This is a genomic window from Deltaproteobacteria bacterium HGW-Deltaproteobacteria-4, from assembly GCA_002841765.1.
Lineage (GTDB): Bacteria > Desulfobacterota > Desulfuromonadia > Desulfuromonadales > UBA2197 > UBA2197.
Map to the genome: position 1 here is coordinate 66177 of PHAV01000016.1, position 56993 is coordinate 123169.

Annotated in this window: 54 protein-coding genes, 2 tRNA genes and 2 riboswitches (1 of these 58 only partly in view); of the genes, 34 read left to right on the forward strand and 22 right to left on the reverse strand. The window is 56.2% G+C overall.

Annotated features, from left to right (window positions below; translation table 11 throughout):
• Nucleotides 1-5: riboswitch (cyclic di-GMP riboswitch) on the reverse strand (it extends 73 nt beyond the left edge of the window).
• Nucleotides 6-173: 168 nt separating this feature from the next.
• A riboswitch (cyclic di-GMP riboswitch) is annotated at nt 174-251 on the reverse strand.
• A 40-nt stretch (nt 252-291) separates the two neighbouring features.
• From CVU69_11075 to CVU69_11085, 3 genes are all read right to left on the reverse strand, one after another.
• Nucleotides 292-367, reverse strand: a tRNA-Ala gene (locus tag CVU69_11075).
• A gap of 109 nt (nt 368-476) precedes the next feature.
• Nucleotides 477-1136, reverse strand: a complete 660-nt coding sequence (locus CVU69_11080; protein ID PKN11691.1) for a phosphoribosylglycinamide formyltransferase — start codon at nt 1134-1136, stop codon at nt 477-479.
• A 10-nt stretch (nt 1137-1146) separates the two neighbouring features.
• The gene (locus tag CVU69_11085; protein PKN11758.1) at nt 1147-2178 is read right to left on the reverse strand and encodes a phosphoribosylformylglycinamidine cyclo-ligase; all 1032 of its coding nucleotides are present in this window, start codon (nt 2176-2178) and stop codon (nt 1147-1149) included.
• Between the two features lie 162 nt (nt 2179-2340).
• Here CVU69_11085 and rimI point away from each other — a divergent pair, with 162 nt between their 5' ends.
• The 16 genes from rimI to CVU69_11165 all read left to right on the forward strand — a co-directional run bounded on the left by rimI (nt 2341) and on the right by CVU69_11165 (nt 15810).
• Entirely contained in the window at nt 2341-2844 is a 504-nt protein-coding gene (gene rimI, locus CVU69_11090; GenBank protein ID PKN11692.1) for a ribosomal-protein-alanine N-acetyltransferase, read from the forward strand.
• Between the two features lie 65 nt (nt 2845-2909).
• Nucleotides 2910-3770: a dihydroorotate dehydrogenase electron transfer subunit gene (locus tag CVU69_11095; GenBank protein PKN11693.1), complete on the forward strand. Its 861-nt coding sequence runs from the start codon at nt 2910-2912 to the stop codon at nt 3768-3770.
• 14 nt (nt 3771-3784) lie between these two features.
• Entirely contained in the window at nt 3785-4702 is a 918-nt protein-coding gene (locus tag CVU69_11100; protein PKN11759.1) for a dihydroorotate dehydrogenase, read from the forward strand.
• Nucleotides 4699-5601 (forward strand): EamA/RhaT family transporter, encoded by a 903-nt coding sequence (locus CVU69_11105; GenBank protein ID PKN11694.1) that lies wholly within the window; start codon nt 4699-4701, stop codon nt 5599-5601. The genes CVU69_11100 and CVU69_11105 overlap by 4 nt, the downstream gene beginning before the upstream one ends.
• Nucleotides 5598-6455: a 4-(cytidine 5'-diphospho)-2-C-methyl-D-erythritol kinase gene (locus tag CVU69_11110; protein PKN11695.1), complete on the forward strand. Its 858-nt coding sequence runs from the start codon at nt 5598-5600 to the stop codon at nt 6453-6455. The genes CVU69_11105 and CVU69_11110 overlap by 4 nt, the downstream gene beginning before the upstream one ends.
• Nucleotides 6456-6471: 16 nt before the next feature.
• Nucleotides 6472-6546 (forward strand) — tRNA-Gln (locus CVU69_11115).
• A 106-nt stretch (nt 6547-6652) separates the two neighbouring features.
• Nucleotides 6653-7591 (forward strand): phosphoribosylpyrophosphate synthetase, encoded by a 939-nt coding sequence (locus CVU69_11120; protein ID PKN11696.1) that lies wholly within the window; start codon nt 6653-6655, stop codon nt 7589-7591.
• 72 nt (nt 7592-7663) lie between these two features.
• Nucleotides 7664-8245: a 50S ribosomal protein L25 gene (locus tag CVU69_11125; GenBank protein ID PKN11697.1), complete on the forward strand. Its 582-nt coding sequence runs from the start codon at nt 7664-7666 to the stop codon at nt 8243-8245.
• Between the two features lie 10 nt (nt 8246-8255).
• Entirely contained in the window at nt 8256-8828 is a 573-nt protein-coding gene (locus CVU69_11130; GenBank protein PKN11698.1) for an aminoacyl-tRNA hydrolase, read from the forward strand.
• A 40-nt stretch (nt 8829-8868) separates the two neighbouring features.
• Entirely contained in the window at nt 8869-10917 is a 2049-nt protein-coding gene (locus CVU69_11135) for a sodium-translocating pyrophosphatase (GenBank protein ID PKN11699.1), read from the forward strand.
• 88 nt (nt 10918-11005) lie between these two features.
• Nucleotides 11006-12100, forward strand: coding sequence for a redox-regulated ATPase YchF (locus tag CVU69_11140; protein ID PKN11700.1), 1095 nt, complete (start codon nt 11006-11008; stop codon nt 12098-12100).
• Nucleotides 12101-12250: 150 nt separating this feature from the next.
• Nucleotides 12251-12652, forward strand: coding sequence for a 30S ribosomal protein S6 (rpsF, locus tag CVU69_11145; GenBank protein ID PKN11701.1), 402 nt, complete (start codon nt 12251-12253; stop codon nt 12650-12652).
• Between the two features lie 24 nt (nt 12653-12676).
• On the forward strand, nt 12677-12943 hold the full coding sequence (gene rpsR / locus CVU69_11150) for a 30S ribosomal protein S18 (GenBank protein ID PKN11702.1): 267 nt from the start codon (nt 12677-12679) through the stop codon (nt 12941-12943).
• Between the two features lie 18 nt (nt 12944-12961).
• Nucleotides 12962-13897, forward strand: coding sequence for a hypothetical protein (locus tag CVU69_11155; GenBank protein ID PKN11703.1), 936 nt, complete (start codon nt 12962-12964; stop codon nt 13895-13897).
• Nucleotides 13898-13922: 25 nt separating this feature from the next.
• Nucleotides 13923-14369 (forward strand): 50S ribosomal protein L9, encoded by a 447-nt coding sequence (locus CVU69_11160; protein ID PKN11704.1) that lies wholly within the window; start codon nt 13923-13925, stop codon nt 14367-14369.
• A gap of 64 nt (nt 14370-14433) precedes the next feature.
• The gene (locus CVU69_11165; protein ID PKN11705.1) at nt 14434-15810 is read left to right on the forward strand and encodes a replicative DNA helicase; all 1377 of its coding nucleotides are present in this window, start codon (nt 14434-14436) and stop codon (nt 15808-15810) included.
• A gap of 110 nt (nt 15811-15920) precedes the next feature.
• Here the strand turns inward: CVU69_11165 and CVU69_11170 are convergent, their stop codons facing one another.
• From CVU69_11170 to ilvA, 11 genes are all read right to left on the reverse strand, one after another.
• Entirely contained in the window at nt 15921-17021 is a 1101-nt protein-coding gene (locus CVU69_11170) for a hypothetical protein (protein ID PKN11706.1), read from the reverse strand.
• Nucleotides 17022-17253: 232 nt separating this feature from the next.
• Nucleotides 17254-18468 carry an MBL fold metallo-hydrolase gene (locus CVU69_11175; GenBank protein ID PKN11707.1) on the reverse strand — a complete coding sequence of 405 codons (1215 nt, stop codon included), beginning with the start codon at nt 18466-18468 and terminating at the stop codon, nt 17254-17256.
• Between the two features lie 43 nt (nt 18469-18511).
• Entirely contained in the window at nt 18512-18619 is a 108-nt protein-coding gene (locus CVU69_11180) for a rubredoxin (protein PKN11708.1), read from the reverse strand.
• 64 nt (nt 18620-18683) lie between these two features.
• Nucleotides 18684-19619 (reverse strand): RluA family pseudouridine synthase, encoded by a 936-nt coding sequence (locus tag CVU69_11185; protein ID PKN11709.1) that lies wholly within the window; start codon nt 19617-19619, stop codon nt 18684-18686.
• The gene (locus CVU69_11190; GenBank protein PKN11760.1) at nt 19616-20905 is read right to left on the reverse strand and encodes a tRNA (N(6)-L-threonylcarbamoyladenosine(37)-C(2))-methylthiotransferase MtaB; all 1290 of its coding nucleotides are present in this window, start codon (nt 20903-20905) and stop codon (nt 19616-19618) included. The genes CVU69_11185 and CVU69_11190 overlap by 4 nt, the downstream gene beginning before the upstream one ends.
• A 2-nt stretch (nt 20906-20907) precedes the next feature.
• Nucleotides 20908-21990 carry a tRNA 2-thiouridine(34) synthase MnmA gene (locus CVU69_11195; GenBank protein PKN11710.1) on the reverse strand — a complete coding sequence of 361 codons (1083 nt, stop codon included), beginning with the start codon at nt 21988-21990 and terminating at the stop codon, nt 20908-20910.
• A 5-nt stretch (nt 21991-21995) separates the two neighbouring features.
• Nucleotides 21996-22370 carry a Fe-S cluster assembly scaffold protein NifU gene (gene nifU / locus CVU69_11200; GenBank protein PKN11711.1) on the reverse strand — a complete coding sequence of 125 codons (375 nt, stop codon included), beginning with the start codon at nt 22368-22370 and terminating at the stop codon, nt 21996-21998.
• Nucleotides 22371-22438: 68 nt separating this feature from the next.
• Nucleotides 22439-23647, reverse strand: a complete 1209-nt coding sequence (gene nifS / locus CVU69_11205) for a cysteine desulfurase NifS (protein PKN11712.1) — start codon at nt 23645-23647, stop codon at nt 22439-22441.
• Nucleotides 23648-23663: 16 nt separating this feature from the next.
• Nucleotides 23664-24068, reverse strand: coding sequence for a transcriptional regulator (locus CVU69_11210; GenBank protein ID PKN11713.1), 405 nt, complete (start codon nt 24066-24068; stop codon nt 23664-23666).
• Between the two features lie 3 nt (nt 24069-24071).
• The gene (gene cysE / locus CVU69_11215; GenBank protein ID PKN11714.1) at nt 24072-24761 is read right to left on the reverse strand and encodes a serine O-acetyltransferase; all 690 of its coding nucleotides are present in this window, start codon (nt 24759-24761) and stop codon (nt 24072-24074) included.
• A 160-nt stretch (nt 24762-24921) separates the two neighbouring features.
• Nucleotides 24922-26430 carry a threonine ammonia-lyase, biosynthetic gene (gene ilvA / locus CVU69_11220; protein PKN11715.1) on the reverse strand — a complete coding sequence of 503 codons (1509 nt, stop codon included), beginning with the start codon at nt 26428-26430 and terminating at the stop codon, nt 24922-24924.
• A gap of 252 nt (nt 26431-26682) precedes the next feature.
• Here ilvA and CVU69_11225 point away from each other — a divergent pair, with 252 nt between their 5' ends.
• From CVU69_11225 to CVU69_11260, 8 genes are all read left to right on the forward strand, one after another.
• Nucleotides 26683-28308, forward strand: coding sequence for a fumarate hydratase (locus CVU69_11225; protein ID PKN11716.1), 1626 nt, complete (start codon nt 26683-26685; stop codon nt 28306-28308).
• A 236-nt stretch (nt 28309-28544) separates the two neighbouring features.
• A complete protein-coding gene (locus CVU69_11230) occupies nt 28545-29603 on the forward strand; it encodes a hypothetical protein (GenBank protein PKN11717.1) in 1059 nt (352 codons plus the stop codon).
• An 81-nt stretch (nt 29604-29684) separates the two neighbouring features.
• Complete coding sequence (locus CVU69_11235; protein PKN11718.1) at nt 29685-30551, forward strand: two-component system response regulator; 867 nt, start codon at nt 29685-29687, stop codon at nt 30549-30551.
• A gap of 187 nt (nt 30552-30738) precedes the next feature.
• A complete protein-coding gene (locus CVU69_11240) occupies nt 30739-31029 on the forward strand; it encodes a hypothetical protein (GenBank protein PKN11719.1) in 291 nt (96 codons plus the stop codon).
• A gap of 158 nt (nt 31030-31187) precedes the next feature.
• Entirely contained in the window at nt 31188-32627 is a 1440-nt protein-coding gene (locus CVU69_11245; protein ID PKN11720.1) for a hypothetical protein, read from the forward strand.
• Nucleotides 32618-33043 (forward strand): DUF454 domain-containing protein, encoded by a 426-nt coding sequence (locus CVU69_11250; protein PKN11721.1) that lies wholly within the window; start codon nt 32618-32620, stop codon nt 33041-33043. The genes CVU69_11245 and CVU69_11250 overlap by 10 nt, the downstream gene beginning before the upstream one ends.
• 89 nt (nt 33044-33132) lie before the next feature.
• The gene (locus tag CVU69_11255) at nt 33133-34122 is read left to right on the forward strand and encodes an SAM-dependent methyltransferase (GenBank protein PKN11722.1); all 990 of its coding nucleotides are present in this window, start codon (nt 33133-33135) and stop codon (nt 34120-34122) included.
• 114 nt (nt 34123-34236) lie between these two features.
• Nucleotides 34237-34833 carry a hypothetical protein gene (locus CVU69_11260; protein ID PKN11723.1) on the forward strand — a complete coding sequence of 199 codons (597 nt, stop codon included), beginning with the start codon at nt 34237-34239 and terminating at the stop codon, nt 34831-34833.
• Between the two features lie 86 nt (nt 34834-34919).
• Here the strand turns inward: CVU69_11260 and CVU69_11265 are convergent, their stop codons facing one another.
• Together CVU69_11265 and CVU69_11270 are read right to left on the reverse strand one after the other, a co-directional pair.
• Nucleotides 34920-35768 (reverse strand): hypothetical protein, encoded by an 849-nt coding sequence (locus CVU69_11265; GenBank protein PKN11724.1) that lies wholly within the window; start codon nt 35766-35768, stop codon nt 34920-34922.
• 171 nt (nt 35769-35939) lie between these two features.
• Nucleotides 35940-37163 carry a phosphodiesterase gene (locus CVU69_11270; protein PKN11725.1) on the reverse strand — a complete coding sequence of 408 codons (1224 nt, stop codon included), beginning with the start codon at nt 37161-37163 and terminating at the stop codon, nt 35940-35942.
• Between the two features lie 286 nt (nt 37164-37449).
• On the opposite strand from CVU69_11270, the gene CVU69_11275 reads away from it, so the two are divergent.
• The 6 genes from CVU69_11275 to CVU69_11300 all read left to right on the forward strand — a co-directional run bounded on the left by CVU69_11275 (nt 37450) and on the right by CVU69_11300 (nt 46978).
• Nucleotides 37450-37869 carry a hypothetical protein gene (locus CVU69_11275; GenBank protein ID PKN11726.1) on the forward strand — a complete coding sequence of 140 codons (420 nt, stop codon included), beginning with the start codon at nt 37450-37452 and terminating at the stop codon, nt 37867-37869.
• Nucleotides 37870-37877: 8 nt separating this feature from the next.
• Nucleotides 37878-38759 carry a hypothetical protein gene (locus tag CVU69_11280; GenBank protein ID PKN11727.1) on the forward strand — a complete coding sequence of 294 codons (882 nt, stop codon included), beginning with the start codon at nt 37878-37880 and terminating at the stop codon, nt 38757-38759.
• Nucleotides 38760-38893: 134 nt separating this feature from the next.
• Complete coding sequence (locus tag CVU69_11285) at nt 38894-39643, forward strand: hypothetical protein (protein PKN11728.1); 750 nt, start codon at nt 38894-38896, stop codon at nt 39641-39643.
• Between the two features lie 325 nt (nt 39644-39968).
• Nucleotides 39969-41033 (forward strand): two-component system response regulator, encoded by a 1065-nt coding sequence (locus CVU69_11290; GenBank protein ID PKN11729.1) that lies wholly within the window; start codon nt 39969-39971, stop codon nt 41031-41033.
• An 18-nt stretch (nt 41034-41051) separates the two neighbouring features.
• Entirely contained in the window at nt 41052-45029 is a 3978-nt protein-coding gene (locus tag CVU69_11295; GenBank protein PKN11730.1) for a hypothetical protein, read from the forward strand.
• A complete protein-coding gene (locus tag CVU69_11300) occupies nt 45023-46978 on the forward strand; it encodes a hybrid sensor histidine kinase/response regulator (GenBank protein ID PKN11731.1) in 1956 nt (651 codons plus the stop codon). The genes CVU69_11295 and CVU69_11300 overlap by 7 nt, the downstream gene beginning before the upstream one ends.
• A 265-nt stretch (nt 46979-47243) precedes the next feature.
• Here the strand turns inward: CVU69_11300 and CVU69_11305 are convergent, their stop codons facing one another.
• Entirely contained in the window at nt 47244-48869 is a 1626-nt protein-coding gene (locus tag CVU69_11305; protein ID PKN11732.1) for an NADP-dependent glyceraldehyde-3-phosphate dehydrogenase, read from the reverse strand.
• A gap of 165 nt (nt 48870-49034) precedes the next feature.
• On the opposite strand from CVU69_11305, the gene CVU69_11310 reads away from it, so the two are divergent.
• Entirely contained in the window at nt 49035-49562 is a 528-nt protein-coding gene (locus tag CVU69_11310) for a metal-dependent hydrolase (GenBank protein PKN11733.1), read from the forward strand.
• A 48-nt stretch (nt 49563-49610) separates the two neighbouring features.
• On the opposite strand, the gene CVU69_11315 is transcribed toward CVU69_11310, so the two are convergent.
• The 4 genes from CVU69_11315 to CVU69_11330 all read right to left on the reverse strand — a co-directional run bounded on the left by CVU69_11315 (nt 49611) and on the right by CVU69_11330 (nt 54152).
• Nucleotides 49611-50267 (reverse strand): RNA pseudouridine synthase, encoded by a 657-nt coding sequence (locus CVU69_11315; protein ID PKN11761.1) that lies wholly within the window; start codon nt 50265-50267, stop codon nt 49611-49613.
• Between the two features lie 80 nt (nt 50268-50347).
• Nucleotides 50348-52099 carry an ATP-dependent RNA helicase gene (locus CVU69_11320; GenBank protein ID PKN11734.1) on the reverse strand — a complete coding sequence of 584 codons (1752 nt, stop codon included), beginning with the start codon at nt 52097-52099 and terminating at the stop codon, nt 50348-50350.
• 64 nt (nt 52100-52163) lie between these two features.
• The gene (locus tag CVU69_11325; protein PKN11735.1) at nt 52164-53813 is read right to left on the reverse strand and encodes an inorganic pyrophosphatase; all 1650 of its coding nucleotides are present in this window, start codon (nt 53811-53813) and stop codon (nt 52164-52166) included.
• Between the two features lie 156 nt (nt 53814-53969).
• Entirely contained in the window at nt 53970-54152 is a 183-nt protein-coding gene (locus CVU69_11330) for a MerR family transcriptional regulator (GenBank protein PKN11736.1), read from the reverse strand.
• Nucleotides 54153-54373: 221 nt separating this feature from the next.
• Between CVU69_11330 and CVU69_11335 the strand changes: the two genes are divergently transcribed.
• Entirely contained in the window at nt 54374-54913 is a 540-nt protein-coding gene (locus CVU69_11335) for a septal ring lytic transglycosylase RlpA family lipoprotein (protein ID PKN11762.1), read from the forward strand.
• Nucleotides 54914-54931: 18 nt separating this feature from the next.
• On the opposite strand, the gene CVU69_11340 is transcribed toward CVU69_11335, so the two are convergent.
• Complete coding sequence (locus tag CVU69_11340) at nt 54932-55201, reverse strand: hypothetical protein (protein ID PKN11737.1); 270 nt, start codon at nt 55199-55201, stop codon at nt 54932-54934.
• A gap of 383 nt (nt 55202-55584) precedes the next feature.
• Here CVU69_11340 and mraZ point away from each other — a divergent pair, with 383 nt between their 5' ends.
• Complete coding sequence (gene mraZ / locus CVU69_11345) at nt 55585-56031, forward strand: division/cell wall cluster transcriptional repressor MraZ (GenBank protein PKN11738.1); 447 nt, start codon at nt 55585-55587, stop codon at nt 56029-56031.
• A gap of 3 nt (nt 56032-56034) precedes the next feature.
• A complete protein-coding gene (locus CVU69_11350) occupies nt 56035-56982 on the forward strand; it encodes a 16S rRNA (cytosine(1402)-N(4))-methyltransferase (protein PKN11739.1) in 948 nt (315 codons plus the stop codon).
• The last annotated feature ends 11 nt before the right edge of the window (nt 56983-56993 follow it).

Here is a 56993-nt window from a genome sequence, read left to right on the forward strand (position 1 = left end):
TTTTGCCCTTTCGGAGTACTTTTTCGATTGAGTTAAATCGTTACGAGCAGAACCCTGATGCTCTCTTTTTGTGTCGCGAGCTCAAAATAAAACAAGGGCACTCTCTTCTGCCGAAGATGAGCGCCCTTGTGTCGGTAAAATTAATACCGGTTGCCAAGATGCGTTTCCATCTCTTCGGCAACCCGGCGATCCTGAAATCAGGACCCGTGGTTTTGCGTCACCAGATTACTCTGGTTTTGCCCTTTCGGAGTACTTTTCAGGTTACAAGCTTTCGCTTGTGACCGTTAATACTGGTGGAGCTGAGCGGGATCGAACCGCTGACCTCTTGAATGCCATTCAAGCGCTCTCCCAACTGAGCTACAGCCCCTCTTAATCGGTGAGGCGGTTTATATCAAAGGGGCTCTTTCCTGTCAATATTTTTTTCGCGAGCCATGATTATTATCATCGTTATATGAAAGGACTGGGAAGAAAAGGCCTTAGAGGGGCGGATTCACCAGAGCACCGTCGACGGCGCCGGCATCGGTGATCCTGACCCGCCGCCCCTCGACCCGCAGCCGTCCCTCGGCAATCAACTGAATAGCCCGGGGATAAATTTGGTGCTCCTGTACCAGGATGCGTGCAGACAGACTCGCTTCGTCATCATCGTCAAGGATCGGCACCACCGCCTGAATAATGATCGGACCGGTATCGACGCCACCATCGACAAAGTGCACCGTGCAACCGGAGAAACGGGCGCCGGCCTCCAACGCCTTTTTTTGCACATGCAGCCCGGGAAAGGCCGGCAGCAGCGCAGGATGGATATTGATGATCCGTTCAGGAAAAGCAGCAATAAAGGGGTCGGAGATAAGACGCATAAAACCGGCAAGAACGACGAGATCGACACTGGCAGCCTGAAGGGCATGAACAACAGCCTGATCGAAAGCGGCGCGATCGGTAAAGGAACGATGATCGATGAGTGTCGTCGCAATCCCTGACTGCTCCGCCCGACTTAGGGCACCGGCACCGGGGACATTGGACAGAACCAAAACGATCTCGGCATCGATGCTGCCATCCGCACAACGATCGATAATCGCCTGAAGATTCGAGCCACTCCCCGAGGCCAGGACGCCGAGGCGCAGTTTACGCGGTGCGGACATGAACGGCTCCTTAAACGAATTCGACCTGCTCGCCCCCTTCGGGACATTTGACAATCTCGCCGATCAGATAAGGATGCTCGTTCAAGCCGGTTAAACGTGACATGATGTCGTCAACTTCCACGGCCGGGACGATGAGAATCATGCCGATGCCAGAATTGAAGGTGCGATACATCTCCAGTTCGGGGATATTTCCCCCCTCACGCAAGAGTTCAAAGATCGGCAACTTTGGCCAACTATCCTTGTGAAAGACGGCCCGACAATTGTGTGGCAGGACGCGCGGGACATTCTCAACCAGGCCGCCACCGGTGATATGCGCCATGCCTTTGATCGAGAAGTGCTTGAGGAGATTAAGCAGACTCTTGACATAGATCCGGGTCGGGGTGAGGAGTTCTGCCCCGATGCTCCGCTCCAGACCACTCACCGTGCTGTCAATCTTCAGTCCCATGCGCTCAAAAAGAATTTTTCGTGCCAGCGAATAGCCGTTGGAATGGAGTCCGGTGGAGGCGAGTCCGATAATCTTGTCGCCGACCGTAGAGGTCGAACCGTCAATGATATTGTCACGATCGACAACGCCGACAGTGAAACCGGCGAGATCGTATTCCCCTTCGCTATACATCCCCGGCATTTCGGCAGTCTCCCCGCCGACCAATGCACAGCCGGCCTGGATACAGCCCTCGGAGATGCCACGGACGATCTCCACCGCCTTCTCCGGCGAGAGCTTGCCGGTGGCCAGGTAGTCAAGAAAGAAGAGGGGTTCGGCCCCCTGGACAATGACATCATTGACGCACATCGCCACCAGGTCGATGCCGACGGTGTCGTGTTTATCCATCATGAAGGCGATCTTGAGCTTGGTACCGACGCCATCGGTCGAGGAGACCAGGGCCGGCTGCTTGTACTTGGCGGCGTTCAAGGAGAAGAGTCCGCCAAAGCCACCGAGGTCGCCCAGCACCTCCGGACGGCTGGTCGCCTTGACCAGAGGCTTGATCATCTGCACAAAACGGTTGCCGGCATCGATATCGACGCCCGCGTCCTTATAAGTCATGGAATCTTTCTGAGACAAAGTGTGGCTCCTTGCAGGAATTTAAGGCTACCATTAATAAATCAGGCCGATTCCTCTTGTCAACGGCAAAGGGAGGCTCAGAATTGCCGATTCGATGCAGATCAAGGATAAAAAACTCCTTTACTCTAAAAAGCACGCCCCTTTATGATGCAGAGCAATCCTGCGTCAAGAAAGATATTAGAAATAATCATGTTCACAATTCGTCCCTTGTGCAGCGATGACCTCCCCCGTATTCTCGCCATTGAACGTCAATGTCATGCTTATCCCTGGTCGGAAGAGATCTTTCACGACGAGATGAAGACAACACATTCACGTCTCTGGGTCGCTGTCGAGGAAGAAGAGATCGCCGGCTTCCTTTGCTGGTGGACGATCAGCGGTGAGATCGAAATTCAAAATATCGCAACGGCTCTGCGTTATCGCCGTAGCGGCGTCGGGCGCTGCCTGCTTGCGGCGATCCTCGCCGCAGCCAGGGCCGAGGGGATCAACCGGGCGCTCCTCGAAGTCCGGGTCAGCAATCTTGGCGCCATTAAACTTTACCGTGAATTCGGCTTCATCGATTGCTGTACCCGCCGCTGTTACTATGCTGATGGCGAAGATGCCCTGCTGATGGAATTGCCCCTGTCCCAGGACGGAATAAAGTCTATCTAAGATTGATTTGCTGCGCCAACTTTGCGTATAGTGCGCGTCATCTTTTCCCCTGTCGCGGAGTCCCCATGAAAAATTACAGCACCACCATCCTCGCCAATAACGAGATTGCCCCCGGCTATTTCCGCATGAAGCTCCTTGCCCCCGGCATCAGCACGCAAACGCAGCCGGGACAGTTCATCATGATCCGGCCGCAAACCGGCCTGCCGACCATGTTGCGCCGCCCCTTCGGCATCCTGCGCTGCGGCTTTCTCCCTCCCGAATGCGATGGTCTCCCCGAACGCGAGTACCTGGAAATTCTTTATAAAGTCGTCGGCAAGGGGACGGCTTTTTTGAGCGAACTCCACGCCGGCGACCGGGCCGAAGTCCTCGGCCCCCTCGGGCGCGGCTTTGACCTCGGAGCAATCGACAAGGAGAAGATCCTCGTCGGCGGCGGCATCGGCCTCGTCCCCTTGTATCTCCTGGCCGAAACGTTGATCAAACGTGGCGACAAAGTCCGCCTGTTGATGGGGGGCCGCACCCGCGACGACATCCTCTGCGTCACTGAATTCGAGCGCATCGGCGTTGAGACCTACGTCTCCACCGATGACGGCAGTCTCGGCGAAGCCGGCTTCGTCACCAATGTACTCAAGCGCAAACTCGACAAATATCCGCAGGCGGAAGTCTTTGCCTGCGGCCCGATGCCGATGCTGGCGGCGGTGGCACATATCTGCTCTGTCGATCATATCCCCCTGCAGGTCTCGCTGGAGGCACACATGGCCTGCGGCGTCGGCGCCTGCCTCGGCTGCGTCGTCAAGGGGGCCGGCCACAGCGAGCAAAACCCCCGCTATCTCTGCACCTGTAAAGCCGGCCCGGTCTTCACAGCGGACGAGCTTGACTGGGAGCGACTGGAGCATAAGGGCGAGAGCTGCACGAAAGGATGTGCATAATGACAAACGAGAAGATGAAACGTCCGAATCTGGCCGTGGAGATCGCTGGGATCAAACTGAAAAATCCGGTCATGCCCGCTTCCGGCACCTTTGGCTACGGCGAGGAATACGCTCCCTATCTCGACCTCAATTGCCTCGGCGCCATCGTCACCAAGGGTCTCTCCCTCAACCCCAAAGCCGGTAATCCGACTCCGCGCATCGCCGAGACCACAAGCGGCATGCTCAACGCCATCGGCCTGCAGAACGTCGGCATCGACGCCTTTGTGCAGAGTAAAGTCCCTTATTACCGCGGCGTCACCACTCCGATCATCGCCAACTTCTTCGGGAACACTCTGGAGGAGTACGGTGAAGTGGCGCGCAAACTTAACGATGTCCCGGAAGTCACGGCGGTCGAGCTCAACATCTCCTGCCCCAACGTCAAGCAAGGGGGGATTGTCTTTGGCACCGAAGCATCGGCCGCCAGTCAGGTCGTCGCTCTTGTCCGTAAGGCTCTGAACAAACCACTGATTGTCAAACTCACCCCCAACGTCACCGACATCACGATCATCGCCCGTGCCGTCGAAGAGGCCGGCGCCGACGCCATCAGCTGCATCAACACCATTACCGGCATGGCCATCGACATTCGCACCCGGAAACCGAAGATCGCCAACCGCACCGGCGGCCTCTCCGGCCCGGCGATCCGTCCGGTGGCGGTGCGCATGACCCATCAGGTAGTGCAAGCGGTGAAGATCCCGGTCATCGGTATCGGCGGCATCATGTGCGCCGAGGATGCCCTGGAATTTTTGATCGCCGGCGCCACGGCGGTGCAGGTCGGTACTGCCAACTTCATCGATCCGGCGGCGATGATTGCGGTGATTGAGGGGCTGGAGCGCTTTTTGATGGAAGAGGGGTTGGATGATATTCGCCAGGTGATCGGCAGTTTGCAGTCATGAAAACCGGAATATCCGAGGACGAAGGCCGACTGCAACGACGCGCCGTCTTCTTCCTCACTCTCACCACTCTCCTTTGGGGAGGGAGCTTTCTCTTTACCAAGCTCGGCGTCCGCGATTTTCCACCAGTGACCTTCATGACCCTGCGCTTTGCCGGCGCCGCCCTGCTGATGGCGGCGTTCTGCACCCGGCGCCTGCCCCGCCTGACCCTGAAAGTGACGGCCCGCGGCGCCCTGATCGGCACTGCCCTGGCGGCAGCCAACATTATGTTTGTCACGGGAATCAGCGGCACGACAATCTCCCGGGCCGGCTTCCTCAACAACCTCTTTGTCTTGATCATCCCGCTCCTGAGCTTCCTCCTCTGGCAGACGCGTCTGGAAATCGCCACCCTCTTCGGGGTGCTGCTGGCGACCGCCGGCCTGACGCAACTAGCCGAAGGGGGGCTGGAGGGTTTTAACCGCGGCGATCTCTTTTCCACGATTTGCGCCCTCTTTATCTCGGTGCATATCCTTTCGGTCGCAAAATTCATGGGCGATGCGGATGTGCGCCTGGTGACCTTCATCCAATTTGTCGCCGTGGCCCTGTGGGGGAGTCTGGCACTCCTCTTTACCCCGGCGGCGATCCTCCATCCCGGCCCGCTGGCGTTGATCTCCCTTGTTTATTGCATCATCTTTCCGACCGTCATTGCCTTTACCCTGCAAAATACCTGGCAACGCTTTATCAGCCCGACCCAGGCTGGCCTCCTTTACACCCTTGACCCGGTATGGAGTCTTCTCGGCGGCCTCTTTTTTCTGCGGGAAGAGTTGAGCCGCAGGGAATGGCTCGGATGTGTTCTCCTTTTCAGCGCCGCCCTCCTCCCTTTGCTCTTCAGGCTGCGGCGCGAACAAAGGAGTCCGGCATGAAAATCACCCTCTTCTCTCCTGCCAAGATTAACCTCTGCCTGCATGTCCTCGGCAAACGCCCGGACGGCTACCATGAACTGGCGATGTTGATGCAGAGCCTCGACTTTGGCGACACAGTGGAGATACACCTCACCGATCGTCCCGGTGAGGTGCTTGTCGATTGTGCCGGGGTCGACCTTCCGACTGGCGATGAAAACATCGCGGCTAAAGCGGCACGGCGGATGCTCTCCCTCAGCAACATGCAGGCCGGGGTGCGGATTGACATCGACAAAAAAATCCCGGTGGCAGCCGGTCTTGGCGGCGGTTCCTCCAATGCCGCGACCACCCTGCTCGGGTTGAACAAACTGCTCAATCTGCAACTCTCAAAAGAAGAATTGATGGCCGAAGGGGTTAAACTCGGAGCTGATGTTCCTTTCTTCCTCTTTGCCGACAAGGCATGGGCGACCGGGATTGGAGACCAACTCGCATCCGTCCCCCCTCTCCCCCCAGTCTGGTATGTTCTGGTCAACCCGGAAATCTCCATCTCGACAGCATGGGTTTATCAAAATTTGGGGTTGACAGCGCCCCCCATTCTGACTAAACTTCCCCGGTTTCCTACTACCGTGGACGATCTTGTCGCGATTATGGAGAATGATCTGGAACGGATAACGATCGATCACTATCCGTTACTTGCTGAAATCAAAGGCAAACTGATCGAGCTTGGAGCCAAGGGGGCCTTGATGTCCGGAAGCGGCTCGACCCTCTTCGGAGTTTTTGCCGAAGAGACTCAAGCGCATGCTGCGGCAGAAATCCTTCGGGCCGGCAGCGATTGGCGCATTATCACAACAAAACCGTTATCCGTAGAGAAAAAATAAAGAGATTCGTAATTATTGGGGCGTCGCCAAGCGGTAAGGCACCGGATTTTGATTCCGGCATTCCCAGGTTCGATCCCTGGCGCCCCAGCCACAAAATCAGTTTATGTCGCAAAAGCAGGTGACGCGGCATAACAGCAGCCGTCAGGTCATGGCTCGCCATGACCTGAGTTTTTCCGGGCAACCACGAGGTAGCGGCAATGAATAAACTCAAGATCTTTTGCGGAAACTCCAACCCTGCCCTGGCCCGTGAAATCTGTGATTGCCTGAATATCAATCTCGGCAATGCCAAAGTGAAAAACTTCTCTGACGGCGAAATCATGGTTGAAATCGGCGAAAACGTCCGCGGCGCCGAAGTTTACGTTCTGCAGTCAACCTGCTCCCCGACCAACAATAACCTGATGGAAATGCTGATCATGATCGATGCACTGAAACGTGCTTCGGCAGAAAAGATCACTGCGGTTATTCCTTACTTCGGTTATGCCCGCCAGGATCGTAAGGTTGCCCCGCGGACGCCGATCACCAGTAAACTTGTCGCCGACCTTATCGAGACCGCCGGTGCTGACCGCGTCTTGACCATCGATTTGCACGCCGGTCAGATTCAAGGCTTTTTCAATGTCCCGGTCGACCACCTTTACACCAACCCGGTCATGCTCCATGACATGGGGAATCGCTTTAAAGAGCGGGTAGTGGTGGTCTCGCCGGATGCCGGTGGCGTTGAGCGTGCCCGCGCTATCGCCAAACGTCTTGATGCCGGACTGGCCATCATTGACAAGCGCCGCAGCGGACCAAACGTTTCCGAGGTCATGCACATCATTGGCGATGTTGCCGACCAGACCTGTATTATTGTCGATGACATGATCGATACTGCCGGCACCCTGTGTCAGGCGGCCAAAGCGATCAAGGACAGCGGCGCCAAAGAAGTCTACGCTTATGCAGCGCACGCGGTCCTTTCCGGCCCGGCACTTGAGCGGATCAACGCCAGTTGCCTTCATGAAGTGGTTGTAACCAATACTATTCCGGTGCAGGACAAGACAGCTGAGTGCTCAAAATTACGGGTTCTCTCCGTTGCTGATCTCCTGGCCGAAGCTATCCGCCGCATTCATGGCGACGAATCGGTCAGTTCCCTCTTCGTCTAATCCACTGAATCATTGAACCGATCAACGATATAAACGCTACACGTCTCTTTTAAGAGTGAATGGAGGAAGATCATGTCACAAGCTGAATTGAACGTTTCTACCCGCACCCGTCTCGGCAAAGGGGGCAATCGTGTCCTGCGCAGCCAGGAACAGGCTCCGGCCGTTGTCTATGGCAAAGGGATGGATCCCTGCGCCATTACCATTGACCCGAAAACCTTTAAAAAAGCCCTCGGTCGCGACATTAACACCCTGATCACCCTCAAGGGAGAAGGTCCCTTTGACGGCAAGGTCGTTATCGTCAAAGAGATCAAGAAGCATGCGATCCGTCGCAACATCATGCATGTTGATTTTTTGGCGATCGACCTGACCAAACCGGTGCAGGTTATGGTTCCGTTGCACACCGTCGGTAAATCCCAAGGGGAAAAGGACGGCGGCAGCTTGCAGATGATTCGCCATGAACTTGAAGTTTCCTGCCTGCCGACAGCAATTCCTGCCGCGATCGAAATTGATGTCACCGCGCTGAAAGTCGGTACCGTTCTTCACGTCAACGACCTTCAACTCCCCGCCGGAGTCGAAGCGCCGCACGATGTCAACTTCACCATCCTCACCGTCACCGGCATTACCGCTGAAGCAGAGGAACAGGCCGAGGCCTGATCCTTAACGCATGAAGTTGATCGTCGGCCTGGGCAATCCCGGCCCCAAGTATGACGGCACCCGACACAATGTCGGGTTCATGGTGGCGCGAAGACTGGCGGAACAATCCGGGATCGCCCTGAAGCGCCAAGGTCATCAAGGCATATACGGCGTCGGTCGCATCGCAGGGATCGAAGCAATGATCCTGCTGCCGCAAACATTTATGAATGTCAGCGGCACCAGCGTAACCTCGGCCTACAAATCCCTCGGCATCCCTCCGGGGGATTTGATTGTCATACACGATGACATTGACCTCCCTTTCAGTCGCTTGCGACTGCGGATCGGGGGCGGACACGGCGGCCACAACGGCATTCGCAGCATCGCAGCCACGCTCGGCACCGGCGACTTCTGCCGACTCAAGATCGGAGTCGGTCGACCGCAAGCAGGAGGGGTCGCAGACTATGTCCTCGGCAACTTTGACGTAACGGAACGACAGCAGCTCCCCGAATTGCTCGATCTCGCAGTTCAGGTCATCGAGACAATCGCCACAAGCGGCAGCGCGGCAGCAATGAACGAGTTCAACAATCAGCAGGTTCTTTCATGACCCATAGAATATTGCCCACGAAAGAGAGGAGCTCCGCAAGATGGAACTGCAACATCTAGCCCCCATACTGGGGATCATCGGCTTTGTCATCGCCATCCTGATCTACAACGTCATCAAGGCCGAACCAGTCGGTAACGAAAAGATGGCAGAGATCGGCGACGCCATCCGCGCAGGTGCGATGGCCTTCCTTAAACGCGAGTACACAGTGCTGGCGGTCTTCATCGTTCTGGTCTTCATTTTGATCAGTATCGCACCGAGCCTCGGCATCAATTCAGCTTTGGCCTTTCTGGGCGGTGCATTATGTTCGATGCTCTGCGGTTTCATCGGCATGAAAGCTGCGACCCATGCCAACGTCAGAACTGCCGAAGCGGCCCGTACCGGCGGCCAAAGCAAGGCGCTGATGATCTCTTTCAACGGCGGCGCAGTCATGGGACTCTCGGTTGCATCGATGGGTCTGATCGGGGTCGGTGTTGCCTATATCATCTTCGGTGGCGATCCAGCGACCTCCGTCTACATCAACGGCTTCGCCATGGGCGCCTCCTCGATCGCTCTCTTCGCTCGCGTCGGCGGCGGCATCTACACCAAAGCTGCTGACGTCGGTGCTGACCTGGTCGGCAAAGTCGAGGCAGGAATTCCTGAGGATGATCCCCGCAACCCTGGCGTCATCGCTGACAACGTCGGTGACTGCGTCGGTGACACTGCCGGTATGGGTGCTGACATTTTCGAATCGTACGTCGGCTCGATCATTGCCACCGTAGCCATCGCTGCTGCAGCTAGTGCCGGCTTGATGAGCACTTTGGCCGGGCAACCGGTTGAGGTCGGTTCTGATCTCTTTCGCCTGACCCAGTCGAACGCCATGCTCCTGCCGCTGGTTCTCGCCATGGCCGGACTGATCTTCTCGCTGATCGGTGTCGGCTCGATGAAATTCCTCAAGAATATCGACCCGGCTGCCGCCCTGCGCTATACCACCTTTGTCGCTGCCGGCGGCTTCCTGGTCGCCACCTTCTTCATCACCCGGGCCATGCATATCAGCAACGGCGTCTTCTGGGCCGTTCTCGCCGGCACCCTGGCCGGGATCGCCATCGGCCTGATCACCGAGTACTACACCTCAGCGTCACCGGTCCGCCGCATTGCCGATGCCAGCAAGACCGGCCCGGCAACCAACATCATCCACGGACTGGCTGTCGGCCTCGAGAGTTGTGTGCTGCCGATTCTGGTTATCTGTGTCGGAATCTTTGTCGCGAATCAATTTGCTGGACTCTACGGTATCGGCATTGCCGCTGTCGGCATGCTCGCCACCGTTGGCGTCACCATGACCGTCGATGCCTATGGCCCGATCGCCGATAATGCCGGCGGCATTTCCGAGATGGCCGGTCTCGGCCCGGAAGTCCGCAAAATCACCGACGGCCTCGACGCCATCGGTAACACCACTGCCGCCGTCGGCAAGGGTTTTGCTATCGGTTCCGCTGCTCTCACCGCCCTGGCCCTCTTCTCCGCCTATGCCAGCGCTGTTAAACTTGAGTCGATCAACCTGCTCCAGCCGCTGACCGTTATCGGTCTGTTGATCGGCGGGGCGATCCCCTTCTTTATCGGTGCCCTGACCATGACCTCGGTCGGCCGGGCTGCCGGCAAGATGGTCGATGAAATTCGTCGTCAGTTCCGCGAAATTCCCGGCCTCCTCGAAGGATTGCCAGGAGTCAAGCCGGAGCCGGAGAAGTGCGTCGACATCTCCGCTCGCGCCGCTCTGCGCGAGATGATCCTCCCCGGCGTCGTGGCAGTCGTCTCTCCGGTCCTGGTCGGTCTGCTCCTGGGCAAAGAAGCTCTCGGCGGCATGCTCGCCGGTGCCACCCTGGCCGGGGTACTGATGGCCCTCTTCATGTCCAACGCCGGCGGCGCCTGGGACAACGCCAAGAAGTTCATCGAAAAGGGTGAACTGACCGGTGAAAAGAAGGGTGGCGATGCTCACAAGGCGGCTGTTGTCGGCGACACTGTCGGCGACCCGTTCAAGGACACCTCCGGCCCGGCGATGAATATCCTGATCAAATTGATGAGTGTCGTGTCGCTGGTTATCGCTCCGCTTTTGGTCTGATAGCTCGCTATAAAGTTCCAGTTATTTTTCCGGAGAATAGCCGGGGCCGCAGCGCCCCGGCTATTCTCCGTTTAAGGAAGGATTCTCCATGGGGTTCAAATGCGGCATCGTCGGACTTCCCAACGTCGGCAAGTCGACCATCTTCAATGCCATCACCAGTGCCGGGGCCGAAGCGGCCAACTATCCTTTTTGCACCATTGAGCCGAACGTTGGCGTCGTCTCGATGCGTGACAAGCGACTGGAAGCCCTTGCTGAAATCGTCAACCCGCAACGGGTTCTGCCGACAGCCATGGAGTTTGTCGATATTGCCGGCCTGGTTAAAGGGGCGAGTCAAGGCGAGGGACTGGGCAATCAATTTCTCGGTCATATCCGGCAAGTCGAAGCGATTGCCCATATTGTCCGCTGTTTCGAAGATGAAAATGTCGTCCATGTCGACGGTACCGTCGATCCTCTGCGCGATATTGAAGTCATCCAGACGGAACTCAACCTTTCCGATCTCGATACTGTCGATAAACGCATTTCCCGGTCTGAAAAGCAGGCGCGTAGCGGCGACAAAAAACTCCAGGAGGAACTCGCCGTACTGATCAAGGTGCGCGAAGCCTTGAACAATGGCAGGACAGCACTTTCCTGTGATTTGAGCAGCGAAGAGCGACTGATCCTGCGTGATCTGCACCTGATTACCGATAAACCGGTCCTGTATGTCGCCAATGTCAGCGAAGACGATCTTGACGGCAAACATCCTTTTGTCGAAAAGGTCCGCGCTCACGCCAAAGCAGAAGGGGCAGAGTTCGTCATTATCTGCGGCAAGATCGAAGCGGAGATTGCGGAGTTGTCAGAGGACGAAAAGATCGACTTTCTGCAGGATCTCGGCCTGGAAGAATCCGGTCTCGACCGGATGATTCATGCCGGATACAAACTCCTGGGCTTGATCACTTACTTTACCGCGGGAGTCAAGGAAGTCCGCGCCTGGACTATTCCCAAAGGCGCCAAAGCGCCGCAAGCAGCCGGAGTCATTCACACGGACTTTGAAAAAGGCTTTATCCGCGCCGAAGTCATCGCCTATGAAGACTTTATCGCCTGTCGCGGTGAAGCCGGTGCCAAAGAAAAAGGCCTCATGCGCCTGGAAGGCAAAGAATATGTCGTCAAGGACGGAGACCTTATGCATTTCCGCTTCAATGTTTGATCCCGAAAAAACCACATTGAAAAAACCTTGCTCCAGACAGACCATTGTGCTAAAAGTTTCCGTTCGATAAGGTGATGGCGCTTTCATGAGCGAACCATCTCTCCTTGCTCCGGCATGGTGCCGGGGCTTAATACCCACAAGGAGTTCAGCATGACACGTACGTACGAATCAATCTTCATCGTCCGCCCGGATTTGACCGGTGACGCCTACACGGCTGTTATCGACAAGTTCAAAGGGGTCCTGACCGATCAGGGCGCATCGATCATCAAGGTCGATGAATGGGGAGTCCGCAAGTTGGCCTATACGGTCAAAAAACAGAACCGCGGCAGTTATGTCCTGGTAATCTTTGAAGCCGATCCGAAGGTGATCCTCGAATATGAGCGCCGTCTGCGCCTCGATGAATCGATCATCAAGTTTATCAACATTCACCTCGAAAAAGGTTTCGTACTGCCGGCAGTGGCAGTGGAAGCTGTTGCGACAACGGCCGCTGAAGAGCCCGCCGAGGATGATCTGCTGGTAAACGCCGAAGAAGCTGCCGAAGAAAACGCCTGATCACTGTCACGGAGGAGATAAAAGATGGCTTACGAAAAGAGACCGAGCGCCCCGGGTGGTGCCCGTAGACGTTTTACCCGCCGCAAAGGCTGTCGTTACTGTGCAGACTCTGCATTGAAAATCGATTATAAGGAGACAAAATCCCTCCGCTACTTCATCTCAGAGCGGGGCAAAATTGTGCCGCGTCGTATTTCCGGCAACTGCGCAGAACACCAGCGCAAAGTCAACGAAGCGATCAAACTGGCCCGCAATATTGCACTGCTCCCGTTCACTGCGGGACAGGGCGATTAAACCGAGACTTCTGCCCATATGTTTACGGGCATAGCCCCTCTTTTGGGGGCCATACTGGCAACTGTCGGACTGGTCTTTGCGGCAGGCGCACTTAAAGCAACGTCGTTCTTTTTCAACCTGCTGGTTCCATTACCGATTGCAGCATTGACCTTGCGTCAAGGGTTGCTTTCGGGGCTGATTGCTTTGGTCGCGTCCGCTGGTTTTCTTGCTGCGGTCAGCCCTGCCGGCGGGTTGGTTGCTTACCTGCTGCAATTCAGCATCGCCTCCCTGCTGCTGCCCTTGCTGATGCGGCAGGGACGACACTGGGACAAAGCAATCGCCATATCATGGGCGATGATGTTTTTAACCGTGGCCATTGTCATGGTCGCAGAAGCAGCAACGCAGGGCATCTCCCTTGATTCCATGCTCAATGACTATATTGGACGAGAGATTGGACAGCTCAAGGAACTCTACAGCCAGTCAGAAGATCTGCCAGCTGAACAAAAAGAGCAACTCCTGACTGTTCTTGATGACCTGGGAAAGACCATGGGGATTATCTGGCCAGCGATAGTGGCATTTCTGGCCGGTTTTTTACTCCTGATACAGGTTTTTCTCCTTTGGTTGCTCCCGGCGACCCGGAACCTGGTTCCCGGACCAGCCTTTATTGACTGGAAATTGCCGGACTATCTGGTCTGGCCAATGATAACCGCCGGGTTTGCTGCTTTTTTTGCAACGGGAACGCCCCAGACGATCGCCATTAACCTGCTGGTTATCTTGTTTCCGCTCTATTATCTGCAGGGACTGGCTATCGTCACTTATTATTTTCAGCAACGCGGCACTTCGCTGTGGTTGCGCGCGATTTCTTATCTGTTTTTAGCTCTCTTCAATCCCCTCCCCTTCCTTTTGGCCGGGGTAGGACTCTTTGATCTCTGGGGTAATTTCAGAACAAAACGCGTCAAACCGAACTCAGACTAAGATACTTTCTCGCAGGAGGATAGCGATGAACATCATTCTCACCGAAAACGTCGAGGGCCTCGGCAAAATCGGCGACCAACTCATGGTCAAACCCGGTTATGCCCGTAACTATCTCGTTCCTCAAGGCCTTGCTGTCGTGGCAAACCTTAGAAATCTCAAGGAACTTGAGCACAACAAGCGTCAACTTGCACACAAAGTGCAAAAGCAGATTCAGGATGCTGAACTGCTTAAAGCACAAATCGAAAAGATCAACTTCGTCTTCGCATTACGCGCCGGTGAAGAAGGAAAACTCTTCGGCTCGGTTACGTCGCTTGATATCGCGACGAAATTGTCGGAGAAGGGGATTGAAATTGATCGCAAGAAGATTGTTCTCGATGATCATATCAAGACCCTTGGCGAACACGCCGTTTCGATCAAACTTTCGGCCGGTGTTGTTGCCACAATCAAAGTTGTGGTCAACGCAGCTGAATAATTTGCCTCAATAGACGAGGGGTCCTTTACTGACCCCTCGTCGCTCATTCTGGTCACCCCCTGTTATGTCTGAAGAGTACGCGTCCCGCCGGCTGCCGCCGCAAAATATCGAAGCTGAGATGTCTGTACTTGGGGGCATCCTCCTCGAAAACGATGCGCTGAACCGCGCCGTCGAAATATTGCGCCCTGACGACTTCTACCGCGGCAGTCACGGCAAAATCTTTTCAGCCCTCCTCGAACTTTCTGATCGCGGCGAACCTGCTGACCTTGTCACCCTGACCGGTGTACTGCAAAGTCGCGGCGAGCTCGAAGCGATCGGCGGCTCTTCCTACCTGGCGACCCTGGTTGACTACGTTCCGACTGCTGCCAATATCCTGTATTACAGCCGCATCGTCAAAGAGAAGGCACTGAACCGCCAGATCATCAATGTTGCGACGGAGATCGCCGGGCGCGGCTATGATGGCGGACAAGCCGATACGCTTCTCGACTGGGCAGAGAAGTCGATATTTGAGCTGACGGCGATGAAGACCCAGCAATCGTACTTTTCCGCCCGCGAAGTGGTCAAGTCGACTATCGCCATCCTCGAAACTCTTTACACACGCAAAGAACTGGTCACCGGTATTCCCACCGGCTTTGCCCAGCTGGACGAAATGACTGCCGGATTCCAGTCCGGAGATCTGATTATCATTGCTGCCCGCCCGTCGATGGGTAAGACGGCTTTTGTCCTCAATCTGGTTGAACATTCGGCTATCTCCGGTTCCAAACCGGTGACCGCCCTGATCTTCTCCCTGGAGATGAGTAAAGAGCAGCTTGTCCAGCGCTTCCTCAGCTCAATTTCACACGTCGATGCCAGCCGCATGCGCCGCGGTCAATTTGGCGATTCTGATTGGCCAAAACTCTTTGAAGCGGCGGATCGTATTGCCAAATCGCAGATTTTTATTGATGACACTCCCTCCATTTCCATCCTCGAATTGCGCGCTAAGGCACGGAGACTCAAAGCCGAGAAGAATCTTGATCTGATTGTTGTCGACTACCTGCAACTGATGTCCGGATCAAATCCCGAGAGCCGGCAACAGGAAATTTCTGAAATCTCCCGTTCCCTCAAGGGCCTCGCCAAAGAGCTCCACGTGCCGGTGATTGCTCTTTCCCAGCTGAATCGCTCTCTGGAAAATCGCACCGACAAACGACCAATCATGGCGGATCTCCGCGAATCCGGCGCCATCGAGCAGGATGCCGATGTGATTATGTTTATTTATCGTGATGCTGTCTATTGCGAAGAGTGCAGAAACCGGGAGAAGGTTTGTGAAAAAGGTCACGAAAAAGACGCAGAAATCATCATCGGCAAACAGCGTAATGGTCCGATTGGCACCATTAAACTCATCTTCCGTGGTGAATATACCCGCTTTGAAAATCGTTCCGATCGCGATGAATTCTCTTCGTAACCGCCAAAAAACTAGCCACTTAAAGGACAAAGAAAAAGGCCGTTTCCCTGAATCTGGAGACGGCCTTTTTTTTGATCTTAAAAAAGAGAATGTGAATCGCGGATTGCTCTCTACTGCCTGGAGGTGGAGACTGTCGTTGTCGCAAACTCTGCTGTAACAGCATCAGCCTCAATCTCTTCCGATTTGAGTGGGAACGTGCCGAGGCGTGGCGATACAGGAATGACCGCTTCTGCTTCTGGTTCGACATCCTCATCAATATCGTCCCCCTCTTCTCCCAACTCTTCATCCCCGTCAACATAACCCGCCTCAAGAACCAGTTCCGGTACTACCTGCGTAGACAGTTCAGCTTCAAGTACTGCCATCGCTTCGCTTTCTGCACTTACACCTGATGCTATTGCGGAAATAAGCGATGAATCAACTTCAGCACCGGTCACCTGACGTGCCAGCATCTCCAGATCAATTTCACCCGGCAGAAAGGTCGCCGTTCGTTTGGCCCCGACATAACGCTTGACGTAATAGGGGTGATTCACATCGGAAATCACCACCTTGCGTTGGCGACTTGAAGCATGAATCATCTTGCCGTTACCGAGGTAAATGCCGACATGGGTAGGATATTTTTTACTGGCACGTGTCCGGAAAAAGAGCAGGTCGCCACTTGCAAGGCTGGGTCGATCAATCTTCATACCGACTGCGTACTGTTCACGGGCAGTACGCGGAAGGTTGATGTCGAACTCACGAAAAACCTGCTGCACAAAACCGGAGCAATCTGTCGAGCTACGGCTCTCCGCTCCATAACGGTAAGGGATGGAGAGATAAGTTCTGGCAATCGGCTCAACGCCGACAGTCTCAAGGGAATCGTCATAATGGCCATCTGCGTTGGGGACTGCAATCCGGGAGATAGCCGGCCTGGATTCTTCGACGCTCGCGTTCGCGTGAACTTTTCCCTCCGACTTTGCTTTCCCCGAAACGATCAGAGTTTGGCCGATCTTCAATCGGGAATCTTTCAATCCGTTCAGTCGTTTCAGCTCGGCCAGCTTCATGCCGTAGCGGCGGGCGATGGTAGAAAGATTATCTCCTGAACGCACTTTGTATTTCTGGGTAACGGCGGCGGATTTTTTCTTCGCCTTTACACTCGCAGGGGCGGGCGTGGCATAAGACAGGGTCGCGACCAGAAAGAATCCTATTATTAAAAAAAACAATGTTTTCAACATGCTGCCCCGTATCAGAAAAGTGCACTATGAAATAGTTGGGTATTTTACTGAGGCAGAGGAATTACCGCAAGAAAAAACAAAAAAAACAAAAAATCGACGGTTACAAGTTTCGGCCGGAGGCTGATGATTTTGACCGTTATTGCATGCTCCAACTGACCGGGTTAGACGCAAATACGGCGGAATCAAAATGGATTCCGCCGTATTATTCAGATAAAAACATCTGGTTCAAATGTCAAAATTTTTCGTGATAAGCCTTGACCTGTGCAGCAAAATTTTTACCAAATTCAAAACAATCTTCCTCATCACTGCGCGAAGGCCGATAAGCAAGATGGATCCCGGGCTCAACCACTTCGAGCCCCATCTTCTGCCCCTCGGCAAGGATCTCCTTGAGGGCGCCGCCCCCCCAGCCGTAACTGCCAAAACCACTGATAATCCGGTTGGTCGGGCGCAGACCACGCACATGATAAAGAAATTCGGCAATAGACGGGAACATCAGATTGTTCAATGTCGGTGAACCGATCAAGGAGCCGCGCGACCGCCAAAACTCCTTGATGGCGATACTGTTTGGGGTGGCGCGCAGCTTGATGACATTCACCTCAACACCGGCATCCCGAATGCCGGCGGCAATCGGGATGGTCATCTCTTCGGTGCTGTGCCACATGGTGTCATAGATAATCGCCACGCTTAAGTCGGCCTTACCGATCGCCATATCATTATACATCTGCAGAACCCGGCGGGGATCCTTACGCCAAATAATGCCGTGATCAGGGGCGATCATTTCAATCTCTAGGCCGAGTTTGACAATCTCCTCAATTTTACGCCGGATCAAACCGCCAAAGGGCATAAGAATATTCGCATAATATTCGATCACGGCGTCGTCGAGATCTTCGACCGAGACCGACTTGATATACTCGTCGTCGTAGCGCTCCGCCGCCGCAATGTGCTGACCAAAGGCATCCTGGCTGAAAAGAATTTTCTCCTCGGCAATATAGGTCATCATCGAATCCGGCCAATGGAGCATCGGCGTTTCGATAAATTGTAATGTCAGCCGCCCGGTCTTCAAAGTGTCACCGGTTTTAACGATCCTGATTTTCCAACGACTGGTGTCAAAGAATCGATCCAGCCCGCGTTTCCCCTTTTCAGAGATGAAAATGGTCGCGCCCGGTGCCAACTCCATAATCCGGTCAAGACTCGAGGCGTGGTCATTCTCGATATGATTGATCACGACATTCTTGATCTTGGAGGGGTCAATGAGATTTCCGATGCAACGCAAGGTTGCGTCGGCAAAGTCATGTTTCACCGTATCGATGAGGGTAATCTCGTCATCAAGGAGGAGATAATTATTGTACGTCGTTCCACGGGGAGTGACATAACCGTGAAAATCGCGCACTGCCCAGTCGATTGCTCCGACCCAATAGATCGAATCCCTGATTTCAACTGCTTTCATGATTTCACCTCAAAATCGTTACCAGATTGCCCGTAGCCGCAGTTCAGATCTCTTCAAACTGATCTGGTCCAACTCCACAGTCAGGACAGGATTCCGGCGGTTCATTTCCTTCATGAATATAACCACAAACCAGACAACGCCACTTTTTCATCGTTCGTCTCCTTTTATTTTCAAGATAACCGGAGGATCCGGTGAGTTAAAAACTATCTTATTTATCAGGCAAAGTCTACCATTTTTGTATCAATTCCAAGAGCATTCAGGACCACTAAAAAATCTGCCGGCAATGGCGCCGACAACGTTTGTCTCTGTCCGGAGTGCGGATGTATCATGCTTAAAGAAAGAGCGTGGAGAAGATGACGCGGCAGAGGAATGCTTCCGGTGACAAGGGGCAGCACTGCCATACCGCCATAAAGTATATCACCTAATAGCGGAAATCCAAGCCCCGCCAGATGGACGCGGATTTGATGCGTGCGCCCGGTGCGGGGGCGGGCAACTACCAGGGCCACACCGTCGTGGCAGGCCAGAGTGGCAAAATCGGTCTGCGCCGCCAAACCGCCGCTGGCGACTGACACCGTCCGGCCGCGTACCCCCGCCTTGAGATGATTGCTGACGGTAAAGTGCTCGGGCGGTGTGCCGCTCACCAATGCGAGATAAGTCTTCTCAATCCGGTGCTCGCTGAACTGACTGGACAGAGAGAAGTTCGCCACCCGCGTCAAGGCAAAGAGGAGTAGACCGGTGGTATCGGCATCGAGACGATGGAGCAGGATTGGACGCGTCATCCCTGCGTTCTCGGCAAATAATGCACTGACGAGATCAAGGGCATTAGGGCGACCGCTGACGGTCGGATGGGCCGGCAGTCCCGCTGGTTTGTTAATCGCCAGAAGATTCTCGTCCTGCCACAAAATGGAGAGTTGCGGGACTACGAAAGAAGGAGCTTCACCATCAACGGTCAACTCGATCCGTTCCCCCCCCTGCAAAACGATTCCGGCACGAACGACACTACGACCATCGACAAAGACCTGGCCGCTATCGAGAGCCCGCTTGATCGTCTTACGGGAAATAGGGGCGATGGCTCCCACAAGATAACGATCGAGACGCACTCCCTGAGCTGTCGCCGGCACGAGCAGGCGCTCCCGACGCTGCGCAGTCATAGCAGCACCCCATGCGCTCCCTGTGCATCAACTCCAACGACCTTTACAGTAACTGCTTGACCGACCAGAACGGCAGCACCGACAAAACGAATCGGCAGATAATTGCGACTAATGCCGCGCAGCACTCCTCCTTTCCCTCCCCCTTCAACCACCACTTCCAGCTCGCGACCGATAAAGCTCCGGGTAAAAGCCTCGAGCTTGACACTCCCAAGGGTGCGCAGTTGTGCCGCCCGCTCCTTGGTCACCTCCGTCGCCACCTGCCCGTTCATGAGGGCTGCAGGGGTGCCGGGGCGTTTGCTGAAGGGAAAGACATGCAGGTGCGTCACCGGCAACGTCTCGATCAGTGCCAGCGTATGCGCAAACTCAACATCACTCTCGCCGGGGAAACCGGCGATGAGGTCGAGGCCGATGGCAAGATCAGGGACTCTGGCAGCCAGGCCCTCGATCAGGGCACGAAAGAATGTCGTATCGTAGTGCCGGTTCATGCGGGCGAGAACAGCATCATCGCCGGCCTGTAAAGGAATATGGAGATGCGGGCAGAGGACCGGCGAGGTTGCCAGCAGCTCGATCAACTCTTCGGGGATCTCGGTCGGCTCGATCGAGCCGAGACGGAGACGATGCACGGAAGAGGCAGCCAGGAGGCGCTTGATCAGAGTGACAAGATTGGTGGGAGTTTCAAGATCGAGACCATAACCGCCAATATGAATGCCGGTCAGAACTACTTCCGGATATCCGGCCGCAACCAGCTGCTGCACCTGCTCCAGAACCAGCTCCGGTGCCACAGAGCGGCTCGGGCCGCGGGCAAAGGGGATAATACAATAAGAACAGAAGGCGTTACAGCCGTTCTGGATCTGCACAAAAGCCCGGCTGCGCTCGGCAAAGGACGTTAAACTCGGCACGCTTCCGCCGGCTTGACGAAGGTCGGAGACATGAACCTGCTCTCCCCCCTCTTCGCCGAGAAGCCGGAGCAAGTCCTGTTTTTCAGCGTTGCCAAGGACGAGGGCCACACCGGGAAGAGCGCGTAGCGCCGCGGGATCGATCTGCGCATAGCAGCCGGTGACGACCACCCGGCAGTCGGGATTGAGACGGCGGGCGCGGCGAATGAGGTTACGCGATTGACTGTCGGTGGCAGCGGTGACGGTGCAAGTATTGACAATGACCAGTTCGGCGCCGGCGTCAAAAGGGAGGATTGTCCAGCCGGCAGCAACAAGTTGCTCTTCCAGGGCGGCCGATTCGAACTGATTGGTCTTGCAGCCGAGGGTGGCGAGGGCAGCCGTACGGATCAAATTCATTGAATCCACCCGCCCCCAAGGACGCGATCGCCATCATAAAAAACTGACGCCTGGCCCGGCGTCACTCCGGTCTGGGGCTGATCGAAGGTGACAAGAAGACTACCGTCAGCATTGGGAGTGAGGAGGGCAGGCGCTTCGTGATGACGATAACGGATGCGGCAGTTAGCGCGCAGCGGGTCAGCAAGGGGGGGAATCGTCCAGCACAGATTGCGCAGGAGCAAGGACGAAACCTGAAGAAATTCCTCTTCCCCGACGATCACCTCATGGCGCTGCGCATCGATGCGCACGACATAAAGGGGATGCGGCCAGGCAATACCGAGACCACGGCGCTGACCGATGGTATAGCGATAGGTACCGCGATGGCGGCCGACTTCCTTACCGGAGACATGGAGGATCGCCCCGTCCTTGTGGCCGCGTCCTCGCTCTTCTTCGAGAAAACGGACATAATCGCCATCCGGGATAAAACAGATATCCTGACTCTCGGACTTCTGCGCCACCGGCAGGGCAAAACGCGCGGCATGGGCACGGACCTCATCCTTGGTCATATCACCGAGAGGAAAGAGGACGCTGCCGAGTTGCTGCGGTGACAGGGTAAAGAGGAAGTAGCTCTGGTCCTTGGCCGGGTCGAGCCCCTTGCGCAGCTCAAAACCGTCAGCACCAGCGACAATGCGCGCATAATGGCCGGTCGCCAGGGCATCAGCTTCGAGTTCGCGGGCGCGTTGCAGCAGACGCTCAAACTTGAGCTTCTGGTTACAAAGGACGCAGGGGTTGGGGGTACGGCCGGCAAAGTACTCATTGCAGAAAGGGTCGATGACCTGGCTCTGAAAGTCAGCCTCGAAATTGACAACATAGAAAGGAATGCCGATCGCCTCGGCAACCCGGCGGGCGTCGTAGACATCGTCGAGAGAACAGCAACTACCAAAGAGCTGGCCGTCCGGCGCGGTAAAGCGCGAGTAGTCCCAGATCTGCATGGTAATTCCGATGACTTCGTGTCCCTGCTCTTTGAGCAAAGCGGCGGTCGTCGAGGAGTCGACGCCGCCACTCATTGCCACGACAATCCGTTTCTTCTTTTGCGTCATTCTTCTTACCCCTGCGGATGCCGCTCCTGATAATCCTTGATCGCCGCATGCAGGGCATCAGCGGCAAGATTGGAACAGTGCATCTTCTGGGCGGGGAGGCCGTCGAGGGCTTCGGCGACAGCGGCATTGGTTAAAATCAGCGCTTCGTCAATCGTCTTGCCAAGGGCCATCTCCGTCACCATTGACGAGGTGGCAATCGCTGCACCGCAGCCGAAGGTCTTAAATTTCACATCGGTGATGACGCCATCCTCGACCTTGAGAAAGATCTTCATGATGTCGCCGCAGGAAGCATTACCGACCTCGCCGACGCCATCGGCATCTTCGATTTCACCGACATTGCGGGGGTTGCTGAAGTGATCCATAACTTTTTCGGTATACATATGAAGGCTCCTTTTGTAAGAAACTTTGATTTGGGGGGGTGTAGGGGCGCCCCGGTGGGGCGCCCGCCTTAAAGATTCTGCAGAGTATTGCAGCCGACCGTGCAGGTCTCGCGGTCGCGGCAATTATACAACGGGCTCATGTCACGCAGCCGCTGCACGATCGGCGGCAGGATCTCGATGACGTAATCGATCTCCTCTGCGGTATTATTCGCGCCGAGGCTGAAACGGGTACTCGAATGGGCGAGAGTCACTTCGACGCACATGGCGCCGAGAACGTGTGACGGCTCCAGAGAACCGGAGGTACAAGCCGAACCGGAGGAGGCGGCAATCCCCTTCATGTCGAGGCTCATCAGCAGCGATTCCCCCTCGATCCAGGCAAAACTGACATTGAGGGTATTCGGCAGGCGCTCGGTCGGATGGCCGTTGAGTTTGATCTGCGGCACGGAGGCAAAGAGTCCGGCTTCGAGACGGTCGCGCAGCGCCTTGATCTGCACTGACTTTTCCACCATCTCCTGACCGGCGAGCTCACAGGCAAGCCCCAAACCGACAATCGACGGAACATTGTGGGTGCCGGCGCGACGATTGCGCTCCTGGTGACCGCCGTGCAGCAGCGGCGTGAGCTTGGTGCCGCGACGGATATAGATGGCACCGATCCCCTTCGGGGCGCCGAGCTTGTGGCCGGAGATGACGAGGAGATCGACATTGGATGCCTGCACGTCGACAGGAACCTTGCCGACGGCCTGTACTGCGTCGCAGTGAAAACGGACCTTGTGCTTTTTGGCGATAGCGCCGATCTCGGCAATCGGGAAGAGGGTGCCGGTTTCGTTATTCGCCCACATGACGGAGATGAGAACGGTCTCAGGGGTGATCGCCGCCTCCAGTTCAACGAGATCGAGCATGCCGTCGGCGTCGACCGGCAGATAGGTAACACTATAGCCGCGCTTCTCCAGATACTCGCAGGTATTGAGGACCGCCGGATGCTCGACCGCCGTAGTGATAATGTGCTTCCCCTTGACGCTCAGCGCGTCGAGAGTGCCGAGGAGCGCCATATTGTCCCCTTCGCTGCCGCAGGAGACAAAGACGATCTCTGCCGGTGCGGCATTGATCAGGGTCGCTACCTGCGCCCGCGCCTTCTCCAGAGCACCGGAGACCTGACGGCCGGCCCAATGCACACTCGAAGGATTGCCAAACTGTTCGCTGAAGTAAGGGAGCATCGCGGAGAGCACCTCAGGACGAACCGGGGTGGTCGCGTTATTATCAAGATAGATGTGGTTCACGGTGATACCTCCAATATTAATCTTTCCTGCGGCGGGGAGTCTCCCGCCGGGAGGACAGGAAGCTGCGCACCCGCTCCGCCAGACCGTGCCAGACACTCTGGGTCACACACTTGTCGGTGCAGGCGCAGTGTCCCTCCCCGTCCATGCAGGAGACCGGGATCAGCGTCTCTTCCACACTATCGATAATTTCGTCGACGCGGATCAACACTGCCGCCCGGGCGAGGACATAACCACCACCGGGACCGCGCACACTATCCACCAGTGCTCCGCGCCGCAGCTTGACAAAGAGCTGTTCGAGGTACGTCAGGGAGATCGCTTCACGAGTAGCAATCTCTTTCAGCGACATCGGTCCGCCATCTCCATACAAAGCCAGACTGACCATCGCCTGCACGGCATATTGTGCTTTGGTCGAAAGTCGCATCCGTTAGTCCTTCGTCGTAGCGGCAAGTTCGGCGCGAAGGCGCACCTGCTCTTCGCTCAAAGATTTGACCTGTTCTTCGAGGGTGCGCAGCTGTTCGTAAAGACATGCCATCGCCTTGGCTTGCGGATCAGGCAGATTGCCGTGCTGCAGATCGGGACGTTCCGGTGTTTTAGTCTCTTCCGCCCCCATCACCACCCGACCGGGGATGCCAACGACCGTGGCATTCGGCGGCACTTCCTTGACAACCACCGAATTCGAACCGACCTTGGCGCCTTTGCCGACAGTAAAGGGACCAAGGATCTTGGCGCCGGAACCGATGACGACATTATCGTCGAGGGTCGGATGACGCTTGACCTTGTCCCAGGTCACACCACCGAGGGTGACGCCGTGGTAAAGGGTGACATTGTCGCCGATTTCAGCGGTCTCGCCGATGACGACGCCCATGCCGTGGTCGATGAAGAACTTGCGACCGATGGTAGCGCCGGGATGGATCTCAACGCCGGTGAGAAAGCGACCAAGATGCGAGGTCAAGCGACCAAAGAAGTAGAGATGGTGCGTCCACAGCCAGTGGGCAATACGATGAAACCATACCGCATGGAGCCCCGGATAGCAGAAGATAATCTCCAGAACGCTGCGCGCCGCCGGATCACGATCAAAGACTGAATTGATATCTTCGCGCATCGCTCTGAACATCTTCGCCACCTCGGCAAAAGTAGTTGACTCATTTTGTCGATTAATAGCATGCCCGACCAATACCGTCAACTATTATTCCGCGCTATTTTTCAGCGCATATCCATGTGTGGGGCACCCCTTGTGGGTGCCCGATTCTGATTCGCCTCAAGAAGGGGCGCCCCTACAAAAACAACCGATAGACCGGGTTCTCGCTCTCATCCTCATAGCGGTAACCGAGGAGGTCAAGGAACTCCCGCAGCCGCGCCTGATCGCCGGCGGGGATCTCCAGTCCGACCAGAACCCGGCCGTAATCGCCCCCCTGCGCCCGGTAGTGGAAGAGGGAAATGTTCCAGTTCTCCCCCATATGAGAAAGGAAACGGCCGAGAGCGCCGGGACGCTCGGGGAACCAGAAACGGAAGAGAACTTCATTGACCACATCCGGCGAACGGCCGCCGACCATATAACGGACATGAGTCTTGGCGAGCTCATTGTCGGTGAGATCGACATTGGCAAAGCCGGCCTCTCTGAGGGTAGTACCGAAGGTCAGACGCTCGGCCTGATTGCGGGTCGAAATGCCGACAAAGATGTGGGCAGCGTCACGATCGGCGAGACGGTAATTGAATTCGGTGAGGTTGCGCTCACCGAGGACTTCGCCACAGAAGCGCTTGAGAGAACCGGGCTCTTCGGGGATGGTGACGGCAAAGAGGGCTTCCTGCTTTTCGCCGATCAGGGTGCGCTCCGAGACATAGCGCAGGCGCTCAAAGTTCATGTTCGCCCCGGAATTGATCGCCGCCAGACTCAATCCTGCCACCTCATGACTGCGGGCATACTTGATCAGACCGGCGACGGCAAGGGCGCCGGCCGGTTCGACAATCGAACGGGTCTCCTGATAGATACTCTTGATGGCGCTGCAGATCTCGTCGGTATCGACGCGGATGATCTCGTCGACACAATGGCGGCAGAGCTCAAAGGTGAGCTTGCCGACCTGGCGCACCGCCACCCCGTCGGCAAAGATCCCGACCGAATCGAGGGTCACGCGCTTGTGCGCTTCGAGTGAACGGGCCATGGCGTCGCTGTCGTCCGGCTCGACGCCGATGACTTTGATGTCGGGCCGCAGTGCCTTGATATAAGCGCTGATCCCGGCGATCAATCCGCCGCCGCCGACCGGGACAAAGACCACATCAAGGCGGCCGGAGGATTGACGAAGGAGTTCATCGGCAATCGTCCCCTGCCCGGCAATGACCAGTTCGTCATCAAAAGGATGCACAAAGGTCATCCCCCGCTCAGCCGCGAGACCGGAGCAATATTCCGCTGCCTCCGAATAGTTGTCACCGCTGAGGATGACTTCGGCGCCGTAGGATTCGACCGCCGCCACCTTGATCCGTGGAGTGGTTACTGGCATAACGATGGTGGCAAGGATGCCGAGTTGCTTGGCAGCGAAGGCGACGCCCTGGGCATGATTCCCCGCCGAAGCGGCAATCACCCCGCAGTGACGCTCGGCTTCGCTCAAGTGGGCGATCTTGTTGTAGGCACCGCGGATCTTGAAGGAGAAGACCGGCTGCAGATCTTCGCGCTTGAGGAGAACGCGGCAGCCGAATTGCTGCGACAGACCGAGGGCCGGGTCGAGAGGGGTCTCGACCGCGGCTTCGTAGACGCGGGAGGTGAGGATGAGCTTGAGCATCTTTTGCATATGGGTCACCTGTCGGCTGATTTAGACTTAAGCTCCCCTCCTTGGTTAAGGAGGGGCTGGGGGTGGTTGGCAAGGGGTCAGATTTTAAGGCGTACAGCATACCGCCCCAATCCTCTACGATTCAAGCAAATTCCCTTTCATGACGCGCAACTTGTTATCGACAAACGCAAAACAACTCCCTATAATGGGCGCCTGCCAATCCCCGGCGTCTTAGTTGCGCCGCCATTTCATTCACCGATAAGGAGAGAGAGCATGGCCACACCGGATTTCTTTTATCAAGACCCCTTCCCCCTCGCTAAAGACGAAACCAGCTACCGCAAGATCGAAGGCTCGGAGAAGTACGTCGCCGTCGAGCAATTTGCCGGTAAAGACGTCATTCGCGTCTGCCCCGAAGCGTTGACCATCCTCGCCAACGAAGCGATGCGCGATGTCTCCTTCCTTCTCCGCCCCGCCCATAACGAGCAGGTCGCCACTATCCTCAGCGACCCCGAAGCGTCGATGAACGACAAGGGCGTTGCCCTCGCCTTCCTCCGCAACGCCGAGATCGCCGCCAACTTCGAGCTGCCGGTCTGCCAGGACACCGGCACCGCCACCGTCGCCGCCAAAAAAGGGCAACAGATCTGGACCGGAGTCAAGGACGAAGAGTGGCTCTCAAAGGGGATTTACAAGACCTACACCGAGGAGAACCTTCGCTACAGCCAGACCGTCGCCCTCGATATGTACGAAGAGATCAACACCGGCACCAATCTTCCGGCGCAGATCGACATCCTCGCCACCGACGGCGACTACTACAAGTTCGTCTTCATGGCTAAAGGGGGCGGTTCCGCCAACAAGACCATGCTTTATCAGGAGACCAAAGCCCTCCTCACCCCCGGCAAGCTCGAGAAGTACCTCATCGAGAAGATGAAGTACCTCGGCACTGCCGCCTGCCCCCCCTACCACATCGCCTTCGTCATCGGCGGCACCTCGGCCGACCAGTGCATGAAGACCGTCAAGCTCGCCACCGCCAAAGAACTCGACGGCCTCCCCACCGAGGGGAACAAGCACGGCCAGGCCTTCCGCGACATCGAGCTGGAGAAGAGCCTCCTCGTCGCCGCGCAGAAGCTCGGCATCGGCGCCCAGTTCGGCGGCAAATACTTTGCGCACGACGTCCGCGTCATCCGTCTCCCCCGCCACGGCGCCTCCTGCCCGGTCGGGATGGCGGTCTCCTGCTCCGCCGACCGCAACATCAAGGCGAAGATTACCAAGGACGGCCTCTTTGTCGAGGAGATGGACCGCAATCCCGGCCGTCTCATCCCCGACAGATATCGCGGCAAGCACGAGCACGGCGTCAAGATCGACCTCAATCAGCCGATGGAGGCAATCCTCGCCGAGCTGAGCAAGCACCCCGTCTCCACCCCTCTCCTGCTCAACGGCACCATCGTCGTCGGCCGCGACATCGCCCACGCCAAGTTCAAGGAGATCATGGATAGCGGCAAGCCGCTGCCGGATTACCTGAAGAAGCACCCGATCTACTACGCCGGCCCGGCCAAAACCCCGAAAGGCAAGGCCTCCGGCTCCTTCGGCCCGACCACTGCCGGCCGCATGGACAGCTATGTCGATGAGCTTCAGGCCAACGGCGGCTCGATGGTGATGATCGCCAAGGGCAACCGCAGCCAGGGCGTCACCGACGCCTGCAAGAAGCACGGCGGCTTCTACCTCGGCTCCATCGGCGGCCCGGCGGCGGTCCTCGCCGAAGAGAACATCAAGAAGGTCGAGTGCATCGACTTCCCCGAACTCGGCATGGAAGCCGTCTGGAAGATCGAAGTCGAAAACTTCCCTGCCTTCATTCTGGTCGATGACAAAGGGAATGACTTCTTCAAGCAGTTGGGATTGTAGGAAGATAGGATAAAGACAAAGCCCCCGGTTCGGAGATGCGGCCGGGGGCTTTTGTTACTGACTTATGGAGTCTCATCCTCCACTTGACACCGGCCTCATCCGCCGCTAATCTTTGTATCTTCTTATCTTTTTTTCTACACTCAGGATGCAGTTCCCTCCGCATTCCTGTTCAAATTTCTTATCGCAGCGACCGAGGGACAGGTCATTTGCAATGAGCACGCCATGAAGGACCGACCATGACCCGACGCGTTGATTTGACCCGCCTGATCCTGACAATCCTCCTCATCGTCGCCCTTCTCGGCTCGACCCTGTGGATTTTGAGTCCCTTCCTGCTGCCGCTCCTCTGGGCATCAATGATCGTCGTTGCCACCTGGCCGCTGCTCCTACGCGCCCAGAAGCACTTATGGGGCAAACGCTCCTTGGCGGTGATCGTCATGAGCGGCGCCCTCTTTCTCTTCTTCCTGGCGCCCTTTCTCTCCGCGATGATAACGATTATTGGAAATGTCGAGCTCATCACCGGCTGGGCCAGCACCATGGCGAGTCAAGGGATACCGAAACCACCGGCCGGGCTGGAGAAACTGCCGCTGGTCGGGACCCGCCTGACTGATTCCTGGCACCAGTTTTCGGCCATCGCCCCGGCTGACCTGCCGGCCAAACTCTCCCCTTATGCAGGCAAAGTCCTGAGCTGGTTCGCCAAAAGTGCCGGAGGGCTCGGGATGATGGTCTTACAGGTCTTCTTTACCCTGATACTGGTGGTGGCTCTCTATTTACGCGGAGAATCCGTCCTGGCAGGGATAAAGGCCTTTGTGCGCCGACTCGGCGATGAGAAGGGAGTGATCGCTCTTGCACTCGCCGGTCAGGCGATACGCGCCGTCGCTCTCGGGGTCGTCCTCACCGCCGTGATCCAGGCCCTTTTGGCCGGGATCGGGCTGGCAGTAGCCGGCGTCCCTGTTGCCACTCTTCTGACCGCCCTTGCATTCATGTGCTGCCTGGCGCAAATTGGACCAGCACTGGTATTGATCCCGGCGGTGACCTGGCTCTACTGGCAGGGGCATACCGGCGTTGGGACGGCCTTGCTGATCTGGACTCTCGTTGTCAGCAGCCTCGACAATGTTCTGCGGCCATTCTTGATGCGCATGGGGGCGAACCTCCCCCTCCTGCCGATTCTGGTCGGAGTCATCGGCGGACTGATCGCCTTCGGAATTCTCGGTATCTTCGTCGGGCCGGTGATCCTTGTGGTGACCCAGACCCTGGTCAAAGCGTGGATCGACGAAGGGGCTACCAGCAAAGGATAAGCTGACAGGGTCACGGGGGAGATCGCTAAGGAAGAAGAGGAGAAAAGGGGACAGATAAATGATTTTAGAAATTGGAGATTTATGAACAAAGACAAAATGTTAGGGAAAATTTTGGTCGATGCCGGAATTATCAGCGAAGCACTTCTGGATCAAGCCCTGAAAAGGCAGCAAGAGGGTGAAAACCGCTTGGGACATGTCCTGAAAGAGATGGGGATTGTCACCGAGAAGGACATCGCCATGGTTCTCGCCCGCCAGTTCGGCTTCAAGACCGTGCATGACCTGGCTAAGCACAGTTTTTCTGACGAGCTTCTGGCTCTGGTCGACGGCGATACGGCGCTCAAGCGTAATATCTTTCCCTTGAAACAGGAGGGAAAGTCCCTCTACCTGGCGATCGTCGATCCCTTCGACATGGAGACCATCGACAACTTGGCCTTTCGCACCGGGTTACGCATCATCCCCTGCGTCACGACACCGGCGGAAATTCAGAGCGTGGTCCACAAATACTACCTTATAGGAAAAACTGAAGCTGCCGGAGAACAAAAAGAAAACGACAATTGGTGGAAAATTTTAGTGGTCGACGACCAGGAGTTGGTGCGATCCGCCATTATCGCGGCGCTGAAACGCGAAGGCTACCTGGTGAGCGAAGCAACCAACGGTGCCGAGGGGCTCAAACTGGCCTGTCAACAACTCCCTCATCTGATCATTAGCGATACGGTCATGCCGCGGATGGATGGTTTCGAGATGTTTCGGGCGTTGCAAACGCAGACCACCACACGGAAGGTGCCGGTCATTGCCCTCTCCTCCCGTGCGACCCCTGAAGAGGAAGCACGGCTACTCGATGCCGGTTATTTCGATTTTATCTCCAAGCCTATCAATCCTGTTCGGCTCACCTCGCGGGTGCGCCGTGCCCTGCTCATTTGTTATGGCGAGCACCCGCCGCAGTCCTGACCGCCACGGGACTGTTAACCAAGGCGGGGAGCACTATGCGCCAACAGACTTTGCTACGGAATATCTGGCGCACATCTCTCCCCGCTACCTCGGCTACATCATCCCCTTGAACTTGTAGCGTCAGCTCTACCCAAGCAGCCATGGGTCAAAATCCGCAGCAGTTGCCGCCCATAACTGGCGGGACGGGGTGCTGACGGTCTTTGTCCCGCACACTACCGCCGGGGTGACGATCAACGAGAATGCCGATCCGGATGTAGCGCGCGACATGGAGGGATTCTGTGAATCCTTGGTGCCGAACAGTAACAACTTCCGCCACAGCGAAGGGAACTCCGACGTCCATATCAAGGCGAGCCTCTTCGGCTCATCGGTGCAGGTTATTGTCCGTAACGGAACGCTATGGCTGGGGACGTGGCAAGGGATCTACTTCTGCGAATTTGACGGCCCGCAGGATCGCAAAGTCTATCTGGCTTTCAACTAATCCACCTCTTGGCACCACTCAGCCCCGCCGCTCATCTCCTCACCAAACGCAGAGAACATTCTTGACACCTGTCGAGAGTTGTTCCTAATATCGTCAATCCTGTTCAGCCCTTACAACCATCGAATCTGCATCCTTCCCCAACCACAGGCATCCATTTCATGCGAAAACATTTTCTGATTTTATCTATGGCGCTCTTCCTGACCCCTTTGAGCGCCTTTGCCCAAGGGCTTGAACTGAACCTGGGAATGGAGATGCTCGCCAAAAAACAGTCTGATATTGAGGGAATGCACCAGCTTTCATTAATTTATCGCACGGAGAGCGGCTATTACTTCGGGCAAAGCCTTTACTCGTCAGCTATTGGTTCGGGCGGAGGATTTTTCGCAGGAGGAGTAGAGGCAGGGCTCTCGGGGAAACTTGGCCCTGACATCGTCTGGGATCTCGGGCAATTCGTCGGTGGCGGCGGCGGGGCATCGCAGGTGGCAGGTGACGGTTTGATGCTTAGAACTCACGCCGCCCTTCTCGTCCCCGTCGGCAAGATCAATCTGGGTCTGGGCGCATCGTGGATCAAAATCAGTGGCAGCGACATCTCGACCCCTGCCTACGGGCTTTACCTCTTTCAACCTTTAGACCTCAGGATCACGGCTGGCCGCCCGGATGCGGCGCTGCCGGCTGAATCCGGCACAGAAATAAAGTCCTTCAAACCCATCTACTCGATTTACCTGCCGCAAAACCGCACCAAGCGCTCAGGGGGAACGCTGGACCGCATACATCTGATCGGCGGTGAATTTGCGTTCGCTTCCTCTGCCCGATCCGAGACCTTTATTCAGGCCAACGGTGCGGTGGCCGGCGATGCGGAAGGTTACGCGGATTGGTTTATCGGAAAGCGCTATTTTTACCGTCAAGGCCGCCTGCACCCCTATGCGGAAATTGGCATTGGAACGGCAGGCGGCGGCGACGTGGACACCGACGGAGGTCTGATGTCCATGGCTGGTCTGGGCGCGCGTTATAATTTTGCGACCGGCATCGCCCTGGAAGCCGCACTCGGCGCGCGGAGTTCCCTTGAGGGGGGATTTCTGGCCCTCACCCCCCATATCAAGGCTTCACTTCCCTTATCTCAACTGCCTTCGGGGCGGAATAAGCGAAGCGTCCACTGGCAGTTGAGTACGGGCCTGGCGCTGCAAAAGCCGAATCCTGGGTACTGGAAGGGTCATAAACATTCCAGCCCATCTCCCATCATGTTCGAAACAGCCATAGACTTTTTTATCAGGGAGCACCTGTACCTGACGGGTCAGGGTTACACCGCGATCCTGGGTGATGTCGGAGGTTATCAGGTTGGCTTATTGGGAATCGGCTACCAAATTGATTTTACGAAGAATTTTTCCCTTTCCATTGAGCCGTTGATCGGGGCGGGAGGTGGTGCAGGCGTTGACACTCAAGGTGGACTTCTCCTTGCGTATCGCGTTGACACCGACTTCTGGCTCAACAACAGCGCGGCGATATCTTTTGGCTTTGGGCAGATCACGACAGTAAAAGGAGGCGGGATGAGCCCTGACACCTACCATGTTGGCGTAAAGCTTCCGTTTTCTTCATGGCACTGATTAAACCGCGGCGGAGGACTACTCCCCCAACTCCATCCCGGCTGCTGCGCGCCCTGTTCCTTGGAATCGGGGTCCTGTCAACGACTCTCGGCGTCCTCGGCATCTTCCTCCCCCTCCTCCCGACCGTACCGTTGCTGCTGCTGGCGGCGGCCTGTTTTGCGCGCAGTTCGCCGCGCTGCTACACTTGGCTCCTTGATCATCCCCGCCTTGGCCCGATGGTGAGCGATTACCTCGACGGCAACGGAATTCCCCTGCGGGCCAAGGTCTGGGCTATCCTCCTGCTGTGGATGTCGATTTCTCTCTCGGCTCTGTTCCTTGTCCCCATTCTACTGGTTCAGATGGCGCTTTTTTCCGTCGCCGCCGGCGTCACCCTCTATCTGCTGCGCCTGCCGACCCGCAATGAAGACGAGAATTGACCCGCCTGATCCTCTCGTTTATTCTCATTATCAAGCCATAACGCCGCTGATCCCCCATAGCGAAATCAAAGCAACGCAAGGAGTCTCCCATGGACCAATCTAACTGGAACCCTGCCGAACTGCTAAAACTCTCGGGCGGTTACTGGAGCGCCTGCGCCCTGCACGCCGGGGTGAAACTCGACCTTTTCAGCCAGACCGGGACGGCCGCGGACCTCGCCCAAGCCACCGCCTGCGATGTGCGCGGGCTGGAAATGCTGCTCAATGCCCTGACGGCGTTGGGGCTGCTGAACAAAGATGGAGAGCATTATGCGCCGACCGCCTTTGCCGCCGAATACCTGGCCCGCCACTCTCCCCGCTACCTCGGCTACATCATCATGCACCACCATCACCTCATGGCCGGCTGGTCGCGCCTCGACGAAGCGGTGCAGAGTGGCGCCCCGCTACGGGGACCGATCTCCCACGCCGGCAGCGCCGCCGAACAGGAAAACTTCGAGATGGGGATGTTCAATCTCGCCATGCAGATCGCCCCGAGTATTGTCGCCAAAGTCGATCTGCACGACCGGCAGCGCCTCCTCGATCTCGGCGGCGGCCCCGGCACTTATGCCATCCAGTTCTGCCAAGCCAATCCGCAACTGATCGCCACCGTTTACGATCTCGCTACCACCCGCCCCTTTGCAGCAAAGACGATCACGAACTTCGGCCTCGACGACCGCATCACCTTTGTTGCCGGCGACTTCATCAGCGACGACGTCCCGGGTGGCTTCGATGTCGCCTGGCTCTCCCACATCCTGCACGGTCAGGGACTGGAAGGGTGTGCTGTCATCCTGCAGCGGGCGGTTGCGGCCCTCGAACCGGGGGGACTGCTGCTGGTGCAGGAGTTTATCCTTGACGACAGCATGGGCGGACCGCTCTTCCCGGCCCTCTTCTCCCTCAACATGCTGCTCAACACCCCGCAGGGACAGGCCTATTCGCAGGGACAACTGGAAGCGATGCTGCGTGCGGCAGGCGTCGGTTCGATCCGTCGGCTGGAGCTCGATCTCCCCAACGGCGCCAGAGTACTCGCCGGGATTGTCGCTTAGCGGCCAGTTTTAAAAAATAATAAAGGACTTGTTAGCTTTTCCAAAATCTTCTGCTATCATTTTCCAGGTATAAAATTTGGTTTTTTGAAGCAACCCAACAACAGGAGGAAGATTATGAAAAAAATTTGGATTGTGGGATTGGCGATGGCGTTAATGTTAGGCGGCGGGGTTTCATCAGCCTTGGCCGCGCCCTACGTCTCAGGGGCTTTCGGACTGGTTTCTGCGAGTGATTCCGACGTCAGTGAGCCCGGATTTTCTGCCGAACTGTCATTTGATCCGGGATTCGGCTTTATCGCTGCCATCGGCAATGGCTTTGACGGACTGCGCGGCGAAATTGAAATGGCCTATCGCACCAACGATATAGATGAAGTTTCTTTTCAGGGGCTTAACGCCTCCGTCAATGGGGACATAACCTCCCTCGCTGTTATGGGTAACCTATTGGTTGATCTTGCTGTCAGTGAGACTGTCCGGCCTTTTCTCGGCGCCGGGATCGGACTGGCCAATGTCGAAGTCAACAGTAATGATCTCGGCGACGAAGACGACACCGTCTTTGCCTACCAGGCGATCGCCGGTCTCGGTTTCCCCTTGACCCATGTCACCACCCTCGATCTGCAGTACCGCTACTTCGCCACCGCCGACGCGGATTTTGATGGTACCGATGTTGAGTACCAAACCCACAATTTCTTCGCCGGTCTGCGCTTCGATTTCTAACTGGAGCCGGAACCTTCTTCGTACCCACAGCCCGCCTCGCGCGGGCTGACTTTTTCCTTCCCCTCTGATCCCCGCCTCCTGGTTGCTCAACGCCCCGCGGACTCTTCCCTGATCACCTGCCAGGCAATTTCCGGGATCACTTCGTCAAGGACACGACCGGAAGTGATAGCCACCCGGTGCGCGTCCTCCAGACTGGTCAGATTCTTCTCTGCCAAAACTGCCTGCAGGGCTCCTAACTCGCGTCCGACCAACTCGGTGGCGCGGGTGACGATCTTCTCTTTATTTGCCAGCAAGCGTTCATAGTAACCCTGAAGAATTCTTGCCCGCAACGCCGTCGCAACCCCTTCCAGTACCAACTCGCGCCAGAGCGGCGTGCCCGGTTCCGGATAATCGGCCTGCCAGGCCCGTTCGATGCCGCGGATCAGCTGCGCGCTGCGTGCTAACTCGTAATTGACGAAATCATTTTTCATTTCCCGGTACTTGAGCTGCCGGCGCCGCTCGAAGCCGGCTTCTTCCTCAATCGGGTCGCGTTGGGTTGTCTCAGGCCAGGCTTCATTTTGCGCCGCCAACTGTCTTTCCATTTCATCCCAGGCCCCCCCTCCCGCTTCATGATGGAAGCGGCGGAGAATGCTGCTGCGACAACAAAGCATCACCTCCGGAACAGAGCGCTCTTTAGCAACTTTCTCTACACACTCCTGAAGAAACGTTGCCAGCGCGTCAAGAGTCGGAGGATCGATCCCGGTCGCAAGCTTACGATGCATGGCAAGAATGTCGTTGAGAATCCGGGCATGAGCCTCGCCCATGCGCCGCACACGCTCCTCGGCATGCGCCGCTGGCGACGATACCGTTCCACTCGCCGCCGCCTGCTTCTGTTGGCGTAAATCCTCAATTTTTCCGTTCAGCTGCTGCAGGGCCGCATTAAAAGAATTTTCCATTTCCGCCAAAGAGGAAGATTTTTCCGCCACCTCAACATCTGGCTGCGGAGACCTACCAAAGAGCTGTGAAATCGCGTCGAAAATGCTATGACCATTTCCTGTTGAACTATTTTTCATAAAGACCTCGCATTGTTCATCGCTAAAATATCGCTGTTGTAGCTGTTAAATCGTTTAATGACCGACCGCCGCCGATTGACAGCCGTCAAGGTGACTGGCAACAAAGTCGACCAGCTGTGGGTCGATTTCCAAATCTCTCTCCATCTGTCGCAGCAACTGCAAAATTTCAGGAGGCGGCAAAGGCTGCCGGTAAGGGCGATTCTGGGCAAGGGCTTGATAGATATCGGCGACCTTTATGATGCGGGATTCTAACGGAAGTTCTCCGGCAAGAGCATGAAACGGGTAGCCGCCACCATCGAGCGATTCGTGATGCTGGGAGGCCCAGCGTGCCACTTCTTCCAGACCGATGACTCGCTTGAGAATCTGGTAAGTCGCAAAGCTGTGCTTCTTCATAATTGCCCGTTCATAAGGGGTCAGCTTGAGGGGACTTTCCAGAACTTCGTCGGGGATCTGCAGCTTGCCGATGTCGTGCAGCAAGGCAGCGACTTCGAGGCGATCAAGATGTTCACCCCGAAGACCAAACTCTTCCCCCATAAAACGCGCAACGCGGGCCACTCCATGCGAATGCTCACTGGTGAAGTGGGACTTAGCGTCGACGACGGCGGCGACAATCGATCCTAATTGCTTGAGATTATCGAGGCCGATCTGCGCTTTATCGGCGCTGCGGTTTATATCGTTGACGTACTGCGGGATAAAATCGTTGTCAAGAATCAGCCAGAAGGCTTCGGCCTGGGCGGCGGCAAGAAAGGCGTCGACCAGTTCCGGAGCGAAGAAGGTGCCGCGATAACGATTAATCCGCGCACAGATCTCCTGCACATGGAGAAGCAGAGAGTTATCGGTATAATAAGGATGAGCACTGACATCGATCCGGTCGGCAAGGTAGATGAGATTGGTGAAGCGAGCAATGTCAGGATCGATGTTATCACGCTGAAGATCCTGCCAGTGAGTGTGATGATAACGCACAATCGGCGCAAGATGGGCCAGTGGCGAAAAATCCTTGAGCAGCTCATAGCCGCGTTCACCATGGAGACTTGCTCCGGCCCAATCCAACTCATTCACCAAACGACAGTGCAGACGGGTCGAGGAGACACCGATGTCGTGAAGCAGGGCAGCATCAAAGAGCATCTGCTGCTCCGACTCACTCCAACCGAGATTTTTAGCGCATTCGACGGCAAGGATGGCAACACGTCGACCGTGCAGAACATCGTCCACCCCGACCAAGTCGATTGCCCGGGCGATGAGGAGCACTACCTGCCGCAAATCGATCTGCAGAGCCATACTTTTTCTTTCCAATGCCGAAGTGACAATCTGCGGTGATTCCGCGACTTAACGTAGCAATGTTAAATATACCTGAACACCGCACATCTGCAACTGCCGACGAGTAAAATCCCCCTTCCTTTCCTGTGATCAAAAAAGCTGACCCCCCCGACTTGACTCCGGCACTTTCCCTGCTATTTATCATTAAAGAGATCTATTTTACGGGCAGGCGCTGAGAACGCATGCATCAGCACAAGAACCGGGCAGGACAATCCTTTTTCCCGCCCCCTATTCAAGGAGACAAATCATGATCAAGAGATGTCAGGGCTTTCCTCTACTCCTCCTCGCTTGCATTCTGTTTGCCGGGGTGGCTTCCTTGGCAGCGGCAGTCGACACCGAGAACGTGACGACACCTGCCCAACTACAACTGCGAGAGCAGCTACGTGACCAGGATCAGCGGCAGCTGATGTTGCAAGATCGTGAGCGCTTGCAAATCCTCATGCAAGACCCGGCAATGCGGCAGGAGATGCTGAATAACCGCGAAATGATGCAGGAGATGATGAAGAACAAGGAGACGCGACAACTGCTGTCAGGGAACCAGGAGATGATGCAGGAAATGATGCAGCACCGTGAAATGCATCAGCAGATGATGCAGTATCCTGAGATGAAACAGAATATACCGAAGCAGCAGATGCACCCTGCCGGTTCCGGCATGCAGAAGAAGTAGCCGCGAGAGTGAACCCTTCCCTGTTTCGCCGAGTGGTGGTCCCTACCCTGATTCTGCTCCTGGCATCTGTCGCTGGGGGGGAGGAGCAGCCTGCTCTGTCCCGGGGGGGAGAATGGAGCATCGGCATTGGGCTCGATGTTGCCAGCGGGACTTATGGCAACGAGACGAAGACACGTTTCGTTGCCGTTCCGATCATTCTGCAATATACCCCTACGCCGCGCTGGTCTCTGGAGTTGGGTCTGCCTTGGGTTTACCAAAGTAACAGCGTGACAACTTACGGCAGCGTTGGCGTCTCCCGTGAACAGATGTCGAGCCCGGGCGGCCGTTTGTCGTTAGCGGCCGCCGGTAGCCACAGCGGCGGACCCGGGGGATCGGGGCCGATGAATCTCGACCCGGATAAAGCGCAAAGCGGCATCGGCGACGCCACCATTTCCGCTGAGTACGTTCTTGTAGAAGAGGGGGCGCGGCAACCCCGGATCGGCGCCCTTCTTTACCTGAAAATCCCCCTCGCCAATGAAGAAAAAGGTCTTGGTACCGGAAAATTCGATGAAGGCGTCGGTCTTGCTTTGGCAAAAACGTTCGGACTGACCAGCTATTTCGTCCGCGGCAGCTATATTTTCCGCGGGGATAGTGCAGAATACGACCCTGAGAACTATCTGAGTTATGCCCTCGGTATCGGTTACCTGATCAATTTTGATCTGCAGGCCGCACTCGCACTTACCGGCGCCACGAAACCCTTTGCTGGTGCGCCGGCCCCCCTCGAAGCCCAAATCCGAATAAACTATCGGATCTCGGAACAGCTCAGTCTGGGCGGATCTCTAGGACATGGCCTCAGCGACGGGAGCCCCGATATAGCCGCAGGGATCGTCATCTTACGTTCATTTAATTGATAAACCTTTCCCTCCAGATTGCATCGCCCCAGTCATTTAACTTATTCTAATTGACACCGCTCCCACTTATCTTTATATCTTCCCTTGTGCTATTTATCCCCACACGCCCACAAACATTAAACAAGGAGAAGACGATGAAGTCCCTGACAAGAATTGCCGTCCTTATCGCCGCCTTATTATTAACCTTCTGCGTCCCACTTCTTGCTGCACCGTATCAGGAAGTCGACACCCTGCTGCTCAAAGCGATGCTGGACAAAGACAAGAACATCCTCCTCGTCTATCCGTTGAGCAAGATTGAGTACAACGACCTGCATATTGCCGGCTCAATCTTTATCCCCCTCGAAAACCTAAAAGAAAAGCTCCCCGCCGATCTCACCCGGCCGATCGTCTTCTATTGCCTTGGAGAGAAGTGCACCGCTTCCTGGCGCGCAGCAGAAATTGCCGCCAAGCTCGGCTACCAGCAGGTCTATGCCTATCGTGCCGGCATGCCGGCCTGGGTCGCCGCCGGGTATCCAACCGAGTCGATCGAAGCATTGCCGAAGATGCAGGTCAAGAAGATCTCCACGGATGAACTGCAACAGCGCTTGCAAAATGATTCCAATTTCGTCCTGCTCGATACCAGCCTGGAAGGAGATACCGAAAAGTTTCGGATCGACTCACCGAAACGGATCTACATCCCGTTTGAGGAACTTCATGATCGCTACCGCGAAATCCCCCGCGACAAACAGATTGCTGTCATCTGCCTGAAGGGCACACGCGCCCCGACAGCGGTGCGTTTTCTCGCCACCAAGGGCTTCAGCAATGCCGTTATAGTCGAAGGCGGGATTGATAAATGGATCAAGGAGAAAAAACCCGTCGTGCGAGGGCCTGGTTCAAAGAACTAACACCCTGACAACATAATCCAATTCCAGACCAGCCCGCCCTGCGAGGGCTGGTCTTTTTCATCCTGTCCCTGCCCCCTGCCCCGAAATACGTTAAAAGCCCTTCCTCTCAGTCCTGCCCGACGGTTATACCGCCATTCCTTTATTGACCTGCCCCGCGCACTTGTCTAATATCTTCCGCAGGATGCGCAACCAGAAAAAGAAGGTGGAGGAATGAACCCTCGTCACTGCCATCTGCCAGGACCAGAGCGCATGCCACCTGCGAACAGAGACTTGGGATGAGGAATATCTGAACGGGAAGCAACCACGACATCGGAGATATTTATTCATGGAAACAGATAAAGGAGCCCGCTCCTCAAGCATTCTCGTGGTCGATGATGACAAATATGTTCTCGAAACACTCCTCCTGCTCCTCAGCGACCGTGGCTACCGGGTCTTTACGGCGAGCAACGCCTTTGAAGCCCTGGAATCTCTTGCAACAAGGGACGTCCAGATAGTACTGACCGACATCAATATGCCGGAGATGGATGGAATCGAACTCGCCGGCAGAATTCACGAACTCCATCCCGACATACCGGTCCTGATCATGACCGGCTTTGCCGAAGTAGAGGTGGCGGTCAGTGCGCTGAAGCGCGGCGCCTTCGACTTTATCTTCAAACCGATCAACCATGATCAGCTGCTTCATTCTCTCGACAAAGCTGCGAAATTTTGGGAGATGAAGGCCCTTGAAAAGAACTATCGGCAAGAACTCGAAGCCGAAGTAAAGAAAAAGACGGAAGAGTTGACGGAACTCAACCATGAGGTCATCCACCGACTGAGTGTGGTCGCTGAATACCGTGATACGGATACCGGCCTTCACAACTGCCGGATAGGACGTTTTTCCACCCTCATTGCCACCGGCCTCGGCCTGCCGAGCGCCCATATCGAGATGCTCTCTTTGGCTAGCAGTCTCCATGATATCGGCAAAGTTGCGGTGCCGGATAGTATCCTGCTGAAACCCGGCGCGCTGACCGCCGAAGAGTTTGCCGTGATCAAGAGTCACACAGTGATCGGGGCGAAGATGCTGGGAGGCTCAACGCACGCCATTCTCCAGATGGCCGAACTCATCGCCTTGAATCATCATGAGCGCTGGGATGGCGGCGGCTACCCGAACGCCCTCCAGGGCGAGGCCATCCCGATTGAAGGGCGCATCGTCATGCTCGCCGATCAGTACGATGCTCTGCGCGCCCAGCGTCCTTACAAGACGCCGTACAACCACGAAGAGGCGTGCAGGATTATCCTTGAGGGGGATGGACGCACTCTCCCGAGTCATTTTGATCCCCGGGTTCTTCAGGTCTTTCGCGAGAGGCACCGAGAATTTATTCAGGCCTTTGATGCCCTGCTCGACTGTTAAGAAAAAGGAGCCTGAATTATGCCCAACCCTGATCCCGGCAATGCCCCTGGGCGAAAAAAACGCCGGTTAAAATTCGGCATCATCGAATCCTTCCTCCTGATCTTTCTCCTCGTTGTCGGGGTGGGATACCTCTTTGATAATAACCGGAAGATAAACAGCGACCAACAAGAGGCTGAGAAGCTCTTTCTTCAGTCGTCAAAGCGCGTACAGTGTGAACTTGAGCGCATCCAAGACGCAGCTACGCTCATCCTCCATAGCGCCCAAGCCTATTATGAGGCCGGAATTCTCGCTGCCGGGAATATTCAGGCCGCCAATACCATCTTCACCACCTATCTGCAGCAGTATCCCTTCATTACCTCGATCAATTCCGGTGATGGCGCCGGCAATGGCTATCTGCTCCTTCGCACTGACAAAGAGAACAAAAATCGGATCAAGAGGGCCAAAGAAGAGGGGAGCGTCACCTGGTTGACCCTCAACGAGCAGGGGAGGATCATCGCCAGCGAGAGGGTCAAGGATGATTATGACCCGCGAACCCGGCCCTGGTACCAAAACAGCATTAACTACAAAGAGATCGTCTGGAGCTCCCCCTACCAGTTCCGGACGACCGGAGATATCGGCATCACCGCCTCCCTCTGGCTGGGGAACAAAGACGGCCGCGATGAAGTTGTCGGCATCGATATCATGCTCAAGGATCTCTCCCGCTTCCTTGCCACTCTGAGCGTTGGAAAAGGGGCGACAACCTATTTAATCGACGTCGATGGCACCATGATCGCCAGCTCCGATCTCAGCGGCCTCGCTTCGCTGCTGCAACAACAAAAGACGGACCTTCCCCGGGTCGGCTCGAATGATTTTCCTCTCATTGACCGCGCCCTCAACTCGAACCAGGAAGAAGACTCTTTCTGGTCCTTTACCTTTGCCGGTCAAAATTTTTTCGCCCTGATGGAGCCGGTCAGCTTTACACCCAAGGGGAAATTCAAACTGCTGATTACCGTCCCCACAGAGTCATTCTCCGGCGACTTTTTGTCTGCAACACTCTGGCAGATGGCCACGCTCATCCTCCTGCTCTCCATAGCGATCACTTGGTATATCAACCGTTTTCTTCTGCCGCTGCGGAAGATTAACTCTGCCATCAAAGAGTTTGGCGCGGGCAAGGTCGTCACTCTCCCTGTCGCAGCGACAAGAACAGATGAAATCGGCGAACTTGCCGCCAATTTTACCGAGATGCGAGAGACCCTGCGCCAACGGGGTGAACTCCTGCGGGAGAGTGAAGAACGATTGCAGCTGATCGGGGACAACCTCCCCGAAAGTTACATCTATCAGTATCAATATGCAGCGGACGGCACCATGCAATTCCTCTATATCAGCGCCGGGGTGGTGTCTCTGCATGGCCTCAGCCGGGAGAGCGTGCTGTGCAACTCCGCCACCCTGCTTCGGCAGCTCGACAAGGAGATGTTGCCAACGCTGATTGCTGCGGAAAAATCGAGCCTGCAGACGATGACCGACTTCAAGGCGACAACCTCCTTTTCCCGTTCCGATGGGGAGAGACGCTCCTTACTGGTGCGCTCCCGACCACGAAGAAGAGCCGACGGCCAGCTCATTTGGGATGGCGTGGCGACAGACATCACCGACCGCCGGCAGATGCAGGACGCCATCCAGGAGCAAAAAGAGTTTACGGAAAAGCTCCTCGACAACTCCGCGGTAGCAACCTTCGTTCTCGATGCGCAGCATAAGGTCCTCCTCTGGAACAAGGCCTGCGAAGAGCTGACCGGACTCACTTCCGCCGCCATGGTCGGAAGCAGTGAGTCATGGCGGGCGTTTTATGACGAGCCCCGGCCAACGCTGGCCGACGTCGTCCTTGATGCCGACTTTGAGCGACTGCCGGAACTGTATGCCGTCGCAGCAAAATCGACCCTGACCAACAATGGAATACATGCGGAACGTTGGTATCAGAATCTGCACGGCAAAGATCGCTACATCAGCTTCGATGCGGCCCCGGTCTATGGCAGCGGGGGAACCTTGCTCGCGGTCATCGAGACCATCCAGGAGCTGACCGAACTGAAGCTGGCGGACGCGGCGCTGCTCGACCATACGAAACGGCTCTCCACTATCCTCGATGGCATCAATGCCCTGATCTACGTTGCCGATCTGGAGACCTATGAGATCCTCTTTATCAACAAGTTCGGGCGGGAGATCTGGGGAGAGGTTGCCGGGGAGACCTGCTGGAAAGTTTTGCAGAGCGGCCAGAGCGGCCCCTGTAGCTTTTGCAGCAACGATCGTTTGCTGAACGCCGACGGCGCGCCGACCGGCATCTATGCCTGGGAGTTCCAGAATACTGTCACCGACAGGTGGTATGATTGCCGGGATCAGGTGATCCGCTGGAGCGACGGCCGCCTGGTGCGGATGGAGATTGCCACCGACATCACCGGCCGCAAAGAGGGGGAGGCCACTCTGCTCTTGCAAGGCGCCGCTCTGAACGCCGCCGCCAATGCCATTGTCATTACCGACCGCACCGGTAGAATCGAGTGGGCCAACCCGGCGTTCAGGATCCTCACCGGCTACAGCACTGAAGAAGCGATCGGCAAGAATCCCCGGGACCTGGTCAAGTCCGGCGTGCATGATCAAGCGTTCTACCGGGAGATCTGGGACAGCCTGCTGGCCGGAAATGTTTGGCGCGGTGAAATGACGAATCGGCATAAAGACGGCACGCTCTATCCCGAGGGACAGACCATCACCCCGGTCAAGGATGCCCGTGGCGAGATCACCCACTTCATCGCCATCAAGCGCGACCTCACCAGGCGCCACAAGCTGGAAGAGCAACTCCAGCACGCCCAAAAGATGGAGTCTATCGGCACTCTGGCCGGTGGCGTTGCCCATGACTTCAACAATATTCTGACGGCCATCATCGGCTACGGAACCATTGCCCTCATGAAGATGGCGACGGACGATCCGCATCGGCTTTATATTAAGAATATGCTCGAAGCCTCTGACCGGGCTGCCCACCTGACCAAGGACCTCCTCCTCTTCAGCCGGAAACAGCGCGTTATCAAAAAACCGGTAGATCTCAATATGGTTGCCGACAAAGCTGAAAAATTTCTTGCCCGAGTCATTGGCGAGGATATCGTCTTTAAAACCATCCTTCAAGAAACGCCGGTTCCGATTTTAGCTGATGCTTATCAGCTGGAACAGGTGCTGATGAACCTGGCCACCAACGCCCGCGATGCCATGCCGCACGGTGGGGCATTGACGCTGACCACGGGGAAGGTCGTGCTCAACGAAGAGTTCGTCTCCGTGCACGGCTGCGGCAAACCCGGAGTCTATGGACTTATCACCGTAACCGATACCGGTTGCGGCATGAATGACGCCACGCGACTGCGGATCTTTGAGCCCTTCTTCACCACCAAGGAGGTCGGCAAAGGGACGGGACTGGGCCTGGCGATGGCCTATGGCATCATCAAACAGCACGATGGCTGTCTCCATGTCGACAGTCAACCCGGCACCGGCACCACCTTCCGGATCTATCTGCCCCTCTACTCCGCAGCAAGAGAAGGCCGGGCACAACCGGAAGAGGTCTCCGTTGGCGGCACAGAGACGATCCTTCTCGCCGAAGATGACAAATCCGTCCGGGCTATGACCATGAGCTTGCTGACGGAGTTCGGCTATACGGTCATTGAAGCCGTGAACGGCGCCGACGCGGTGAATAAATTCACTGAATACCGTAACCCTATCGACCTGCTCCTTTTCGACCTGATCATGCCGAAGATGAACGGCAAGGAAGCCCTGGACGAAATCAGGAAGATCCGGCCCGGGATCAAGGCCATCTTCTCCAGCGGTTATGCCCCGGACACCATCCGGCAGAAAACATCGATGGCAGACGGCGTCCACCTTATAAGCAAACCGGCGCCGCCGGCGGAGCTGTTACGTAAAGTGCGGCAGGTGTTGGATTCTTCTTCGCAACCAGACTCTGCCTTCGGCACGACAAAGGATAGCCCATGCTGACAAACAACTTGACAGCCCCGTTGATTCTGATCGTTGAAGACGACGACCAGCACGCTGAGTTGATACAACGCTCTTTTGCGGCTGATCCTGAAGAGTATCGACTGGAAAGGGTCTGTACCCTCGCCAGCGCGAAACAGGCAATAACGAGACTCACTCCCGGCCTCATCCTGACGGACTATCGCCTTCCGGATGGCGAGGGGAGCGAATTAGTCACCGTAAGCGCGGGACAATGGCCGGTTATCATCATGACTTCGCAAGGGAATGAAGAGCTGGCGGTTGCAGTGATGAAGTGCGGTGCGCAGAATTACCTTGTCAAATCCCCGGAATCTTTTGCGGTCTTGTCCCACGTTATTGCGCGCGACATGAAATCCTGGGCACTGATACAGGAAAGGAAGCGAGCCGAGGAGGCCGTACGTCAAGGGAAGAGGGAGTGGGAACGAACGTTTGATGCGCTTCCCGACCTGATCGCTATTATGGATACCGAGTGGACCATTTCCCGCAGCAACAAAGCCATGGCGGCGCGGTGCGGTTTAAGTGTCGAAGAGATGATCGGCCGAAAGTGTTATGAGCTTGTCCATGGGCTTGATGCGCCACCTGCCTGTTGTCCCGGCTTCGAGTTGCTGGAGAGCGGAGCCATGCACTCGATCGACATCGAAGAAAAAGGGCTCGGCGGCAGCTTCGACGTCACCGTATCACCTCTGACCAATGAAGACGGCCGGATAACCTCATTTGTCCATATCATGCGCGACATTACCGAACGCAAAGCCGCCCAGGAAGAGAAGCTCGCTCTGGAACGGCAATTCCAGCAGGCCCAGAAGATGGAGAGCCTTGGCGTCCTGGCGGGCGGCATCGCCCATGATTTCAACAACATTTTGGCAGTTATCCTTGGCAATTGCTCTCTGGTCAAGCAGAGGCCGGAGATGGCGGTTGAACTGGTCCCCGAGATAGAGATCGCCGCCGAACGAGCGACGGATCTCTGCCGACAAATGCTGGTTTACAGGGGAAAAACACAATTTATTCCGGTCCCGGTCAAAATGACGGATCTCGTCGGCGAGATGTGCAAACTATTGCGGCCGACCATCCCGCATCAGGTCGAGATCCTACAGAATCTTGAGAACGATCTCCCGTCGATCCATGGCGATGCCAGTCAGCTCCGGCAAATTGTCATGAATCTGATGATCAATGCCGCGGAAGCTCTCGGCGAGAACCACGGAGAAATCTCTGTGGCACTGACCAGGGTTGAACTCGGTCGAGGAAGAGGCGAAGTTGATTATCTCAGCAAGGCCATAAGTGCCGGCGACTATCTTTGCCTGAAAATCGCTGACAACGGTTGCGGGATGGACGATGTAACCAGCAAAAGGCTTTTCGAGCCGTTCTACACGACAAAGTTCACCGGTCGCGGTTTGGGGATGCCGGCGGTGCTCGGCATTATCACCACACATAAAGGGGCATTACAGTTCAGCAGCCAGCCGGGGCAAGGGAGTTCTTTCCTGATTTATCTGCCGCTCCATAGCCCTGACTTTGTCGGGGTAGCGCCCATGGAGGTCACCGCAGCAAAACAGGAAGGCGGTACCATATTGCTGGTTGAGGATGAAAGACAGCTGCGGGAGATTGCCAAGGCATTAATCGAAGAATTAGGGTACACGGTTATTGTCGCAGCCAATGGCAAAGAGGCCCTGGAGCTGTATCAGGCAGGCGCAAGAGAGATCACGCTGGTGGTGACAGACATCGACATGCCGGTCATGAATGGTTACGAACTCTGCAAGGCCCTGAAAAAGATCAACAACGCCCTGCCGATCATCCTCTCCAGCGGCTTTGGCGATCAGTACGACACAACGCAGATAACCGCTGAAACGATCTCGGGATTTCTGAGTAAACCTTATAGTTTTGAGCAGTTAGGAAAGGCATTGAAGGGTGCACGAGTAACAGATGAGGGGAAAGACATGTAGTCTTTCCCCTCATGCCGCGGTGGTGTCGAATGATAAAAACAAAAACAGCCTTGACCCGGAGTCGAGGATGTTTTCTGCAGTGGCTATGCCCCCCCTAAACCCTCCGGCAGAAGACGTCACTCGCAGATGAAACCGGCAATTACCAAGCCCACCTCTCCCGAAGTGTTTCTGCGGACGATACGGCAGGTTCTCGACAACACGTTATGACTCTGCTCGAATCTGACACAATTATCGCCGTCTTCCATAATCCAGAATCTCCACTTCCCTAAAGAATAAAGTCCGTCGAAAGGAACTTGCTGTGCCGTTCCTGAACGATCTCGCGGATAATCTCGCGATTCTCCTTGACGTCGCGAGCCGCTACCAGCGTGCGGATGGAAAAGGCGCGCAGGGCGTCGGAGACTGACAAGGTCGCGACCGCTGAATCCTTGCGCCCGGTGAAGGGGAAGACATCGGGACCGCGCTGGCACTGGCTGTTGATATTGACCCGGCAGACCTGGTTGACCAGGGGATCGATGAGAGTCGCCAGCTCTACCGGGTCACGGCCAAAGAGACTGACCTGCTGGCCGTAATTCGACTCGGTGATGTAGTGCACGACCTCTTCCACATCATCAAAGGGGACGACCGGAACGATTGGCCCGAACTGCTCTTCGGTGTAAAGGCGCATCCCGGCAGCGACGGGATAAAGGACCGCCGGGGTAAAGAGGGTGCCATATACGGTCCCCCCTCCTGGGTTGACCACCACGGCACCGCGGACAATGGCATCGGCAATCAGTGCCGTCAGAGCCCCGGCCTTTCCCTCTTCGGGGAGCGGAGTAATTGCTGCGCCCTCTTCCCATGGCAGATTACAACGAAGGTCCGCGACCGCAGCCGCGAGACGGTCGACAAAATCGGCAGCCACAGCGCGCTGCACAAAGAGGATCTTGAGGGCGGTACAACGCTGCCCGTTGAAGGAGAGAGCGCCGCTCACGCACTCCCGCACCGCCAGCTCGAGATCAGCATCGGCAAGGACGATGGCGGGGTTCTTCGCCTCCAACCCCAGGACCAGCCGCAGTCGATGCGGCCGGGGGTGGATCTTCTGCAGGGTGTCAGCGGCACCACTGGTGCCGATAAAGGCAAAGGCATCGACCCGGCCCGAAGACATGAGCGGTGGAATGATCGTGCGACCGGCACCGAAGATGGCATTGACGACGCCAGGGGGGAAAGAATCGCGAAAAGCCGGGAGGAGCGGGCCAAAGAGGAGGACGCCGTGACGGGGAGGCTTGAAGATAACGGTATTCCCCATGATCAGGGCCGGAATCAGGGTGGTGAAGGTCTCGTTGAGGGGGTAGTTGAAGGGACCAAGGCAGAGGGTGACACCTAAGGGGGCGCGGCGGATCTGCCCGAGGATCCCGTCAACAATGGTAAAGCGCGAGGAAATCCGGTCGAGATCCTTGAGCGCATCGATGGTATCGTCAATGTAGGTAACGGTGCGGTCAAACTCCTTCTGCGCATCGCTCAGGGTCTTGCCGATCTCCCACATCATCAGCCGGACGATGGTCTCCCGCTCGCCCCGCATGCGCAGGGTGAAGCGCTGTACCCGGTCGATCCGCTCGGCCACAGTCATGGTCGGCCACAAACCGCGGCCGTGATCGTAAGCCGCCACCGCTGCGGCAAGGGCCGCCAACGACTCTGTTTCTCCGAGGAGCGGAAAAGCGCCGATCGCCACCTGCTGAGGTCCGTCGGCGCCGGAAAAACAGATGGGAGATGAAACTTCCTGAAAGGGGCCATTCCAGAGCCGGAGTTCGCCGTTAATCAAATAATGCCGCTGCTCAAAACGTTCCTGTCGATATTCTGCAGGGATTGCTTCCATATTATGCGGAAAGATCCCCTGTCCGGTTGTTAACTTCGTCATAACCTTGTCTCCTGTGACAGCTAAATGTTCTCCGATGAAATACTACCACCTAATCTAACAGATGGAAGGCGACTCAGCTTGATCTGCCTATTGACGCGCCCCCCCCATTTGCCTATTCTGTCCTTTCTGCCCACCGCAGTCCGCAAGAAAGGGGCCCCGCTGCCCATGCACACGAAGCTAAAATATTTTTCCGGCTATTCTTCGCAGTTGACCGGCCAGGTGACGCAACTGATCGCAGAAGGACGTCTGGCCGATGTGCTGCTCAAAAAATATCCGACGCCGCACACCATTCGCACCGACAAGGCCCTCTACGATTTTACTGTCACGCGCAAGAATGAGTTTCTGCGCAACACGCCACCGCTGAGCAAGGTCAGCTACGACGGAAAAATCGAAGGCCTCCACCAGGCCCTTGGCGTGCATTACTTTGTCTCCCGGGTGCAGGGCGCCAAACTCAAGGCCAAACATGAAATCAGAATCGCCCCGGCCTTCAAGGTCGCGCCCCGCGAATTTCTGCAGATGATCGTGGTGCATGAACTGGCGCACCTTAAAGAGAAGGAGCACAACAAGGCTTTTTATCAGCTCTGCGAACATATGGAACCGGCCTATGGGCAGCTCGAATTCGATACCCGCCTCTTTCTTACCCATCTCGAACTCTTCGGCCCCCTTTACCCGGCGTCAACTCCAAACTCCTGACTTTTTGCCTAAACACAAAAAAGCCCGCGAATGCGGGCTTTTTTGTGTTTACAACTTAGCCATGAGCCGAACAAAATCCTCCGGCATTCCGGTGTCAAAGGTCATGAACCGACCGGTGAAAGGATGCGTGAAGGCCAGGGAACAGGCATGAAGGGCAAGGCGGTTCGAAACCGAATCATCTTGGCCGTACTTCCGATCGCCGACAACAGCATGGCCTTTTTCGGAAAAATGGACACGAATCTGGTGCTTGCGGCCGGTGAGAAGATGAATCTCCACCAGACTGAAGCCTTTTCTGCTCTCCTGCAGTACCTTGTATTCAGTATGGGCGAGCTTCCCCTTGGCAGGATCCGGAGTCGAGTAGACCCGCTGGGCAGAATTCTCGGCCAGACAGGAGGAGATTGTCCCTTCCTTTGGCGTCAGGCGGCCATGGACAATGGCCAGGTAATGCTTATCCGTCCTTTCCCAATTCTCCTGCAGAAAGATCTTGGCGGCTTCACTCTTGGCAAAGAGGAGCAGTCCGGAGGTATCTTGATCGAGACGATGGACAACAAAGACCCGGTTGCGCGATTTCGGATCGCCTTTACGCACGTAATCGTTGAGAAGATAGTGGGCGGTGCGCGTCTTGTCCCGCTCGGTGCCGATGGTCAACAGTCCGGCCGGCTTGACCACCACGATGATCTCCTTGTCCTCATAAAGGATGCTCATCCCGCCTGGCTGATGCTTCCTGCCCGGCTTTTTTTTCTGCTGCTGCTCCAATTATTCGCCTTTCCTTCTTTGCCCTCCCCCTACTGCGGGCCGCGCCGGGTGTGGGTTGACTTCTTCGATCCCGGTTTGAAGGGACGTCTTTCGCCCCCTTTTCCGGGGGTGCGCCGGTGCATCGGGCGCTCATCCGCCCCCCCTGCCCCCTGGTCAACCCGCAACTGCAGCTGCTGACCGCAGACCCAGACCCCCTGTAAATGCTTGAAGGTCTCGGAGGGGAGATCGCGGGGGAGATCGACCAGACAAAAATCGTGGTAGATCTTGATGGCGCCGATCTCCTTACTGGTCAGTTGCGATTCGTTGGTGATCGCTCCGACTATGTGGCGGGGCTCGACGCCGTGACTGCGGCCGACTTCAATGCGGTAACGGAGCAGCTGCGAATCCCCTTCGCGGGACGGTCGAGGCGGGCGGTTATCGATAATCCGCTCCGGTGCGGACGGCGGTTCGACGAACCCTTCCTCCGGCTGCAGTGGCCGCTCTTTCTGCACCAGATATGCAAGGGCCGCGGCAATGCGGCGATGGCCGACATCGTACTCGGACTGGAAGGAATCGATCATCTCTTCGAAGAATTCGAGATCCTCGGATTCCAGGGTGGTAGAGATTTGCTCTTTAAAAAGGTTAACCCGGCGGTTGGCGATATCTTTGCGCGTCGGCAGATTCATCGCCTTGATCGGCTGGCGGGTAGCCTGCTCGATCAAATTGAGCATACGCATTTCCCGAGGGGCAACAAAGAGGATCGCTTTACCCTCCTTACCGGCACGGCCGGTGCGGCCGATGCGGTGGACATAAGCTTCGGTGTCATTGGGGATGTCGTAATTGACGACGTGGCTGATCCGCTTGACATCAAGACCGCGGGCGGCAACGTCAGTGGCAACAACGATATCGAGGGAGCCGCCCTTGAGGCGTTCGATGGTCTTTTCGCGCAGCACCTGCGACATGTCGCCGTTCAAAGGCGCGCAGGAGAAACCGCGTGCTTCGAGCTTTTCGGCAAGTTCGACGGTGGCGACCTTGGTGCGGACAAAGACGATCATCGCTTCGATCTCTTCGGCTTCGAGAATCCGGGTCAGGGCATCAAGCTTGTGCAGCCCCTTGACCTGCCAGAAGCGCTGCTCGATGGTCTCGACCGTTGAGGTCTTGGTGCGGATGCGAATCTCCACCGGATCGCGCAGGTGCCGGCGGGCAATCCGTAGCACCTCATTCGGCATCGTCGCTGAGAAGAGGGCGGTCTGGCGCTCGGGCGGGGCATGGCTGAGGATATCTTCGACATCCTCAATAAAGCCCATGCGCAGCATCTCGTCGGCTTCGTCGACGACCACAGCGCGCAGCCGGTCGAGCTTCAAGGTGCCGCGGCGCAGGTGGTCCTGAATCCGTCCCGGCGTACCGACCACTGCCTGCACCCCACGCGCCAACTGGCGGAGCTGCTGTTCCATATTCTGACCGCCATAAACCGGCAGCACCTGAAAGCCGGGGAGATAACGGGCATAGGTCTGCATCGCTTCCGCGACCTGCAGGGCAAGCTCCCGGGTCGGGGTGAGAACAAGAATCTGCGGTGCCTTCAGAGCCGGATCAAGGCGGCTGAGAAGAGGGAAGGCAAAAGCGGCGGTCTTGCCGGTACCGGTTTGTGCCTGGCCAAGGACATCACGTCCGGCCAACAGGGGAGGAATACTCTGCGCCTGAATCGGTGAGGGGGCTTCATAGCCAACCTCGTCGATCACCCGGTTAATGGCGGGGGCTAGATTAAGTTCGGCAAAAGTGGGGAGGATCTCTTCGTCTGTCATGAAAGCAACCTGTCTATGAATTGAATCCGGGGTTTCCCCGGTATGAAGAAGAATGTCCTGCAGCTTACTGCAGGGCACCGAAAATTTTCAGCAAATGCGGAATCATCTGTTTTTTACGTGACATCACCCCTTTGAGTTCGTACAGGTGAGGTTCCAGCTGGGGATATCCGAAGAGGTGAGCGATTTCATTCTTTCCGACGGCAAGGAAGAGGGTAGTTTCGCTGTAGATGTCCGTTACCATCAGCCCGGCCAGATCGAGGCGATCTTTCTCTTTGATCTCTTGCAGAATCGCCCGCAACTCCTCCTTCATCTCGAGAAATTCGGCAAAACCGACGACCTCTACCTGCCCCACCCCGAAGCGCACTTCACCGGCGCTAAACTCCTTGAAATCGGCGCAGATTGCCTCTGTTTTGCTGGCATAAGCGGAAAAACCACTACCGGCCGAGAAGATATCGCGGCCAAAGACCAGATAGTCAAGTCCGGCCACCGCGGCCAGCCAAAGGGCCATCTCCCGATCCCGCGGCGTTGTCGTCGGAGACTTAAGAATGACCGTATCAGAAAGGATGCCGGCAAGGAGAAGGGACGCGATCGCCTCGTCCGGTTCGATGCCGCGCTCGCGATACAGGGTGGCAACGATGGTGCAGGTGCTGCCGACCGGGACCGCCATAAAAGTGATTGGTTGTGAGGTCGGGGCATTGCCGAGCTTGTGATGATCTATAACCTCAAGAATTTCAACGCTCTCGGCGCCATAAACTGCCTGCCCCAGTTCATTGTGATCAACAAGAATCAAGGCATAAGGGATGGGGGCGAGGAGGGACGACTTAGTGGCGATACCGGCAATGGTCCCATCTTCTTCGATGGCAATGACCGCCGGTTCCTGGGCATGCAGCAGCTTGATGCGCAGATGCTCCAGAGGTTCATTGACGCCGATCTGCTCAAAGCGGGTTTCGATAAAGGCGGTGAGGGGGGATGAAAGGCGAGCCAGCCAGGCCGCCGTTGCCGTATCGTGCGGGGTCGAAAGGACGGTCACTCCGGCCTGGCGGGCGCGGGCGAGGAGTTCAGGAGGGAGGACAAAACCACCGGTGAGGATCAACACTCCGGCCCGGCTTTCGATGGCCTCCTGCTGGATCGACGGGCGGTCGCCGGTGATAACCAGTAGCCGCCGACGCTCATATCCGGAGATGCGGGCCGCAAAAGAGGCCCCGGTCATTGCGCCGATAAAGAGGTGATACTCGGCCACAGTCACATCCGCCTCCCCGGCAAGGATCGTTGCTTCCAGACAGTCACAGAGCAGGGTCACAGAGGTTTCGACTTCGCGCCGGCTCTGCGTACTGGCGGCGAGATATTTTTCCGAGAGGCGCAACAGCGAGACGATGCCGACCGGCAGACGGGCAGCATCGGCAATCGGCAGCACCCGGATGGCGTGTTGGTGAAAAAGTTCGAGGGCGCTCTTGAGAGAGGTTTGGGGCGAGGCCATGACCGGCTGCCTATTGAGAACGTCCCGCACCTTCGGGTGGACATCGCTAAGACGGATGGGGACAGGAATCTGCAGGCGATCGAGGATGTAACGGGTTTGCGGATTCGGTGTGCCGGCGATGGCCGGGGAGACGTTGGTAAAACCGAAACGTCGCTTGAACTCGGCATAAGCAATCGCCGATGCCACTGAATCCGTATCCGGATTGCGGTGGCCGATGACATAAATCTGTTTTTGCATGCAAACTCCAGGACAAGGTAAACGACGCTTATCCTACGGCAAATCCTGTCAATTGTGTATTAGTTAATCGCCCTTCCGGCCAAAAAAGAGGGGACGCTCCTCCCCGGACGACAGGAGACGTCCCCACAAGGTGAGGAATGCATGGCGGTGTCACCATCAGAGTTTGGTCAATTCATGAATTTTGAGTTCCAGATCGTCAATATTAAGGAGAAGAATCCCTTCGTTATCGACCTCGCTGCGCAGGATCCCCTCCTCCAGCCAGGAAAGGAGTGAACTTCTGTCGATCCCGTACTTTTGCGCCGCAGCATCAAGACTCTGCCAGTTTTCTCCGAGTGACATGATCGCTCTCCTTAGTGACGGGATGAAGGGAACATAGTTTGACTCAGCACCCATGCGCTGTTAATCTTTGCTGCGTGCCGGCAATGGAAGACATGAAAAACCTGCTTTTAAAGAATAACAAAATTTTCCACATTTGACATTATGGACGAACATAAAATGCCTTCAGGTGGAATCATCCAGTGCAACAGATCCTGAGAACCGGCATAGCGGCAGCAGCCCTGATGCTTTGTAGTGCCTGCGCTATAACGACGACAAAGGTCGGCCCCCTTTCTGCGCCAACTCCAGCAGGCGTGCTAACCCCCCTTCAAAGCACGCCGCTCCAGATCCCCATATCCGAAGAACTGCAGCCGCCGCCCCCCCGCCATCCGGCAGAGGACGCCGCAGCCGCATTGCCAAGCGTTGCCGCTGAAGAGCTTATTGTGGCCCCCGCGACAAGCGAGCCACCACCCCCGGCCGCCCCTGCTTACTACCAGAGTTTTGCTTCATACTACGCGAAACGCTTTGAGGGACGCCGCACCGCCTCGGGCGAGCCCTATGATCCTGCTCAGTTGACCGCCGCCACCAGGGATTTCCCTCTGCAAAGCTGGCTCAAAGTGATCAATCCTGCCAACGGCAGAGAGGTCATCGTGCGCGTCAACGATCGCACCGGAAAACGTAAAACGCCGCTCGTCGATCTTTCACGAGCAGCAGCAAGCAAACTCGGGTTTCTCGGAAAAGGGAAAATTCGGGTCCACGTCATCCCGATCTCCCCCGCTCCTTAGCTCCCCTCCTTTCAAGAATCACACCCCGAGAAATCGACTGACCAACTCCTTTACGCCGCCAGTCTCGGTGGCGACTGCGTCCCGTCGCTCTTCCAGCGACATAAAGCTCAGCAGATAACGACGCGCCGGCGTCTCTCCCCCGGCGATCTTCTCCGCCATATTGCAGACAATGCCAATCGGCAGTCCGGCACGAAACCCTGCAACCAGGCGGCCGATTTCGTCCCGCTTCTGTTCATCTGTCCATGCCTTGAAAAGCTCTTCACCTAAGTCACTCTGCACACTCAACATGAATAAATCTCCCGATTAACAATGAGAAGGAAATGCGTGATCATCATGATCAATCCTTGTCCCTTTTATAAACAGAGGAGAGCTCATCTTCAACCATATTTTTTGTCCTGACGACAAATGGGGAGAAATGCTATCCCTTGACCGAGCTAACTATAAGAAATTTTTTAATAAAATTTTTATCCGTCCCATTGAAAACCGTTCAGATCGACGGTTTGAGTTCACACTCCTCTTCCCTTTTAACGGAATGATGATCAGTAATAAAAATTATTCGTTAAAACAACGTCTTTCCACAAAATGTTCCTTGACAGCCACCGGAGCCGCCGGTATATTTCAATCCCAAAGAGTGTAAAAAAGTGTAAAAAATGCCCTAGACGGACTCCTTTATGAACTTTCAAGGCGAGTACATCAATCTGATCGACCCGAAAGGCCGAGCCAGTATCCCTTCTCGCTTTCGCGAAACGCTCAATAGCGTCTACGGCGATGACCGCCTGATCGTGACCAAGAATATCGATGGCGGCCTCACCGCTTACCCTCTCTCCCGTTGGCCGCAAATAGTTGAAAACGTCAAAAGCCGACCAGTCGGGCAACCCAGAACCCATATGATTCGCTTGCTCATTTCTCCGGCCCAGGAATGCACCTTTGACAAACAGGGGCGCATTCAAATCCCGCTCTCCCTTCGGAGTCATGCCAATCTCACCAAGGAGATTGTCGTTGTCGGCCACTTCGACAAAATCGAAATTTTTAATCAGTCCCATTACGATCAGGTCACTCACAAATCAGAGTCGTTCTTGCAGGAAAACCCGCAAGACATGGCGGATATGGGTTTCTAGTCCATGGCAGCGACCGACTTCAAACACCTGTCCGTTCTGCCCGAGGCAACGATCGCCTGCCTGGCGCCGCGGGCGGGGGAGATTTATCTCGACGGCACGGTTGGCGGCGGCGGCCATGCCCGCCTGATCCTTGAAGCTTCGGCCCCCGACGGCCGCCTGATCGGCCTCGACCGTGATCCCGACGCTCTCGAGCACGCGGCACGGATTCTGTCTCCTTACGGAATGCGAGTCTCCCTGCATCATGCCTGCTTTGCGGAACTGGCAACGATCCTTGACACCCTCTCCATTGACGCTGTCGACGGAGTTCTTTTCGATCTGGGGGTCTCTTCCTGGCAACTCGACAGCGCCGGACGGGGATTCTCCTTTCGTCAGGACGGCCCCCTTGACATGCGCATGGATCCAACGCGCGGTGAATCAGCTGCGGATATCGTCAACCATCGGGATGAGACTGAACTGGTACGAATCTTTCGGGAATACGGGGAAGAACGCTTTGCCGGTCGCATTGCCAGACACATTGTGAAGATTCGCCAGATCACCCCCTTTACCCGCACGACAGAACTTGCCGAGATGGTGCGCGATGTTGTTCCCGGCGGCAACATCCCGGCGCGGATTCACCCGGCTACACGAATTTTTCAAGCATTACGCATTGAAGTCAACGGCGAACTAGAGCAGGTCAAGAGCGGGATCAGCACCGCCTTTCAGCGTTTAAAGATCGGCGGTCGACTAGCCATTATCTCTTTTCACTCACTGGAAGACCGCATTGTCAAACAGACATTCCAACAGTTGAGTACGGGGTGTAACTGCCCGCCCAAACTTCCCCTTTGCGTCTGCGGACGGACCCCCGTCGCGGAACTCCTTACGCGCCGCGGCATCAAGGGTTCAACGGCAGACAGTGACAATCCCCGGGCCCGCAGTGCCGTATTACGGGCAATTCGCAAACTTTGCAACTAAGTCAGTCCAGG

What these genes read in the sequence shown, in the direction of transcription:
- CVU69_11080 (PKN11691.1), bottom strand. Translation starts at nt 1,136, where the DNA reads ATGTCCGCACCGCGTAAACTGCGCCTCGGCGTCCTGGCCTCGGGGAGT.
- CVU69_11085 (PKN11758.1), bottom strand. Translation starts at nt 2,178, where the DNA reads ATGACTTATAAGGACGCGGGCGTCGATATCGATGCCGGCAACCGTTTT.
- rimI (PKN11692.1), top strand. Translation starts at nt 2,341, where the DNA reads ATGATGCAGAGCAATCCTGCGTCAAGAAAGATATTAGAAATAATCATG.
- CVU69_11095 (PKN11693.1), top strand. Translation starts at nt 2,910, where the DNA reads ATGAAAAATTACAGCACCACCATCCTCGCCAATAACGAGATTGCCCCC.
- CVU69_11100 (PKN11759.1), top strand. Translation starts at nt 3,785, where the DNA reads ATGAAACGTCCGAATCTGGCCGTGGAGATCGCTGGGATCAAACTGAAA.
- CVU69_11105 (PKN11694.1), top strand. Translation starts at nt 4,699, where the DNA reads ATGAAAACCGGAATATCCGAGGACGAAGGCCGACTGCAACGACGCGCC.
- CVU69_11110 (PKN11695.1), top strand. Translation starts at nt 5,598, where the DNA reads ATGAAAATCACCCTCTTCTCTCCTGCCAAGATTAACCTCTGCCTGCAT.
- CVU69_11120 (PKN11696.1), top strand. Translation starts at nt 6,653, where the DNA reads ATGAATAAACTCAAGATCTTTTGCGGAAACTCCAACCCTGCCCTGGCC.
- CVU69_11125 (PKN11697.1), top strand. Translation starts at nt 7,664, where the DNA reads ATGTCACAAGCTGAATTGAACGTTTCTACCCGCACCCGTCTCGGCAAA.
- CVU69_11130 (PKN11698.1), top strand. Translation starts at nt 8,256, where the DNA reads ATGAAGTTGATCGTCGGCCTGGGCAATCCCGGCCCCAAGTATGACGGC.
- CVU69_11135 (PKN11699.1), top strand. Translation starts at nt 8,869, where the DNA reads ATGGAACTGCAACATCTAGCCCCCATACTGGGGATCATCGGCTTTGTC.
- CVU69_11140 (PKN11700.1), top strand. Translation starts at nt 11,006, where the DNA reads ATGGGGTTCAAATGCGGCATCGTCGGACTTCCCAACGTCGGCAAGTCG.
- rpsF (PKN11701.1), top strand. Translation starts at nt 12,251, where the DNA reads ATGACACGTACGTACGAATCAATCTTCATCGTCCGCCCGGATTTGACC.
- rpsR (PKN11702.1), top strand. Translation starts at nt 12,677, where the DNA reads ATGGCTTACGAAAAGAGACCGAGCGCCCCGGGTGGTGCCCGTAGACGT.
- CVU69_11155 (PKN11703.1), top strand. Translation starts at nt 12,962, where the DNA reads ATGTTTACGGGCATAGCCCCTCTTTTGGGGGCCATACTGGCAACTGTC.
- CVU69_11160 (PKN11704.1), top strand. Translation starts at nt 13,923, where the DNA reads ATGAACATCATTCTCACCGAAAACGTCGAGGGCCTCGGCAAAATCGGC.
- CVU69_11165 (PKN11705.1), top strand. Translation starts at nt 14,434, where the DNA reads ATGTCTGAAGAGTACGCGTCCCGCCGGCTGCCGCCGCAAAATATCGAA.
- CVU69_11170 (PKN11706.1), bottom strand. Translation starts at nt 17,021, where the DNA reads ATGTTGAAAACATTGTTTTTTTTAATAATAGGATTCTTTCTGGTCGCG.
- CVU69_11175 (PKN11707.1), bottom strand. Translation starts at nt 18,468, where the DNA reads ATGAAAGCAGTTGAAATCAGGGATTCGATCTATTGGGTCGGAGCAATC.
- CVU69_11180 (PKN11708.1), bottom strand. Translation starts at nt 18,619, where the DNA reads ATGAAAAAGTGGCGTTGTCTGGTTTGTGGTTATATTCATGAAGGAAAT.
- CVU69_11185 (PKN11709.1), bottom strand. Translation starts at nt 19,619, where the DNA reads ATGACTGCGCAGCGTCGGGAGCGCCTGCTCGTGCCGGCGACAGCTCAG.
- CVU69_11195 (PKN11710.1), bottom strand. Translation starts at nt 21,990, where the DNA reads ATGACGCAAAAGAAGAAACGGATTGTCGTGGCAATGAGTGGCGGCGTC.
- nifU (PKN11711.1), bottom strand. Translation starts at nt 22,370, where the DNA reads ATGTATACCGAAAAAGTTATGGATCACTTCAGCAACCCCCGCAATGTC.
- CVU69_11210 (PKN11713.1), bottom strand. Translation starts at nt 24,068, where the DNA reads ATGCGACTTTCGACCAAAGCACAATATGCCGTGCAGGCGATGGTCAGT.
- cysE (PKN11714.1), bottom strand. Translation starts at nt 24,761, where the DNA reads ATGTTCAGAGCGATGCGCGAAGATATCAATTCAGTCTTTGATCGTGAT.
- ilvA (PKN11715.1), bottom strand. Translation starts at nt 26,430, where the DNA reads ATGCAAAAGATGCTCAAGCTCATCCTCACCTCCCGCGTCTACGAAGCC.
- CVU69_11225 (PKN11716.1), top strand. Translation starts at nt 26,683, where the DNA reads ATGGCCACACCGGATTTCTTTTATCAAGACCCCTTCCCCCTCGCTAAA.
- CVU69_11230 (PKN11717.1), top strand. Translation starts at nt 28,545, where the DNA reads ATGACCCGACGCGTTGATTTGACCCGCCTGATCCTGACAATCCTCCTC.
- CVU69_11235 (PKN11718.1), top strand. Translation starts at nt 29,685, where the DNA reads ATGAACAAAGACAAAATGTTAGGGAAAATTTTGGTCGATGCCGGAATT.
- CVU69_11245 (PKN11720.1), top strand. Translation starts at nt 31,188, where the DNA reads ATGCGAAAACATTTTCTGATTTTATCTATGGCGCTCTTCCTGACCCCT.
- CVU69_11250 (PKN11721.1), top strand. Translation starts at nt 32,618, where the DNA reads ATGGCACTGATTAAACCGCGGCGGAGGACTACTCCCCCAACTCCATCC.
- CVU69_11255 (PKN11722.1), top strand. Translation starts at nt 33,133, where the DNA reads ATGGACCAATCTAACTGGAACCCTGCCGAACTGCTAAAACTCTCGGGC.
- CVU69_11260 (PKN11723.1), top strand. Translation starts at nt 34,237, where the DNA reads ATGAAAAAAATTTGGATTGTGGGATTGGCGATGGCGTTAATGTTAGGC.
- CVU69_11265 (PKN11724.1), bottom strand. Translation starts at nt 35,768, where the DNA reads ATGGAAAATTCTTTTAATGCGGCCCTGCAGCAGCTGAACGGAAAAATT.
- CVU69_11270 (PKN11725.1), bottom strand. Translation starts at nt 37,163, where the DNA reads ATGGCTCTGCAGATCGATTTGCGGCAGGTAGTGCTCCTCATCGCCCGG.
- CVU69_11275 (PKN11726.1), top strand. Translation starts at nt 37,450, where the DNA reads ATGATCAAGAGATGTCAGGGCTTTCCTCTACTCCTCCTCGCTTGCATT.
- CVU69_11285 (PKN11728.1), top strand. Translation starts at nt 38,894, where the DNA reads ATGAAGTCCCTGACAAGAATTGCCGTCCTTATCGCCGCCTTATTATTA.
- CVU69_11290 (PKN11729.1), top strand. Translation starts at nt 39,969, where the DNA reads ATGGAAACAGATAAAGGAGCCCGCTCCTCAAGCATTCTCGTGGTCGAT.
- CVU69_11295 (PKN11730.1), top strand. Translation starts at nt 41,052, where the DNA reads ATGCCCAACCCTGATCCCGGCAATGCCCCTGGGCGAAAAAAACGCCGG.
- CVU69_11300 (PKN11731.1), top strand. Translation starts at nt 45,023, where the DNA reads ATGCTGACAAACAACTTGACAGCCCCGTTGATTCTGATCGTTGAAGAC.
- CVU69_11305 (PKN11732.1), bottom strand. Translation starts at nt 48,869, where the DNA reads ATGACGAAGTTAACAACCGGACAGGGGATCTTTCCGCATAATATGGAA.
- CVU69_11310 (PKN11733.1), top strand. Translation starts at nt 49,035, where the DNA reads ATGCACACGAAGCTAAAATATTTTTCCGGCTATTCTTCGCAGTTGACC.
- CVU69_11315 (PKN11761.1), bottom strand. Translation starts at nt 50,267, where the DNA reads ATGAGCATCCTTTATGAGGACAAGGAGATCATCGTGGTGGTCAAGCCG.
- CVU69_11320 (PKN11734.1), bottom strand. Translation starts at nt 52,099, where the DNA reads ATGACAGACGAAGAGATCCTCCCCACTTTTGCCGAACTTAATCTAGCC.
- CVU69_11325 (PKN11735.1), bottom strand. Translation starts at nt 53,813, where the DNA reads ATGCAAAAACAGATTTATGTCATCGGCCACCGCAATCCGGATACGGAT.
- CVU69_11330 (PKN11736.1), bottom strand. Translation starts at nt 54,152, where the DNA reads ATGTCACTCGGAGAAAACTGGCAGAGTCTTGATGCTGCGGCGCAAAAG.
- CVU69_11335 (PKN11762.1), top strand. Translation starts at nt 54,374, where the DNA reads ATGCTTTGTAGTGCCTGCGCTATAACGACGACAAAGGTCGGCCCCCTT.
- CVU69_11340 (PKN11737.1), bottom strand. Translation starts at nt 55,201, where the DNA reads ATGTTGAGTGTGCAGAGTGACTTAGGTGAAGAGCTTTTCAAGGCATGG.
- mraZ (PKN11738.1), top strand. Translation starts at nt 55,585, where the DNA reads ATGAACTTTCAAGGCGAGTACATCAATCTGATCGACCCGAAAGGCCGA.
- CVU69_11350 (PKN11739.1), top strand. Translation starts at nt 56,035, where the DNA reads ATGGCAGCGACCGACTTCAAACACCTGTCCGTTCTGCCCGAGGCAACG.